This window comes from Streptomyces sp. ATCC 21386 (assembly GCF_018728545.1).
In the GTDB taxonomy this organism is placed as follows: domain Bacteria; phylum Actinomycetota; class Actinomycetes; order Streptomycetales; family Streptomycetaceae; genus Streptomyces.
Window position 1 is genome coordinate 7,554,169 of the sequence record NZ_JAAVVL010000001.1, and the last position, 56,710, is coordinate 7,610,878.

Genomic DNA, 56,710 nt, shown 5'->3' on the forward strand with positions numbered 1-56,710 from the left:
GGGCAGCACGCTGCCGGTCCGCTTCCCGGAGTGCCTGCGGGTGCCGGAAGGGCATCGGGTCACCCCCTTCGCCATCCAGCCGGGGCAGATCCTCACCCCCGAGAGCTGCGCGGTGGCGTTGCGCATCGACGGCCCGCGCGGCAGCTGGGTCGGCGTCTGGCGTCCGGCCGCCCGCCGGATCCTCCATCTGCCCGCTCCCGAGGGCTGGTTGGCGGGGGCCGGGCTGTGGAGCCGGGAGGGTGTGCTGCAACTCCCTTACACCACAGGGGTGGTGCGGTGCGGGGTCGCTCGAGTGAGGGGGCCTTGGGGGGAGGAGCCGGAGGAGGTCCGGGACGAGGCCCGAGAGCGTGAGGGGGTCTCGCCGTCCGCTTGCGGGCCGGCGGGGGCGGGACCGTCGGCGGCCGGAGGGGCGGAAGCCGGAGGGGCGGGTGCCGTGCCCCTCGATACGCGAGGCGATACGCCGGTCGACACGCCGGCGCGCGGTGAACAGCTGGGCGGCGCGCAGTCGGCCGGTGCGGAACCGTCCGTGCCCGTCGTCGCCCGGCCCGTGCCGTTGCAGCAGGCGCCGCTGGAGGGGCGAGTACCCGAGGAGGTGACAGTCGGGTGAAGGTCGTGTGGGGGGAGCGCGCCAAGTGGACGCGGCGCGGGCGACACGCGCTCGGGCGGCTTCGGGGCGAGCGGGGCGGCCCGTTAAAATCACCCGCCGGTAAGAAGATCATTCGACGGGGAACACTTCCAATGAGCGACGTGCACACAACCCAGCCGCCCACCGCCGACCCCCACGAGGCGGAAGGCCACGGCAGGCACCGGGGCCAGATCTCGGCCCACGAAGCCGAGAAGACGAGCCCTCGCGGACGCCATCGCAAGCCGGCCGAACACACGGAGACGACGACGTCCGCCTGAACGGCGACGGATCCCTCCCGGTCACCTCCGGAGAAACGTCAATTCGGCACCGGAACCGACCATCACGATGGCACCGGCCTCGCCCGTCACCAACGGGCGGGGCCGGTCCTCTTGTTTCTGCCCTTGTTCTCCGCGCCGCTACGAGGCCCCGGTCCGTGTCGCTACGGGGCCCCCGGTCCGTGCCGCAGCCCCAGCACCTCCGCCGCCGCGAACGTCTCGCCCTCCGGCCGGGTCATGTAGTACGGCGTCAGCAGGCCGTCCAGCTCGTCGTACGTGAACGCGTCCTGCTTGGTGTCGAACTTGGCCTGGACGCGCGGGCGTTCGACGATCGCCACCATGCCGCCGTGGACGACGAGCAGCTGACCGTTCACCTGCGCGGCGGCGGGCGAGGCGAGGTAGCCCACGAGGGGGGCGACGTGTTCGGGGGCGAGCGGGTCGAGGCCGGCGTCGGTGCCGTCGGGCGCCCCCGGCAGGCCCGCGAAGACGTCCTCGGTCATCCGGGTGCGGGCGCGTGGGCAGATGACGTTCGCGGTGACGCCGTACTTGGCCAGCGCGAGTGCCGTGGAGGTGGTCAGCCCGACGATGCCGCCCTTCGCGGCGGCGTAGTTGGGCTGCCCGGCGGACCCGGCGAGGAACGCCTCGGAGGAGGTGTTCACCACCCGCCCGTAGACCCGGCCCCCGCCCTCGCCCGCCTTCGCCCGTGCCCGCCAGTGGGCGGCGGCGAACCGGATCGTGTTGAAGTGGCCCTTGAGGTGCACCCGGACGACCGAGTCCCACTCGTCCTCGGACATCGAGAAGACCATCCGGTCGCGCAGGATGCCCGCGTTGTTGACGAGGATGTCGAGTCTGCCGAACTCGGCGATCGCCGACTCGACCAGCTCTCGCGCCTGTTCGTGGTCGGAGACGTCGCCGATGTGCGCCACCGCCTGACCGCCCGCCGCGCGGATCGACGCCGCGACCTCCTCGGCGGGCCCGGTGGACACCTCACCGGAGCCGTCCCGTCCCGGGCGGCCGTAGTCGTTGACGATCACGGCCGCGCCCAGGCGGGCCAGTTCGAGCGCTTCCGCCCGGCCGAGCCCGCGCCCCGCGCCGGTGACGATCGCGGACAGTCCTTCCAGGGGCAGTGCCACTGCCGAGTCCCTTCCGCCGAAGCCGATTCACTCGCGAGCCGGGGCCTGTGCCGGGCCGGCCGAAGTCCCGTTGCCCGACTCCGCGACCGACCCGCCACACTCCGGAACCGTCAGATCTCGATACACGTGCGGAGCGCCACGCCCGTCCGCATCTGGTCCAGCGCCTCGTTGATGTCGGAGAGGGGCACCCGATGGGTGATCAGCCCCGCGAGGTCGATGCGGCCGGCGCGCCAGAGCGCGATGGCCCGCTCGTAGGAGCGCAGGACGTCTCCACCGCCGTACATGGAGGGCAGGATCCGCTTCTCGTCGAAGAACAGCTCGAACATGCTGAGCTGGAGGAAGTCGTCCAGCGCGCCCGCGCCCACCACGACGAGGGTGCCGCCGCGCCGGGTGGCCTCGTACGCCGTGCGAGCGGTGGCCGAACGGCCGACGACCTCGAAGACGTAGTCGAAGCCCTCGCCGCCCGTGACGGACTGCTTGGTGTCGGCCAGTTCGTCCGGCGAGATCGCCTTGGTGGCCCCGAACCTGAGCGCAGCCTCACGTCGTTGGACCACGGGGTCGACGGCGACGATCTCGGCCGCGCCCTTGAGCCGGGCGCCCTGGATCGCCGAGATGCCGACGCCGCCGCAGCCGATGACCGCGACCGACGAACCGGCTTCCACGTCAGCGGTGTTGAGGGCGGCACCGAGCCCGGTGGTGACGCCGCAGCCGATGAGGGCGGCGATGTCGAAGGGCACGTCGTCCGGTATCGGCACGGCGCAGCCCGCGTCGACCACGACCTCCTCGGCGAACGTACCGGTGCCCGCGAAGCCGAAGACGTCCCCGGCGGGCCGCTTGAAGTTGGGCGTGCCGGCGTTGAGGAATCCGGCGAGGCAGAGGTGGGTCTGGCCGCGCTTGCAGGCGGGACAGGTGCCGCAGGCCGGGAGCCAGCACACGACGACCCGGTCGCCGGGCTTCAAGTGGCCCACGCCTTCCCCGACTTCGACTATCTCGCCGGCGCCCTCGTGCCCGGGGACGAACGGTCCGGGCTGCGGCAGCACCCCGGCCATGGCGGACAGGTCCGAGTGGCACAGCCCGGTCGCCCGCACCCGGATCCTCACCCTGCCCGGTCCGAATCCCACCGCCTCGACGTCGTCGAGCACGTCCAGTTTGTCCTGTCCGATCTCGTGCAGTACGGCTGCGCGCATGGTGCGGCTCCCCTCGGAAGTATCAGAAGTACCCGTGATCCGCTGATTCGCTGCTCATGCGGGGTGGGCCGTCTCGACGAGCGTGTCCGCGAGGACCGGGGCGTCGTCCCTCTCCACGGCGGTCACCGTCACCCGCACCGCGTGGTCGTCCGGCCGCCACATCCGGATGCGGAGGGTCTCGCCCGGGAAGACGACGCCCGCGAAACGCGTCGCGTACGAGCGGACCCGGCCGACGTCCCCGCCGAGGACCGTGTCGACCACGGCCTTCAGGGTCATCCCGTAGGTGCACAGCCCGTGCAGGATCGGCCGGTCGAACCCGGCGCGCCCCGCGAACTCCGGGTCGGCGTGCAGCGGGTTCCAGTCGCCGGAGAGGCGGTAGAGCAGCGCCTGATCCTCGCGGACGGTGCGCTCCACCTCTTTGTCGGGTTCCGTCGTGGGCGGTTCCTGGCGGGCGGACGGGCCGCGGTCGCCGCCCCAGCCGCCCTCTCCGCGGACGAAGATCTGCGCCTCGTTGACCCACAGCGGGCCCTCGGCGTCGGCGACCTCGGTCCGCATCACGAGGACGGCCGCCTTGCCCTTGTCGTACACGGCCGCCACGCGTGAGGTCGCCGTGGCCCGCCCCTCGACCGGGATCGGCCGCCGGAGTTCGACGCGCTGGCCGCCGTGCAGGACCTTGGCGAGGTCGACGTCGACACCGGGCACGTTCAGGCCACCGATCACATCGGGTGAGCCGGCGCCCGCGACGGTCGCGAAGCTCGGCAGGACGTGCAGCCGCGACTCCAGCGTGTAGCGCAGTTCGTCGGGGTCGGTGGCGGGGGTGCCCGCGCCGATACCGAGGTGGTAGAGCAGGACGTCCTTCCGCGTCCACGCGATCTCAGCGGAACGGGGGTCTGCCGCGAGCGCCTTGGCTGCGTCGATGGGCATGGGGCTCCTGGGCGGTCCGGGGCGGGTTGCGTGGGCTGAGGAACCTCGGTACGACCGTCCGCACCAGCGGCCGCACCGAGGTCGTCACGGCCGACCCGGAACCCGCCCACCTAGAACGCGTTCCAGTCCGGCGACCCTCTGTATAGCCCAGCCTCGTGCACATGTGAAGGCTCCTGACAGTACGTCAGATCAGGACTTCGGGGAGGGAGGGGCGGCGGCTCACCGGGGCGGCCGCCCACTGACGGCGCGTCACTTTCCCATGAACAAGTCAAGCTTTCGTTAGTCACTCGAAACAACGGAATAGTTGCCCAGGCACACGAGGTTCAGGTGGCACACACCCTCGCCCCGGCCAGGAGGCCCCGCTCCATGACACAGCCGCACACCCCGCCGACCCCCGAGGCCCGCACCCCACACTCCGGGCGAGCGATCGTCCCGGTGCTGGCCTTCGCGGGAATCGTGGTCGCGGTGATGCAGACCCTGCTGGTGCCGGTGATCAAGGATCTCCCGCAGCTGCTGGACACCTCTCCCAGCAACGCGACCTGGGTCCTGACCTCGACGCTGCTCTCCGGTGCCGTGGCCACGCCGATCATGGGCCGTCTCGGCGACCTCTACGGCAAGCGCCGGCTGCTGATCGCCAGCCTGGCCGTGATGGTGGTCGGGGCGCTGATCAGCGGTTTCACCAGTGCGCTCGTGCCGATGATCGTCGGCCGTACCTTGCAGGGTGTAGCCATGGGCGCGATCCCGCTGGGCATCGGGCTGATGCGTGACGAGCTCCCCCGCGAACGCCTCGGCTCCGCCATGGCCCTGATGAGCTCGTCCATAGGTGTGGGCGGCGGACTCGCGCTGCCGCTGGCCGCCGCGGTCGCCCAGAACACCGACTGGCACATCCTCTTCTTCGGCGCCGCCGGCCTCGGTCTGCTCTCCATCGTCCTCACCCTGATCGCCGTACCGGAGACCAGGACGCGCGCGGCAGGCACCTTCGACCATCTCGGCGCCCTCGGCCTCTCCCTCGGTCTCGTCCTCTTCCTCCTGCCGATCACCAAGGGCAGCGACTGGGGCTGGACCTCCGCGACGACGCTCGGGATGTTCGCCGCGTCGGCCGTGGTCCTGCTGCTCTGGGGCGTTCTGGAGCTGCGTGTCGCCGCGCCCCTGGTGGATCTGCGGACCACCGTCCGCCGTGAGGTCCTGCTCACCAACCTCGCCTCGATCATGGTCGGCGTCTCCTTCTTCGTCGTCTCCCTGGTCCTGCCGCAGCTCCTCCAGCTGCCCTCCGCCACCGGTTACGGGCTCGGGCAGTCGATGATCGTCGCGGGCCTGTGCGTGGCCCCGCTCGGTCTGACGATGTTGTTCACGACGCCGCTCTACGCCCGGATCTCCGCCAAGTACGGACCCAAGAGCACCCTCATCCTGGGTCTGCTGATCATCGCGGTCGGCTACGGAGCCGGGCTCGGCCTGATGAGCGCCGCGTGGCAGACCGTGGTGGTGTCGGTGGTGCTGGGCGCGGGCATCGGGCTCGCCTACTCCTCGCTCCCGGCGCTGATCGTCGGCGCGGTCGACCCGTCCGAGACGGGGGCGGCCAACGGTCTCAACACGCTCATGCGCTCCATCGGTACGTCCGTGTCGAGCGCCGTCATCGGCATGGTGCTGGCGAACACCGCGAACGAGGTGGGTGGGGTCGAGATCCCCACGATGCACGGCTTCCGCGTGTCGTTCCTCATCGCCACGGCCGCGGTCGCGGTCGGGCTGGTGCTGGCGCTGTTCCTTCCGGGCCGCCGTCCTGAGGTGACGCTTCGGGCGAGCGGGGAGGTCGGCGAGACCGGAGCGGGCGACGTGGTCGCCGGGGAGGGCCGGGTGGTGGTCGCCTCCCGATAGGCATCCAGGAGACCGGGCATTCGGCCGCGGGTCCGGTGGGGGCTGGTCGCGCAGTTCCCCGCGCCCCTGAAAGACCAGGCCCCTGCGGGCCTGAAAAGCACGGGGCGCAGCCCCTGCTTTTCAGGGGCGCGGGGAACTGCGCGAGAAGCCCACCGGGCCCGCAGCCGAAAGCCCGGCCTCACCCGGAGGGCCCCGCATGGCAGCATGGGGCGCCCCCGCTCGTACGACCACACGGAGAATTCATGTCGGCGGCCCCGCATCCGCATCCCCATCCGACCCCCGCCCCACCGGCGCCCAAACCGGAGGTCGTCCGTTCCTTCGAGGGGGCCAAGGGGTTCATGCCGGTGGCGGAAGGGCTCGCGCTGTATGCCGCGGCCGTCGAGGCGGGCCGGCTGGGGCTGCCGCTGCTGGAGGTGGGGACGTACTGCGGCCGGTCCACGATCCTGCTGGCCGACGCCGCACGCGAGGCCGGGGTCACCGCCATCACGGTCGACCACCACCGGGGCAGTGAGGAGCAGCAGCCGGGCTGGGAGTACCACGACGAGTCCACCGTCGACCCCGAGGTGGGCCGCATGGACACGCTCCCCACCTTCCGCCGCACCCTCCACCGCGCGGGCCTGGAGGACCACGTCGTCGCGGTCGTCGGCCGTTCCCCGCAGGTCGCCGCGTTCTGGGGCACCCCCCTGGGCTTCGTGTTCATCGACGGCGGCCACACCGACGAGCACGCCAACGCCGACTACGAGGGATGGGCCCCGCACATCGCTCCGGGCGGCCTCCTCGTCATCCACGACGTCTTCCCCGACCCCGAGGACGAGTTCACCGGCCAGGCCCCGTACCGCGTCTACCTGCGCGCCCTGGCCTCCGGCGCCTTCACCGAGGTCTCGGCCACGGACTCCCTGCGGGTGCTGCGCCGGACGGGCACCGGCATCTGAGCCACTGTGCGCGGCCCGGCTAGGCCACCTCTATGCCGTAGTCCTGCACCAGTTCCTCCAGACCGCCCCCGTACCCCTTGCCGCCCACGACGAAGTCCCAGTCGCCGTTGGCGCGGCGGCGGAAGGAGCCCAGGGTCAGGGCCGTTTCGGCGGCGCGGCCGTCGGAGACTTCCAGGCGGCCCTGTTCGGCGCGGGAGGGGTCCAGGAGGCGGATGCCGGCGTCGGTGAAGCCGGAGAGGTCGGCGTCGGGGTTCGCGACCGGGTCGATGGCGGCGACCAGGACCAGACGGTCGGCCGTCGCGGGCAGCGCGTCGAAGGAGACCTGGATCGCGGCCTTGTCGGGGGCGGTCGGCGGGACGGTGCGGACCGTGCCGTCGGGGGTGCGGAGGTTGTTGTAGAAGACGAAGTGGTCGTCGCTCAGGACGCGGTTGCCGTGGCAGACGAGCGCGCAGACGTCCAGGGCTACGCCGCCCGTCCAGTACATGCCGAGCACGCTGTGGTCCCCGGGCGGAGCGTCCGGGGCGGGGCCCGCGTCCGGCGAGGTCCGCTGGGCGGGCAGCCTGGGGTCGGCCGTGGGCAGCACCACCGTCGGATCGGCCGTCGGCATCACCACCGTGGCATCGGCCGAGGGCATCATCACGGTGGGGTCGGCCGAGGGCATCACCACCGTGGCATCGGTCGACGACACCGGAGCGGGGCGCTCACCGGGGCCCAGGCGCCCCCGCAGCCCGTGCCGGTGCAGCAGGTCGACGAGTTCGCGGCCCGAGATCAGCTCCAGCGGCTTGCCGTTGGCGAAGGTGTGGGAGCCGGGGCCGAACTTGGACGTCGTCACCAGGACGCCCTTGTTGGCGCCGGCGTCCTGGACCGTGCCGTAGAGGTCGCGGACGGCACTCGGCGGGACGGTGTTGCGGTAGCGCTTGACCTGGACGACGATCTTGCCGCCGCGGATCGGGGTCGGGTCCAGGGCGTCGACGTCCACCCCGCCGTCGCCCGAGCGCTGGGTGGTGACGGCCTGCATTCCCATGGCCCGGAACAGCTCCGCGACCAGTGCCTCGAAGGCGAGGGGGTCCATCTCCAGGAGGTCCGGCTCGTCCTCGCCGCCGTGGACGACCACGCCGTCGCCCACGTCGTCGGGCCGGCGTCCGGGGCGCACGGCGGTGCGCTGGTCCGGTCGCGCGGACAGCTGTCCCCGAAGGCCGTCCGTCAGACAGTCGACGGCGCTCACCTGTTCCAGGTGCAGGGCGGCGAAGACCGGCCGGGGCACCGTGACGGTCACCAGGAAGAGCTCGGCGCGGCGCCCGGTCGCCGGGTCGTGGTCGTCCACGAACCCGTTCAGGACGACCGACTCCAGCGCACCGAACTCGTCGGCGGCGAACAGTTCGTGGAGCACCAGGAGGGTGCACTGGGCGAGGACGTCACGGTAGAGGGACCGGCGCTGGGTGACCGGGCGCGGACGCTCCTTGTCCTGGTCGACGCTCGGCATGTAGACGACGCTCTTCGTCTCGGGGACGACGTCGTACCTGGGCAGTTCCCAGTCCAGAACCAGTTGCCGTGCCGCCGGGTCGTAGGCGGCGCGGACGCCTCGGGGGAAGCCCTCGGGCCAGGCGGACGAGGCGTAGAGGGCGGCGGAGAAGTAGTCGACGGCGGCTTCCGGGTCACCGTCGCGCAGTGCGCTCGCCATCTGGGCGAGCCCGGCGTTGTGCCGCCGGATCTCCGTCCGCTGTCCTTCCGCCCACTGCTCGTACTGCCGCTGGTACTGGGCCAGTTGGTGCCGCCTCTGGGCCTCGGCGGCCTGGGCCGCGTGCCAATCGTGCTCGAAACGGGCGCGTGCCTCGGCCTGCGCCTGGGCGCGCCGCTGGGCGGACCAACCGCCTTGCGCCTGGTAGTGGTTGGGGTCCGGCATGGGGACGGGCTGCCCGAGCGGCCCCGGGGAGAACGGCTCCAGACGTTCGGAACGGGTGAGGGAGGCGGCCCTGAACGCCGGTGCCCGGCAGCCCGCGACCAACAGCCCTTCCAACGACCGTACCCACGTGTCCAGTTCCTCCGTACGCCGCCGCGCCTCCGCCTCGCGCTGCTGCCGGTACGCCATCTGCTGCTCGCGCTGGCTGCGGGCCACCTCCCGCTGGTACGCGCGTTGTTGCCGCTCGTACTCGCGCTGCTGCCGGGCCCGCTCCTCCGACTGACGCTGCTGCTGGCGTTGTGCCTCGGCCCAGATACCGGCCAACCCGTTGGAGCGACGACTCATGCGCTACAGGCCCTCCCACCGGGGCCCCCGACCGCACGAGCAGGCCCCGCCCCCACAACCAGACGTAACCGCACGACTTTATCCCGCGACGGCCCGTCCGCCTACCGCTACCGCTGTCGCTGCCGCTGGTCAGCCGCACGTCGGTCGTGGGCCCTGCCCGCGGGACCCCGCCCGTTGGGACTGCCCGTGGGACTGCCCGCGGGACCCCGCCCGTTGGGACTGCCCGTGCGACTGCCGTGGGACTGCACGTAGGACTGCACGTAGGACTGCCCGCGAGAGGTTTCCCGCCCGCCTAACCCATGTACCGGACCAGCAGATAGACGGCGGCCGCCACGACGACCACCACCGCGGCGACCGCCGCGCGGTAGGCCCGGGTGGGGAGGGGGCGGGGCGGCGCGGTCGGCGAGGTCTCCTGGCGCGGCGCACGGGCGCGGCCGGCGGGGCTGCCGCTGATCAGAGGGGCCGGCAGGGGGCCGACGATCGGTGCCACGGGCGGCTGCCAGTCCGTCCCGTCGCCGGTGCCGGTGCCGGTCCCCCATGGCTGGAGCCGGCCGGTGGCCAGACGGCGCCAGCGGTTGCCGGAGGAATCGGTGAACTCGACGGAGCAGAGCAGGGGCGAGGGTGGTGAACCGGTGGCCGAGGTCATCGGGAGGCCGACGGTGAGCCGGCCGCCGGCCGGAAGGATCTCCCGGCCGTCGAGGCGTTCGCCGTCGTAGTGGACGGTGACCTGGACGAGCGGCTGGTTGCTGGTGTTGACCGCTTCGAGGTGCCACCGCGCGTACCCGTCCGCGAGCACCGAGCGGCTGCTGCCCATGGTGACGTGCAGCAGCGACGACTGGATCAGCTTCTCCCGCTGGTCCGCCTCGCGTTCGCGGTCCTCGATACGGCGTTCCCGATCGGCCAGCCGGGCGGCCTGACGGACGTTGTGACGGTGCCCGGCGATACTCACGACGAGCGCCGACGCCCCCACCACGGCCCCGAGGACCGCGATCACCACCTCGATCATCCCCGTACTCTGACCTGCCGACGGCCGACGGGTCCAGCCGACGCCGCCGGGCCCGGCGTGATGCCGCCAGGGGTGGCCCGCCCGTGCGCCGCCCGACCCGTAAGGTGGCAGGCGTGTCGTACGTAGGCCCGGACTTCGATCCGCCCCAGCCCCGCCGTTCCCCCCTTCGCCGTCCGCTGACCGTGGCGGTGGCCGCGGTCGTGGTCGGGGCGGTGGCCGGGTGGGGGGTCTGGCAGGTCACCGGGGGTTCCGGTGGCGGGGACGGCGGGTCGGACAGCGCGAAGGTGCCGCGGACTCGGTCGGCCGCCACTCCCCCGGCGAGCGGCGATCCCACCGCATCCGCCGACGCCGGCAACGGTGACGGGGGCAAGGAGGGCAGCGACGCCGAGAAGGCGAGCCCCTCCGGTTCCGCATCCGCGCCGGCCGCGACGGGACCCCTGAAGGGCAAGGTCGTCGTCATCGACCCGGGGCACAACCCCGGCAACTTCCAGCACACGGCCGAGATCAACCGCAAGGTGAACATCGGGACGCACGCGAAGGAGTGCGACACGACGGGCACCACCACCAACGACGGTTACCTGGAGGCCGAGTTCACGCTGGACGTCTCCCGTCGGCTGCGCACGCTCCTCCAGCAGCAGGGCGCCACGGTGAAGTTCACGCAGGACGACGACCGGCCCTGGGGCCCGTGCATCGACGAGCGGGCGCGGATCGGCAACGAGGCGAAGGCGGACGCGGTGGTGTCGATCCACGCGGACGGCTCCGGGTCCGGAAACCGCGGCTTCCACGTCATCCTGCCGGGCTCGGTGGACGAGGGCGCCGCGGACACCCGGCCCATCGTCGCCCCGTCCCGTGACCTCGGCGAGCGCATCGCGGGCTACTTCGTCCGCGCCACCGGCAGCGCCCCCTCCAACTACGTCGGCGACGGCACCGGCCTCGTCACCCGCACCGACCTCGGCGGCCTCAACCTCTCCACGGTCCCGAAGGTGTTCATCGAGTGCGGCAACATGCGCGACAGCAAGGACGCGTCCCTGCTCACCAGCGGCGCCTGGCGACAGAAGGCGGCCCGGGGAATCTCGGACGGCATCGCGAGCTTCCTGAAAAATTGAACAACTTTCCTTTTCGGGAAAACAGATGGGACTGCGGCCGCCGAGCGGAAGTACCACGGAATGACGTGCGCGCGGTCTCAATCTGTCAACGGTTCCCTCCGAGTTCATCGAGTGCGCGGGGATACGCGATATCCATGACGGGGCGCCGCTGACCAGCGGTGCCCGGCGGTCAGGAAGCACGCGGGGGAACCTCTGAGGAAAACGTGAGTTTTCTGCGCGGGTAGGGGCGGGTCGTGATCGTCGCGGTCATCCCGGCGGACACCCACGTCGGTCGGACGATAAGGTCGTCCCTACGATGAGGGGCCACCCCCGCGCTTCCCACCACGGCCTGACGGCGACATGGTGTCGGCGACGCCTCCACCGATGACGAGACGACTGACGAAGGACCTGAAGTGAATATCCGCTCCCTCACCAGAGGCGACGGCGTCGTGATCGGAGCAGCGGTATTGCTGTTCATCGCGTCGTTCCTCGACACGTTCGACGGCTCCGGCGACGACATCCCCAATGCCTGGGACAACCTCGGCTTGGTGATGAGCATGTACGTCGGCGGCATCATCGGTGCGGTGCTGATCGTCATCGCCCGTGCGCTGCCGCAGCCGCCCAAGGTCGTCGGCCTCGACCTGGGTCAGCTCGGGGTGGCCCTGACGATCTTCGCCGCGTGGACCTCGTTCTGGTCGATCATCGACCCGCTGGGCGCGATGGAGGAGTTCTTCGGCAGCTTCGGCGGCTCGGAGCCCGAGTCCGGCGCCGGTCTCATCCTCGGTCTGATCGCCGCGCTGCTCCTGGCCGCCGGCGCCGTCGCCACCCCCCTCGTCCCCGCCCTCAAGGCCGCCCTCGTCGGCGCCCCGCGTCCGGCCGCCCCGCAGCCGTACGGCGCGCAGCCGCCCGGTGGGTACGGGTACCCGGGCGCCGGTGCGCCGGGTCCCTTCGGTGCCGGTCAGCCGCAGCCCGGGCAGCCGGGTCCGGGGGCGCCGTTCGGTGGCGCTCCGCAGCAGCAGGCGGCGGCGCCGCAGCCGCCCGCCAATGACTTCTCGCCGTTCTGGTTCGCGGTGCCGGTGGCCCGGCCGCTGTTCGCGGAGGACGGCTCGCAGTCGACGATCGCCGAACTGGCGCCGGGCACCTGGTACCTGGCGGTGGAGCAGCGCGGCGCCAACCTGGTCGCCCAGACGCAGGACGGCCGTCGTGGTGTCCTCCAGGACACCAGCGGCATCCAGCGCGGCTGACCCTTACGCGATCCACCTCGCCGTCCGACGGCCTGACGGCCCCTCGCCCTTCCGGGCGGGGGGCCGTTGCCGTACAGTCGCCTCCCGCCCCGTACAGCTGACGCACCGTCAGGAGGCAGGCGTATGCGGCTCGGTCTGGCACTCGGTTACTGGGGGCGCGGCCCCTCGGCGGACCATGTCCCGCTCGCCCAGGAGGCCGAGCGACTCGGGTACGACTCGGTGTGGACCGCCGAGTCGTGGGGCTCGGACGCCTTCACACCGCTCACCTGGATCGCGGCGCGGACGTCCAGGATCAAGCTGGGCACGGCCGTCGCGCAGATGGCCGCCCGGTCGCCCACCACCACCGCGATGCACGCCCTGACCCTGGACCATCTCTCCGGCGGCCGGGCCATGCTGGGGCTCGGGCTCTCCGGCCCGCAGGTCGTCGAGGGCTGGTACGGGCGGCCGTTCCCGAGTTCGCCGCTCACCGCGACCAGGGAGTACGTCGACGTCGTACGCCAAGTACTCAGGCGTGAGGCGCCAGTCGCGCTCGACGGGCGTTATCACCCCCTCCCCTACGGCGGGCCGGACGGTACCGGCACCGGCAAGGCGCTGAAGTCCATCACCCACCCGCTGCGGGCCGGTCTCCCCGTCCTGCTCGGCGCGGAGGGGCCGAAGAACATCGCGCAGACGGCCCGGATCGCGGACGGATGGCTGCCGCTGTACTGGTCGCCGTCACGGACGGAGGTCTACGAGGCCTCGCTGACCGACGCACCCGAGGGCTTCCTCATCGCGCCCATGGCACGGGCGAGGGTCTGCGACGACGTCGCCGAGGGGCTGTTGCCGGTGAAGGCCATGCTCGGCTTCTACATCGGCGGGATGGGGCACGCCCGGCGCAACTTCCACGCCGATCTCATGGCCCGTATGGGGTACGAGGAGGAGGCCCGGCGCATCCAGCGGCTCTTCCTCGACGGGCGGCGCGAGGAGGCCGTGCTCGCCGTGCCGGACGCCTTCGCGGACGAGATCTCGCTGGTCGGGCCGCGCGAACGGATCGCGGAACGGCTGGAGTCGTGGCGCAAGGGGCCGGTGACGGACCTGCTGGTGCTGGCCCCCGATCCGCATACGCTGCGGGTGCTGGCGGAGCTCAACTCCTAGGCGGTCGGGGGGCGTCGAGGGGGCTCGTGGCAGCGGGCGAGGTTTGGCCGGGGGCCGACGGGCAACCCGTCAGGCATGTCTCGATATAGCGGTTCCAATCAGGCGGGCCGGATCATCGCGATCGTCGCCGATGTCATGGCGTTCATCCTCGGCCTGTGGATCCTGATGTACCTGCTGGGCGCGAACGGCGCGAACGACTTCGTGCAGTTCGTCCATGACGCGGCCCGCTGGCTCGCCGGCTGGTCGCACGACCTGTTCACGTTCGACGAGCAGTGGGCCCGGGTGGTGGCCGGGTACGGCCTGGCGGCCGTCGTGTACCTGTTCGTGGGGCACGCGATCGCCAATCGGATGCACCGCCACTGAGCGAGTGCGGGTCCGGTGGGGGCTGGTCGCGCAGTTCCCCGCGCCCCTGAGGGGCCGTGGCTTTCAGGGGCGCGGGGAACTGCGCGAGAAGCCCCACCGGGCCGCCGGCCGACGACAGGCCCTCGGCTCAGCAGCACTCCGCGTCCAGCCCGGAGGGCAACCGCTCCCCTCCGAACACTGCGCACGTCGCCTCGTCGCCCCCCAGCGCGGCCACGGCCAGCAGCAGCGAACCCGCGGTCCAGGAGGTGAGCTCCTCGGGCCAGACCGCCCGGTCCTCGAAGACGTATCCCGTCCAGTACAGGCCGGAGTCGGCGTCGCGGAGGTGCTGGATGGACTGGAGTATCTCCAGGGCGCGGTCGGACTCGCCCATCACCCAGAGCGCCAGGGCGAGTTCGGCCGACTCGCCGCCGGTCACCCAGGGGTTGGGGACCACACAGCGGACACCGAAGCCGGGGACGACGAAACGGTCCCACCCCTCCTCGATGCGGGACTTGGCCTCGGCGCCGGTGAGCGCGCCGCCGAGCACCGGGTAGTACCAGTCCATCGAGTAGCGGTCCTTGTCGAGGAACCGCTCGGGGTGCCGGCGTATCGCGTGCCGGAGGGCGCCCACCGCCAACTCCCAGTCGGGCTGCGGCTCCTCGCGCTGCTCGGCGATCGCGAGGGCGCAGCGCAGCGCGTGGTGGATGGACGAACTGCCCGTCAGGAGGGCGTCGTTCACCGGTGTGCCGTCGTCCTCGCGCTTCCAGCCGATCTGCCCGCCGGGCTGCTGGAGCCGCAGGACGCACTCGATCGCCGCGTAGACGGCGGGCCACATGCGGTCGAGGAAGGTGTCGTCGCCGGTGGCCAGGTAGTGGTGCCAGACGCCGACGGCGATGTAGGCGACGAAGTTGGTCTCGCGGCCCCGGTCGGTGACGTCGTGGGCGTCGCCGTCGGCGTACGCGGCGTACCAGGAGCCGTCCTCGTTCTGGTGGCGGCGCAGCCACTCGTAGGCGCGCTCGGCGGCCTCGTGCTCACCGGCGGCGTCCAGGGCCATGGCCGCCTCGGTGTGGTCCCACGGGTCGAGGTGGTGTCCGCGGAACCACGGGATGGCGCCGTCCGCGCGCTGCACCGCGAGGACGCCCCGCACGGTGGCGGCGGCCTCCTCCGCGGTGAGGACCCCGGGCAGGACCAGGTGTTCTGTCCGGGGGGTCGTCACTTGGTGTCCGCCCCGGCCTCGGCGCCGCCTTCGGACCCGGCTTCCCCGGCGATCCGGGGAAGGTGCGGCTTGGTCGCGTAGGCCACGAAGCTCTTGCCGATCAGGGGGTTGAGGGCCTGCTCAGCGACCCGCGTCGCCAACGGCTTCTTCATGATGTCCCAGACCAGCAGCTTGTGGTACGCCTTCACCGGCAGCGCCTTGTCGTTGTCGACGCCGAACGCGCACTTCAGCCACCAGTAGGGCGAGTGCAGGGCGTGGGCGTGGTGGGTGCCGTACGGTTCGAGGCCCGCCTCGCGGATCCTGGCCAGCAGTTCGTCCGCCTTGTAGATGCGGATGTGGCCGCCCTCGACCTCGTGGTACGCGTCCGAGAGCGCCCAGCAGACCTTCTCCGGGCCGTAGCGCGGCACGGTGACGGCTATGCGGCCGCCGGGCCTGAGCACCCGGACCATCTCGGCGAGAACGCCCTTGTCGTCGGGGATGTGCTCCATCACCTCGGAGATGATGACGACGTCGAAGGACTCGTCGGGGAAGGGCAGCGCGAGGGCGTCACCCTCCATCGCGGTGGCGGTGGCGCCCTCGGGGGCCTCGCCCGCCTCCTTCATCGCCGCAAACCACTTGGCGACCTCGCGGATCTCCTCGGCGTTCTGGTCGAGGGCCACGACCTGGGCACCCCGCCGGTAGCACTCGAAGGCGTGCCGGCCCGCTCCACAGCCGAGATCCAGGACCCGGTCCCCCGGGGCGAGCGGGAACCGGGAGAAGTCGACGGTCAGCACGTGGCCCTGCTTTCGCGGTTGGCGCTTTCGCGGTGTGTTTCTGCTGCTTCTTCGACGGTCTCGGCGGTCTCGACCGCGTCGGCGGTCTCGACGGTCCCGCCCGCGTCGACGGTCGTGCGGGCGATCGCCTCGCGGTAGTGGGCCACCGTGCCCTCGGCGGCCTTGGCCCAGGTGAACCGCCGCAGTACGCGCTCGCGCCCCGCGTGGCCGAGCCGCTGCCGCAGGCCGGAATCGCCGAGGAGACGGCCGAGCGCGGTGGCCAGGGCACCCGGGTCGCCCGGGGGCACCGCCAGGCAGGTCTCGCCGTCGGGTCCGGCGACCTCCGGTATGGCCCCGCCGGTGGTGGCGACCAGGGGCGTACCGGTGGCCATGGCCTCGGCGGCAGGCAGCGAGAACCCCTCGTACAGCGAGGGCACGCAGGCGACCTCTGCCGAGCGGACCAGGTCGACGAGTTCGGCGTCGGAGATGCCCTTGACGAACTCGACGGCGCCTTCGAGGCCGTACCGTTCCATCGCCTGGGCGACCGGGCCCTCCGTGGGCTGCTTGCCGACGACGACCAGATGGGCGGCGGTGTGCTCGGTGCGCACCTTGGCGAGCGCCTCCACCAGGAAGACGAGCCCCTTGAGTGGCACGTCCGCGCTGGAGGTGGTGACGATCCGGCCGGACACCTGCGGCACTGCGGGATTCGGCGAGAAGAGGTCGGTGTCGGCGCCGATGTGCACGACGTGCATCCGGTCGTCGCGCACACCGAGGTGGTCGACGATCTCCTGGCGGGAGGTGCCGGAGACGGTGAGCACGGACGGCAGCCGTCGCGCGACCCGCTTCTGCATGCGCGTGAACGCGTACCAACGGCGCACCGACATCCGGCGCTGCCGGCCCTCGGCCGCGTCCAGCTCCAACTGCCGGTCGACGGTGATGGGATGGTGGATGGTGGTGACGAGCGGGGCGCCCACGTCCCCCAGCAGCCCGTACCCGAGGGTCTGGTTGTCGTGGACGACGTCGAACTCGCCGCGCCGGGCGCGCAGATGGCGGCGGGCGCGGAGCGAGAAGGTCAGTGGCTCGGGGAAACCGCCGGTCCACATCGTCGCCACTTCCAGGGCGTCGATCCAGTCGCGGTACTCGTCCCGCTTCGGGGTGCGGAAGGGGTCGGGTTGGCGGTAGAGGTCGAGGCTGGGCAGCTCGGTGAGGGAGATCCGGCCCGGTCCGTCGTCGGGGACGGCGTCCTCGTCGAGCACGGGGTAGGGCTGGGAGCCGATCACCTCGACCCGGTGGCCGAGCCGGGCCAGCTCGCGCGAGAGGTGCCGTACGTAGACGCCCTGGCCCCCGCAGAACGGGTTCCCTTTATAGGTGAGGAGCGCGATGTCGAGCGGTCGCCCGCCGTCGGCGGCAAGGTCACGTCGGGACCCCGCCCGACTGGCCTCAGCGGTCACTCCTGGCCCCCTTCTCACTGCGATTTCCCGTGAGATTACGACGAGACGGTAATCTAGAACAAGTTTCAGAGTTGATCGTTCAAGAGGCTCTGAATCTACCGGCTGGTAGAACCGCTGTGAGAGGTGGATCAGGTGATTCACGCCACGGCACACGCCCTGGCATGCTCTGTGATCCCATATCCTCACCGACCGTCACGACTGTCACGGAACGAGAACCATGCCTGCGGAAGCCAAGGTGGAGACCAAGCTGGAGGCGAAGGTGGATGCCGGCACCGCGCGACCGGACTCGCCGCCCCTCACGGAGCGCCAGGAGGCACGCCGGCGCCGCATCCTGCACACGAGTGCCCAGCTCGCCAGCCGGGGTGGCTTCGACGCCGTGCAGATGCGTGAGGTCGCGGAGTCCTCGCAGGTCGCCCTGGGGACCCTCTACCGCTATTTCCCCTCCAAGATCCATCTGCTGGTCGCCACCATGCAGGACCAGCTGGAGCACATGCACGGCACGCTCCGCAAGAAGCCCCCGACCGGCGAGACGGCCGCCGAGCGCGTCGCCGAGACCCTGATGCGGGCCTTCCGGGCCCTGCAGCGCGAGCCCCACCTCGCCGACGCGATGGTGCGCGCCCTCACCTTCGCCGACCGCAGCGTCAGCCCCGAGGTGGACCAGGTCTCCCACCAGACCACCGCGATCATCCTCGACGCCATGGGGCTGGACGACCCGACCGCCGAGCAGCTCTCCGCCGTCCGCGTCATCGAGCACACCTGGCACTCGGCCCTCATCACCTGGCTCTCCGGCCGCGCGTCCATCGCCCAGGTGAAGATCGACATCGAGACGGTGTGCCGTCTGATCGACCTGACGGCCCCGAGAACGGGCAGCACATAGAAAGACCTACGAGACGGGTTCCCTGCGCCGGTATTACCCGGATCAGGTGCTGGGGGTCGCCTTCCGGCCCTGTCCTGCTGCCTTCCGGCCTCTCAGCCCGACCGTCGACGTCGGCATCGGCGGATCTGCTACCTCTCGCCCATGTCGGCTACTCCGGTCGGCTCCCTCACTCGTCTCGTAGGCTGATTTCTACAATAGAACGCTCATACGGGAATGCAACCCCTCATATGGGATTTTTTACCCGGCAGAGCATGATCTTCGTCCCGCCCCTAGCCCATGATCTCCAGCCCGCTCCAGCTCCGCCCGATCACCTTCTCGCCCGCCCAGCGGTCCAGCAGCCGTCGGGCGTCCTCCTCCGGGGCCGCGAGGCGGAAACGCTGGGCGCCGGTGCGGGTCGGGGTGGGTTCCCTGTGGAGCGTGCCCTCGCTGCAGCAGGCGCAGTGCACGGTGACGCTGTCGGCGGTCTCCGCGCCGAAGCCGTGGTCGCCGAAGAGCGCGGCCAGCGCCTCCAGGTCGGCGCTCTCGCCGACCGCGACCGTCACTTCGAGGGTGGGCAGGTCGGACGCCTCGAAGAGCAGCAGTTCGTCGAAGACGGGGAAGGTCGAGCCGTCGACGACGCGTTCGCCGTTGGGCTGACCGTCATGCAGGACGATCTCGCCGTAGCGGCGGCCGCCCGTCACGGGGACGTTCACCACGCGGCCGCGCGTCGGGCACAGCCGCTCGATCCACACCACCTCGTGCCGGCCGTCGGTGTCCAGGCGCACACAGGCGTGACCGAAGCGGCCCTCGATCGCGCCCTCGCCGGGCGGGATCTCGATGCCGTAACCGGCCCAGGCGTCGCGCGCGACCGCCCAGTCGCGGCGGATCGTCGCCGCGATGCCCAGGTTCCAGAAGGCGGGGTCGCCCTCGCCGCGCGGCGCGCGGGCGGCGGCCTGGACGCCCAGCTCGAACGCCTTGTCCCAGTGGCGCAGGAACTTGTGGCCGAGCGCGGCGTCGTACCACCACGCCGCGCTCGGCTCCTCGTCCGGGAAATGGGCGAGCACCTGTTCGTAGAGGTCGGCGGCGCGCTGCCACTCCTCGGCGTCCCAGGCCGCGTACGCCTGCTCGATCAGCCTCTTGGCCTCGGCCTTTCGCACTTCTTGCCGCCTCGCGTGTGTGTTCGTTCGTGTGCCGACGGCAGAGCGTAGGCCCCTACTCCTCGGGCGGGAACACCGGCTCCCCGCTCCCCAGCAGGGCGATGGAGATCGCCTCCACCGGGCAGCCCTCCGCCGCCTTCAGGACGCGCTCGTGGGCGTCGGTCTCCGGTTCGACGGGGTGGGACTGCATGGCGGAGTCGAGGCGGAAGGAGTCGGGGGCGAGGTGGACGCACTGGGCCGAGCCGATGCAGAGGGACCGGTCGACCTCCACGTGCCAGCGGTCGCCCATCACCCGACGCCCTTGCCCGCCGTGACGCCGGCGGGCGGCTCGTAGCCGGGCGGCAGGTGGATCATCTTGTGCTCCAGGTACTCGCCGTAGCCCTCCGGGCCGAACTCGCGCCCCAGGCCGGAGTTCTTGTAGCCGCCGAAGGGGCCGAGCATGTCGAGGCTGAAGGTGTTGACGGAGTAGGTGCCGGTGCGGACCTGCCGGGCGACGTCGATGCCGCGTTCGTCGTCGGCGGTCCAGACGCTGCCGCTGAGCCCGTAGTCGGAGTCGTTGGCGATACGGACCGCCTCGGTCTCGTCGCCGTAGGGCAGGAGGCAGATGACGGGACCGAAGATCTCCTCCCGGGCGATGCGCATGGAGTTGTCGACGTCGCCGAAGAGGGTCGGTTCGACGTACCAGCCGCGCTCCAGGTCCGCCGGACGGCCGCCGCCGGTGAGGATCTTGGCACCCTCCTCCTGGCCGATGCGGATGTAGTCGAGGCTGCGGCGCTGCTGGCGGGCGGCGACGAGCGGGCCGAGTTCGGTGGCCGGGTCCAGGGGGTCGCCGACCTTCAGCGCGGAGGCATACGCGGCGAAGGCCTCGGCGAACTCGTCGTAGCGGGCGCGCGGGACGAGGATGCGGGTCTGGGCCACGCACGCCTGGCCGTTGATCATCCAGGCGAAGGGGGCGATGCCGTTCACGGCGGTCTGCGCGTCGGCGTCGGGGAGGATCACGGCCGCCGACTTGCCGCCCAGCTCCAGGGTGACGCGGGTGAGGTTGCGGGCGGCGACCTCCATGACGCGTTTGCCGGCGGCGACGGAGCCGGTGAAGGAGACCTTGTCGACGCCCGGGTGCCCTACCAGGTACTCGCTGACCTCCCGGTCGGCGGGAAGGATGGAGAGCACCCCCTCGGGCAGGCCGGCCTCGGCGGCGATCTCCGCCAACAGGTAGGCGTCCAGGGGGGTTTCGGGGGACACCTTGAGGATCGCCGGGCAGCCGGCGAGCAGGGCGGGGGCGAGTTTGGCGGCGGCGGTGAACTGCGGCACGTTCCAGGGGACGACCGCCGCGACCACCCCGACCGGCTCGCGCCGGACCAGGATCTGACCGAGCACGCCGCCGCGCCGCTCCTCGTACGTGAAGTCGCGGGCCGTGGTGATCGCCGCGTCCCACGCCATCATCGACGCGAGGGCCTGCACCATCACGCTGGAGGTGAAGGGGGTCCCGTTCTCGGAGCTGATGATCCGGGCGAACTCCTCGTGGCGCACGGCGAAGGCGTCCTTGATCCGGGTGACCACCTCGATCCGCTCGTCGAGGGTCGTGCGGGGCCAGGGGCCGTGGTCGAAGGCGTGGCGCGCGGCGGCCACGGCGCGGTCGACGTCCGCGCGCGAGGCGTGCGGGACGCGACCGATGACCTCCTCCGTGTGCGGCGAGACCACCTCGATGACGTCCGTGCCCAGGGGGTCGGTCAGCTCCCCGCCGATGAACAGCTGTCCGTGTTCCACGAGTTCGGTCATGGCCGTCGCCTCCCGGAGCCACTTCTCTGACATACCGTCAGTTTCGAATAGGGAACTGATACCAGTTCCAGGAGAAGGAGTCCATGTAGCGGGCGGGGCGGTGCGGACACTCATGCGTTCACGCGCCCATCCCTGGTGGAACTCGTTCTAGTTATAGTGGGCCCATGACACAGGTGACCGATCACGGCGGAGGCGTACGGTCCATCGAGGTCCCCATCCCGGACAACCCGCTCGGCCACACCCTCGTGTACGTCGTCGACACCGACCGGGGACCCGTCCTCGTCGACACCGGCTGGGACGACCCGGCGTCCTGGGACACGCTCGCGGCGGGCCTGAGCGCGTGCGGCACATCGGTCGCGGAGATCCACGGGGTCGTGATCACGCACCACCACCCCGACCACCACGGCCTCTCGGGGGCGGTGCGCGAGGCGTCGGGGGCGTGGATCGCGATGCACGCGGCGGACACGGCGATCGTCCGGCGCACACGCGGGACCGGCCCGGAGCGCTGGTACTCCTACATGACGGACAAGCTCACGGCGGCGGGCGCGCCCGAGGAGCACCTCGCGCCCCTGCGGGCCCCGCGCCGCCCGCGCGCGCTGCCCGGGTTCTCCCCGGCGCTCCCCGACCGCGAGATCGTGCCCGGTGAACTCCTCGACCTCCCCGGCCGCCGCGTCCGCGCGATCTGGACGCCGGGCCACACGCCCGGACACGTCTGCCTCCACCTGGAGGAGGCCCACCCCGCACAACTCCCCGGCCAGGGGCGCCTGTTCTCCGGCGACCACCTCCTGCCCGAGATCAGCCCGCACATCGGCCTCTACGAGGACCCGGACGACGACACCGTCACCGATCCCCTCGGCGACTACCTCGACTCCCTGGAACGCGTCGACCGCCTGGGCGCCGCCGAGATCCTGCCCGCCCATCAGTACGCGTTCACCGACGCGGCCGCGCGTGTGAGGGAGTTGCTGGCCCACCACGAGTCGCGCCTCACCGACCTGCTCACCCTGCTCTCCACCCCCCTCACCGCGTGGCAGCTCGCCGAACGCATGGAGTGGAACCGCCCCTGGCCCCAGATCCCCTTCGGCTCGCGCAACATCGCGGTCTCCGAGGCGGAGGCCCATGTGCGACGGCTGGTGAAGCTGGGCCGGGCGGAGGCGGTGGCGGGGACGGATCCGGTGCGGTACGTGGCGGTGTGAGGGGTCACAAAGGCCCGCGCCGACTCGGCTTCCCCGGGCGGCCGTTGCCTCAGGCCGTCGGCCCCGGGCCCGCGATGCGGCGGATCAACTGCTCCGCCGGTCCGACGAGTTCGACCTCGCGCGCCGACATCGTCGGGTTCGCCGCCCGGCGTCGCCTCGCCTCGGCCAGCCCGCCCTCCGTCAACGCGGCAGGTCCGTCGGGCCGCTGGGCGAGGAGGGAGACGAGGGTGTCGTGCGCCAGGTGGGCGCGCGGGTCGTCCTCGTCGACGGCCACCTGCGCGAGGATCATCGCCGAGACACCCCAGTCGAGGCCGGGCGGCCCCTCCTCGGCGTTGTTCCAGTCGATGACCTGCGGGCCGTGCGGCGCGAGGACGACGTTCTCGGGGTGCAGGTCCAGATGGAGGAGGCGGAAGGCCGGATGAGTCCGGGGCGGGACGGCGTGCAGGGCGTGCAGGAGGCGGGCCAGGGTGGCTCCGGCCGCCACCGGGTCGATCAGGCCGGCCGCGAAGGCCTCCAGCATGGTCGGGCCGGTGAGGCGCTCCAGCACCATCTCCGTCCGGGTCGCCGAGCGCACGCGCGGGACGGGATAACCATGGCTCCGTACGTACTCCATGACCTCGGCCTCGGCCACCGCGTCACCCCGTCCGTCCCGGTAGCGCCGAAGCACCCAGGCTCCGTCGCGTCCGGTACATCCGTCGGCTCCGTGTCCGGCATTTCCGTCAGCTCCACGTCCGCCGGACCTGTCGGCCCCGCGTCCGGTATGTCTGTCGGCTCCGTCACGGTCGGCCGGGCCTCCGGGAGCGGCGGTCCCGGAGGCCGCGGCGAGGCCGTCGGGACCGTGCGGTCCGGACTCGCCCTCGTCGGCGTGGAGTTCGTACACGTCGGCCGTGCGGCCCGCGGCCAGCAGTCTCCCCGTACGCATGGCCCGAACCTATCGTGGCCCACGAACGGCCCTCAGGATCCCGGCTACCGGCAGGTAGAGTGACCGCGTCGTCATCACACCCGTACAGGGGGAAGCCGGTGCAAATCCGGCGCTGACCCGCAACCGTGAGCCGCCCCCGACGGGGTGGCGAGTCGGACTGCCCTGGAGGGAATCGTGACCGGCTCGCGTCACCGGCGGCCCGCCGGTGCACGGCACCGTCGAGGAATACGGAGCCGAGCCGCCCGGCGCTCCGCCGTGCCGCCCGGCTCCCCGTCAGGGAGAGGCAGCCGCCGATCATGAATGTCCGCCGCAGCGCCGCGGTCGTCGCGGTACTGGTCGCCACAGCCGGGCTCGGCACCGGGACCGGTGCCGGTTTCGCGCCGGCCGCCTTCGCCGCCGACGCCGCGTCCGAGGCGTCCACCGCTCCCTCCGCCTCGCCCTCCCAGGCGATCCCCACCGGTCTGTACGGCCACAACGACCCCACGTACGACGGTGTCTGGCGGCAGTCGCTCACCCTGCTCGCCCTGGACACCGTGGGCGAGAAGCCCGGTGCCGCGGCCGTGCAGTGGCTGGTCGGGCAGCAGTGCGCGAGCGGGGCGTTCCCGGCGTACCGCGCCGACGCGACCGCGAAGTGCGACGCCAAGACGGCCGTCGACACCAACAGCACGGCGGCCGCGATACAGGCACTCGCCGCGGTCGGCGGGCAGGACGCCGAGGCCGGCCGGGCGGTGCGCTGGCTGAAGGACAACCAGAACGAGGACGGCGGCTGGGGCTACACCCCGGGCGGGCCCAGCGACGCGAACTCGACGTCCGTCGTGATCGGCGCGCTGGCCGCCGCCGGTGACGCCCCGGAGAAGCAGAAGAAGGACGGCAACTCCCCCTACGACGCCCTCCGCGCCCTCGCCCTCCCCTGCGGCGGCGGGGAGACGGGCGACAAGAGCGGCGCCGAGGACGGCGGCAAGAGCAAGAGCGCTGTGAAGGACGGCGGCGCCTTCGCCTACCAGCCCGACAAGAAGGGCGCTCTCGCCGCGAACGCCGACGCCACGGCCGCCGCGGTGCTCGGCATCCTGGGCGAGGGGTTCGTGGTCGGGGCGGGGAGCGGCGAGCGGAAGGGCGCGGCCTCGTTCGACGCCTGCGCCTCGGGCGACTCGCCGGAGGCCCTCGCACACAACGGGGCCGTCCACCTGGCCGGCGCCCTCACCGCCGACGGGTATCTGAAGTCGTCCCTCGCCGGTGCGAAGGACCAGCCCGACCACGGCAACACCGCCGACGCGGTCGTCGCGCTGGCCGCCGCCGGGGACGTGGACGCGACCGGGAAGCCGCTCGCCTGGCTGGAGAAGAACTACGGGGTGTGGGCGGCCAAGGCGGGGCCCGCCGCGTACGCCCAGCTCGTCTTCGCGGCGCACGCCTCCGGTGGCGACCCGCGTGACTTCGGTGGCGCGGATCTCGTGGCGCAGCTGAAGGACACCGGTCCGGCCGGTGAGGTGAGCGACTACTCCTCGGTGCCGTACGACGACACGACCGCCGGGGACGAGGCCGGCGACGGACTCGGGGCGGGCGCCTGGTGGGCGATCGGACTCGGGCTGGTCGTGGTCGCCGCCACCGCCGGGTTCGTGCTGGCGAAGGCCGGCCGGAAGCGGCTGCAGGCGTGACCGGGCGTCGCAGGGGAGCCGCACGGGGTTCGGCTGCCGTGACGTCGGGCGGCGCGCTGTCGCCGGTGCTCGTGTCGCTCGGCGCTCTGCTGCTCCTGCTGGGGAGCTCGGGGCCGGCCCACGCGGCCGCGTACCGCTACTGGTCGTTCTGGGAGCGGGACGGCTCGAAGTGGGCGTACGCCACGCAGGGGCCGTCGACCACGCGCCCGGCGGACGGGGAGGTCCAGGGCTTCCGGTTCGCCGTGAGCCGGGACTCGTCGGACGCGGTCCGGCCGCGTGGCGCCGCCGACTTCGCCGCGGTCTGCGGGGACACGGCCGCGCGGGACGGTCAGAAGCGGGTCGCGCTGGTCATCGACTTCGGTACGGCCGCCGACGCGCCGGAGGGCGAGACACCTCCGAAGGCGCGTACGGCTTGCGCGCGGGTGCCGGACGACGCGACCACGGCCGAGGCGTTGGCGTCCGTCGCCAAGCCCCTCCGGTACGACACGAACGCGCTGCTCTGCGCGATCGGGGGATATCCGGTGCGGGGCTGCGGCGAGGCGGTCGACGCAGGTGCCGGCACCGACACGGATTCCGGTGCCGAGTCCGCGTCCGGCGCCGACGGCCCGGCCGATGACCAGAGTTCGTCGGCCGACGGTGCCACCCAGGAGGGTGAAGGGCCCTCCGTCGGGCTGCTCGTGGGCGTGGGAGCCGTCGCCGTGCTGGGGGGCGCGGCGGTGTGGCGGGCGCGGCGGCGTCGGGGATAGGGCGGCGCGGTGCGAGGGTTCACGGGGCGCCCGGAGTCGGGGGCGGCCAGGCACGGGGTGCGCGGCCCGGCGGTACGAGGGGGCGGGGTGCATCCCCTCGCCTGGTGGGTCTGGGCTCTCGGGCTCGGCACCGCCGCGTCCCGCACCACCAACCCTTTGCTCCTCGCCCTGCTCGTCGCGGTGGCCGGATACGTCGTGGGCACGCACCGGACCGACGCCCCCTGGGCCCGCTCGTACACCGCGTTCGTGAAGCTCGGGCTGGTGGTGCTGGGCGTCCGGCTGGCCTTCGCGGTCGTGCTGGGGTCGCCCGTACCCGGAACCCACACCCTGGTCACGCTCCCCGAAGTGCCGCTTCCCGCCTGGGCGCAGGGGATCCGGCTGGGCGGCCGGGTCACGGCGGAGGGGTTCCTGTTCGCGCTGTACGACGGGTTGCGGCTGGCCACCTTGTTGATCTGCGTGGGTGCCGCCAACGCCCTGGCCAACCCGGCCCGCCTCCTCAAGTCCCTCCCCGGCGCCCTGTACGAGGCCGGCGTGGCCGTGGTGGTGGCGATGACGTTCGCCCCCCATCTGGTGGCGGACGTACAGCGGTTGCGGGCCGCGCGGCGGCTGCGGGGCCGGCCGGACCGGGGCGTACGGGGGCTGCTGCAGGTCGGACTGCCGGTGCTGGAGGGCGCGTTGGAGCGGTCGGTGGCGCTGGCCGCCGCGATGGACTCGCGCGGCTACGGCCGTACCACCGAGGTCCCGGCACGTGTCCGCCGTACGACCGCCGCGCTCACCCTCGGTGGACTGCTCGGCGTCTGCGCGGGAACGTACGGAGTGCTGACCGCCGAGGGTGGCGGCTACGGCCTCCCCGTGCTGCTCGCGGGAGTGGCCGCCGCGCTGGCGGGACTGCGGCTGGGCGGCCGTCGCTCACCGCGCACCCGCTACCGGCCCGACGCCTGGGGGGTACGCGCGTGGCTGGTGGCCGGGTCCGGGGTGGCCGTCGCCGCGCTGCTGATCGTCTGTGCCGCGTACGACCCCGCCGCCCTGCACCCCACCGTCGTCCCGCCGACCTCCCCCGACCTGCCCCTCCTGCCCGCCGTCGCGATCCTGCTGGGCCTGCTGCCCGCGTTCGCCGTCCCCGCGCCGACCGCCGCCCCGTCCGAGGAGGAAACCTCATGATCCGCTTCGAGGACGTGTCCGTGACGTACGACGGCGCGGCCGAACCCACCGTCCGGGGCGCGGACTTCGAGGTCCCGGAGGGTGAACTCGTGCTGCTCGTGGGGCCGTCGGGGGCGGGCAAGTCGACCGTGCTGGGGGCGGTGAGCGGGCTCGTGCCACACTTCACCGGGGGCACCCTGAGCGGCCGGGTGACGGTGGCGGGGCGGGACACCCGTACCCACAAGCCGCGTGAACTCGCCGATGTGGTCGGCACGGTGGGCCAGGATCCGCTGGCGCACTTCGTGACGGACACGGTCGAGGACGAACTCGCCTACGGGATGGAGTCGTTGGGGCTCGCTCCGGACGTCATGCGGCGCCGGGTGGAGGAGACGCTCGACCTGCTGGGTCTCGCCGACCTCCGGGACCGCCCCATCGCCACGCTCTCCGGCGGCCAGCGTCAGCGCGTCGCGATCGGCTCCGTTCTCACCCCGCACCCTCGCGTGCTGGTCCTGGACGAGCCGACCTCCGCCCTGGACCCGGCCGCCGCCGAGGAGGTCCTGGCCGTGCTGCAGCGGCTCGTCCACGACCTGGGCACGACCGTGTTCATGGCCGAGCACCGCCTGGAACGCGTCGTCCAGTACGCCGACCAGGTCGTCCTCCTGCCGACCCCGGGCACCCCGCCCGTCCTCGGCCCTCCGGCCGACATCATGGCGGTCTCCCCCGTGTTCCCCCCGGTCGTGGACCTGGGCCGAGCGGCCGGCTGGTCCCCGCTCCCCCTGACCGTCCGGGACGCCCGCCGCCGCTCGGGAGCACTGCGGGAAACCCTCGCGGCACAGACACCGGAAGCCCCGAAGGGGCGCGGGGGACTGCGCGACCAGCCACGGACCACCCGCACACCGCACACGACACGAACCCCCGAGCTCTTCCCGCCCCCACCCCTCCCCCTCCTCCGGCGCATCCTCGGCAAACGCCCCACCCCCCACACCCCCTCCCCTCACGACCACCCGGCGACGATCTCGACCCTCTCCGTCCACCACGGCCGCGTCCGCGCACTCACCCACGTCTCCCTCACCGTCACCCCCGGCGAGACGATCGCCCTCATGGGCCGCAACGGCGCCGGCAAGTCCACCCTGCTGTCCGCGCTGGTCGGCCTGGTGGAACCGGCGGCCGGTTCGGTCCGGGTGAGCGGCCTGGTCCCCCACCGCACGGCGCCCCCGGACCTCGTACGCCGCGTGGGCCTCGTACCGCAGGAACCCCGTGACCTGCTGTACACGGACACGGTCGCGGCGGAGTGCGCGGCTGCGGACCGGGACGCGGGGGCCGCCCCGGGCACGTGCCGGGCCCTGGCCTGCGAGCTGCTGCCCGGCATCGGCGACGACACGCACCCGCGCGACCTGTCGGAGGGGCAGCGGCTGGCCCTCGCGCTGGCGGTCGTCCTCACCGCCCGCCCGCCGCTGCTCCTGCTCGACGAACCGACCCGGGGCCTCGACTACGCGGCCAAGGCACGCCTGGTCACGCTGTTGCGCGGCCTCGCGGCCGACGGGCACGCGATCGTCCTGGCCACGCACGACGTGGAACTGGCCGCCGAGCTGGCCCACCGCGTGCTGATCCTCGCCGACGGGGAGGTCGTGGCCGACGGGCCGACCGCCGAGGTGGTCGTCGGCTCCCCCGCCTTCGCCCCGCAGATCACGAAGATCCTCGCCCCGGGGCCCTGGCTGACCACGGCCCAGGTACGACGCGCCCTGCGAGCGGCGGCCCCGGAGGCCACCCCGGAGGAGCACTCATGAGCAGCCCGTCGCGCGTCCGCCCCGTCCCGCTCTCCGCCCGTACCGTCGCCGCCCTCCTCCTCGTCGGTCTCGTCGGGGCCGCGGCCTTCGGCTGGCCCTTCTTCGCGGACCCCGGTTCACAGGTGACCGCCCACGCGCAGGACGCGCCCTGGCTGTTCGCCGGGCTGCTGGTGCTGCTGGTCGGGGTCGTCGGCGCGACGCTCTCCGAGGCGGGGCTCGGGGCGAAGGCGGTGGCGATGCTGGGGGTGCTCGCGGCGGTCGGCGCGGCGCTGCGCCCCATCGGGGCCGGAACCGCCGGGATCGAGCCGATGTTCTTCCTCATGGTGCTCAGCGGCCGTGTCCTCGGCCCGGGGTTCGGCTTCACCCTCGGCGCGGTGACGATGTTCTCGTCCGCGCTGCTCACCGGGGGTGTGGGCCCGTGGATGCCGTTCCAGATGCTGGCGATGGGCTGGTTCGCGATGGGTTCCGGGCTGCTCCCGGGCGCCCACCGCCTGCGCGGCCGCGCCGAACTCGTCCTGCTCGCCGGCTACGGCTTCGTCGCCGCCTTCGCGTACGGCACGGTCATGAACCTCTACGGTTGGCCCTTCATCGACACCCTGGCCTCGACCATCGCCTACGACGCGGACGCGGCCCCGGCCGCCAACCTCACGCGTTTCCTCGCGTACTGCCTGGCCACCTCACTCGGCTGGGACCTGGGCCGCGCGGTCGTCACCGCCGTCCTGACCCTCACCCTCGGTACCGCCGTCCTCAAGGCGCTGCGCCGGGCCACCCGCAGGGCCGCGTTCGAGAGCGCGGTCACATTCACTCCGCCCGCCCGGTGACGCTCGGGCGAGGCGCGCTCACCGTCCGTCGCGCGAGCCGTGAAGCACCCCACAGGACCCAGGTCACATACGAACCGGGCTCGTAGATCGAAATGCTTGGCATGCGCACGTCCTTATGGGCGCTGACCTGGGCTTTGAGAGCCACGTCACAGAAAGGGTCTTCGGCGCGGATACGACGACAACTAGCAAAAGGGATCATTGCGGACGCCCGCTCCGGCTGTTTCTCTGGATGAGTCGCAACGGCGCCGACGTGCCCACCGGGCCTCGGCGCCGACGTACGCCCCCACCGCACCTCAGGTGGTGAAGGCATGCCCGCGACGACCATGACCCCGAAGAAAAGGATCCCCGTGACCCGCTCCGCTCTCCGCCGCATCGCCTCCCCGAAGAAGGCCCTCGCCGGTGCCACCCTGGCCGTCGCCGCCACCGGTGCCCTGCTCGCCGCCGCGCCCGCCCAGGCCGCGTCGGAGGCCTCCCAGGCTCAGGCTGTCGCGAAGAAGATGATCGGGAACTCGGCCCAGTACAAGTGCTTCGCGAACATCGTCGACCACGAGAGCGACTGGGACGTCAACGCGACCAACGCGTCCTCCGGCGCCTACGGCCTGGTCCAGGCGCTCCCCGGCTCCAAGATGGCCTCCGCCGGCTCCGACTGGAAGACCAACGCCGCCACCCAGATCAAGTGGGGCGTGGACTACATGAAGGACCGCTACGGCAGCCCGTGTGGCGCGTGGAACTTCTGGCAGGCCAACAACTGGTACTGATCCGGCACCACCGGCGCGACTGAGCGCCACCGGCACCACCGGATGCCACCTGCGCGACCGAGCGCCGGCACAGACCGAAGACGGCGGCCCCCGATCCCCGGGGCCGCCGTCTTCGTCGTGTTCCAGGGGCCCTGCCGACCTCCCCCTCCTCACCCTCTCTCGTCCGGTCCGCACGCCACGCCCGGCTCCTGGTCCGGCAGGTACAGCGCCTTCTCCTGCTCGGTGAGGTCGCGGTGCACGGCTCGGCAGAGGTGGTCGATCGCCTCGGCGGGCAGCGGCAGGTCGACGTCCCACAGACGGACACGGTCGCGGTAGTCACCGACCGCGAGGGTGCGGCCGTCGGGACTGAACGCCAGCCTCGCCGCGCCACCGTCGGGGAGGGTCTCCCGGGCGTACCGGGTGGTGGTGTCCCACAGCCGTACCGTGCCGCCCCCGGCCGTGGCGAGCGTGCGCCCGTCGGGGCTGAACGCGAGCCTGACCGGGCCCTGGCTGAGGCTGACGGTCAGCGTGGCGTCGAGGTCTCCGGTGCCGGTGTCCCACAGCCGTACCGTGCCGTCGGCCTCGGCGGAGGCGAGAGTGCGGCCGTCCGGGCTGAAGGCCATCGACTCCACCTGCCGGAACATCAGGGCCGGATCGTCGCGCGCCCCCGCGGGCGCGGCGTCGGCGGCCGGTTCCGTGAGGGTGCGGCGGACGCGTCCGGTGTCGGGATCGCGCAGCCGGATCTCCGCGTTCTGGCCCCCGGTGGTGGCGAAGAACTCGCCCGTGGGGCTGAACGCCAGCGCCGATCCCTCCTCGGCCTTGGGCAGTTCGGCGCGGGGTCGCCCGGTGCGGGGGTCGTAGAGGCGGAGGCCGTCGCCCACCGTCACCAGGGTGCGGCCGTCCGGGCTGAAGACCATCGCGTTGACGAAGTGGTCGGGGAGGGTGATCCGCGGTCGGCGGGTGCGGACGTCCCACAGCTGGGCCCGGATGTCGGTGGTGAGGGCGAGCGTCCGCCCGTCGGGGCTGAAGACGACCTCCCCGACGTGGGTCAGACCCTCGTCGAGCACGGCGTGCGTGCGGCGGGTGGCCGTGTCCCAGAGCCGTACCGTGCTGCGCATGTCCCTGGGGTCGTCGGACCTCGTGCTGCTGCTGGTGACCAGGGTGTCGCCGTCGGGACTGAAGGACATCGACTGCAGATCGTCGCCGGGGACGTCCAGCGTGGCGCGGGGACGGTTCGTGCCCGCCCTCCACAGCCGGACCGCGACGTCACCGCCGCCGCCGAAGGTGTCGGCCTCGTTGCCCGCGGCCAGTTCGGTCCCGTCGGGATCGAACGCCACCGACATGACGGGGCTGGTGTGGCCGGTGAGGGTGGTGCCGGCGCGGCCGGTGGCGAGGTCCCACAGGCGTACGGTGCCGTCGTAGCTGCCGGCGGCCAGGGTCCTGCCGTCCGGGGCGAACGCCATGGACTCGACCCTGCTGCTGGCGCTGGTGAGGGTGGTCCGCTGCTCGCCGTCGGCCACGTCCCACAGATGGACGGTGCCGTCCTCGGTGCCGGTGGCCAGGGTCTTCCCGGCCGAGTCGAAGGCCAGGGAACTGACCACGCCGGTGCCGCTCTTGAGGGTGTGGAGCACCTTTCCCGTCGCCAGGTCCCACAGTTGGGCGGTGTGGTCCCGGGTGCTGGTGGCGAGGGTGCGTCCGTCGGGGCTGAACGCGACCGCCATCTCCAGCCCGGTGGGGCCCTTGAGGGTGGTCACGACCCGGCCGTCGGCCACGTCCAGCACCTGCCCGCCCTCGGCGACGGCGAGCGCGCGGCCGTCGCGGTCGAAACCGACCGCCGCCATGTTGTCGTCGTCGGGGTCGCGCAGGGCGACCGAGTCCCGTACGCGTCCGGTGTCCAGGTCCCACAGCCGCGCGTCGTCGCCATGGCTGGTGGCGAGGGTGCGGCCGTCCGGGGCGAAGGCCACGGTGCGGACGAGATCGGGGGCGTCCGCGTCCGAACGGCCGGTGAGCACCTTGCCCGTCCGTCCGGTCCTGGTGTCCCACAGCCGTACCGTGCCGTCGTAGGCGCCGCTGGCGAGTGTCTTCCCGTCGGGGCTGTAGACCAGCGCGGACACGGTCTCGGCGTGTCCGGTCAGCCGGCGTTCGAGGGGGACGGCCGCGGCGGCGTACAGACTCCGGGTGGCCTCGCGGGTGGGGCTCGTCCGGTACGCCTTGATGGCCAGCAGCGACGCGAGGTCGGTGTCGCTGTCCAGCAGGGCGGCGGACTGTGCGGCCAACTGGCGGGAGAGACCTTCGCGTTGGGCGTCCAGGGCGCTCTGGCGTTGCCAGTAGGCGACGGTGGTGGCGGTCAGGGCGAGGGCGAGCAGGCCGGCCAGGGAGGTGACGAGGACGCGCAGTCGGCGGGTGGTGCGGGCCTTGGCACGTTCCTCCTGCTCCAGCGCGCCGAGACCGGCCGCGAGGAAGGCGGCCTCCTGGTCGGTCAGGTCGTCGGTGTGCCCCGGCCCCCCGAAGTACTCGCGCGCCCTGGCGAGTCGGCTCCCCCGGTACAGCGCGCCCGCGTCATGGCCCAGTTCCTCCCAGGACCGGGCCGCCTCGGTCAGGTGCCGGTGGGCTCGCAGCCGGTCGCGGTCCTCCTCGATCCAGCCGCGCAGCCGGGGCCAGGCGGTGATGAGCGCCTCGTGCGCGAGGTCCACGGTGGGGCCGTCGAGGGTGAGGAGGCGGGCGCGGGTGAGCGCCTCCAGGACCCGGGCGACCTCCTCCCGTCCGGTGCCCGTGGTCTCCAACTCGGCCCGTTCGGCGGGCCGGCGGGTGTCGGGGGTGCCGTCACCGGGTGAGATGAGCCGCAGCAGCACCCGGCGGGCGGTGGCCGCCTCGCTGTCGGTGAACCGGCTGTAGACGTCCTCGGCGGTCTTGGCGATCGCGCCGTCCAGGCCGCCGGCCGCCTCGTAGCCGGCGAGGGTGAGGGTCTTGCCCCGGCGGCGCCGCCAGGTCTCCAGCAGGACGTGGGACAGCAGGGGCAGTCCGCCGGGCGCGTCGGTGATCTCCTCGACGAGCCGGGTGGTCAGCGCCCGCTCCACGGTCAGCCCGGCGGCAGCGGCCGGCTTGACGACGACCTCGCGCAGTTCCGCCGGAGTCATGGGCCCGGCCAGCAGGTTGGCGTCCCCGAGTGCCTCGGCCAGCGCGCGGTGCTCGGCACACCGGCCGTAGAAGTCCGCGCGCACAGCCAACAGCACCCGCAGCCCGCTGCCCGGATCGCGTGCGGTGAGCAACAGGTCGATGAACCGGGCGCGTTCGACGGGGTCGTGGCAGAGGGTGAACACCTCCTCGAACTGATCGACCACGACGAGCGTGTCACCACGCCCGGGTCCGACACCGGCACGGCCGGAGCCGGTACGGCCGGCGCCGGAGCCACGGACGGGGCCGGAGCCGGAGCCGGAGTCGGGCCCAGTGCTGAAGCCGGCGTCGGAGCCGGGGCCGACGCCGGAGCGGAGGCCAGGGCCGGAGCCGGGGCCAGACCTGGAACCGGTGCCACCGCCGACACCAGAGCCAGAGCCGGTGCCTGTGCGAGTGCCGGCGCCGGTGTCACCGCCGCCCCCCGTACCCCCGCCACCCCCGCTCGTCTCCCGCAGCAGCTCATAGGTGCGGGACAGTTGGTCGCCGGGGGTCAGGATGCGGATCGCGGAGGGCCGTAGGGCCGGGTCCTCGGATTCCCTCAGGACCGGGATCAGGCCGGCGCGCAGCAGGGACGACTTGCCGATGCCGGAGGGGCCGAAGACCGCTGCGAACCGCCGTCGGCGCATCAGGTCCACGAGGTCGGCGGTGAGGCGGTCCCGGCCGAAGAAGAGGCCGCTGTCCCCGGTCTCGAACCGGGCGAGCCCCCGGTACGGCGGCTCCGCGGCCGTCTCGTCGGCGTCCGGATCGAAGTCCGCGGCCTCCTCGACCGCTTGGTGCCACCGGGCCTCCCACTCCGCCGGGTCGCCCCCGCAGGCCCGTACGAAGGCCAGGGCCACCGGCAGCGTGGGCAACTGCTCGCCGCCCGCGGCCTGGGAGAGGGTGGTGATCGAGTAGCCCGCCCGTCCGGCCATCGCCCGGTAGGTGAGGCCGCCCGCCTCGGTCCGCAGTTTGCGCAACTCGAACGCGAACCGTTGCACCGGCCCGGCCCCCGGATCGACCGGCACCTCACGACGACCCGCCACCGCGCTGTTCCCCTCCCACCACACCCACACCGTCCGCCACCAACGTACGCATTCGGCCGCCCAAGCGGAGAGATCGCGTCCGGCCATTGTTTGGCAGCCTCGACCCCCCTGCCTGACAATGCGCGACCCGGTGAAATCAGTGGTGTGAGCGGTACGGGGGCCGCGCACACGGGGGAACGGGCGGTTCGACCGGCCGCCACGGGGGAGTACGGCGGGACGGGGGACGTGCCGCCACGGGGGAAGGCCCTGCTGGTCGCGGGACGACCAGCAGGGCCTCTTTTTTCTGCTCCCCCTCTTCCTCCTCCCCGCCCGTCAGAGCCGCTGGATGATCGTCCCGGTCGCCAGCCCGCCTCCGGCGCACATCGTCACCAGCGCGAACTCCTTGTCCGTACGCTCCAGCTCGTGCAGCGCGGTCGTGATGAGCCGCGCCCCGGTCGCGCCCACCGGGTGGCCGAGGGCGATGGCGCCGCCGTTGACGTTCACCTTCTCCAGGTCCTGGTCGAAGACCCGCGCCCAGCTCAACACCACCGACGCGAAGGCCTCGTTGATCTCGACCAGGTCGATGTCCTTCAGCGACATCCCGGCCTTGCCCAGCACGGCCTTGGTCGCGTCGATCGGCCCGTCGAGGTGGAAGTGGGGGTCGGAGCCGACCAGCGCCTGGGCGACGATCCGGGCCCGCGGCCGGAGCTTCAGCGCCCGCGCCATCCGCTTGGACGCCCACATGATCGCCGCCGCGCCGTCGCTGATCTGGGAGGAGTTGCCCGCCGTGTGGACGGCCGTCGGCATGATCGGCTTCAGTCGGGCGAGCGCCTCCGCCGAGGTGTCGCGCAGCCCCTCGTCGTGGTCGACGAGCCGCCACATGCCCTGCCCGGCGCTCTGTTCCGCCTCGGTCGTCGGCACCTGGACGGCGAACGTCTCCTTCTTGAACCGCTCCTCGGCCCACGCGGCGGCGGCCCGCTCCTGGGACCGCAGGCCCAGCGCGTCCACGTCCTCCCGGGTGAGCCCCCGGTGCCGGGCGATCCGCTCGGCGGCCTCGAACTGGTTCGGCAGATCGACGTTCCACTCCTCCGGGAACGGCTTGCCCGGCCCGTGCTTGGACCCCGACCCGAGCGGCACCCGGGACATGGCCTCCACCCCGCAGCTGACCCCGACGTCGATGACGCCGGCCGCCACCATGTTGGCCACCATGTGCGAGGCCTGCTGTGAGGAGCCGCACTGGCAGTCGACGGTGGTCGCGGCCGTCTCGTACGGCAGGCCCATGGTCAGCCAGGCCGTGCGCGCGGGGTTCATGGACTGTTCGCCGGCGTGGGTCACCGTGCCGCCGACGATCTGCTCGACGCAGTCGGCGGGGATGCCGGTGCGGCCGAGGAGTTCACGGTAGGTCTCGCCCAGCAGATAGGCGGGGTGCAGGTTGGCGAGCGCGCCGCCGCGCCTGCCGATGGGGGTGCGTACGGCTTCGACGATCACGGGTTCCGCGGCCATGGGGAATCCTCTCGACGGTTACCCGCGCGGCGCGGGGCGTCCCGGCCCGGCCCGCCACGCAGAACTAGTACGCGTTCTAGTTCTCCTCAGCAGTCTGCGGAGGGTCACTCCGGCACCGCAAGGGGCGTGCGGCAATTGGCAGCCGATTGAGGAGCCCGCACCCCTTGCCAGTTATAGAACCCGTTACTACCGTCACCGCAATTCCTTAAATCTGATACTCCGTCAGGAGTTGCCGATGCCCTGTCCAGCGCTGCCCGACGGGTTCGACCTCACCGACCCCGACCTGCTGCACCACCGTGTCCCCCTCCCGGAGTTCGCCGAACTGCGCCGCACGGAACCGGTCCACTGGATCCCGCAGGCACCCGGCATCGCGGGCTTCGCGGACGAGGGCTACTGGGCCGTCACCCGGCACGCGGACGTCAAGTACGTCTCCACGCACCCGGAGTTGTTCTCCTCGACGGTCAACACCGCGATCATCCGCTTCAACGAGCACATCGAGCGCGACGCCATCGACGCCCAGCGGCTGATCCTGCTGAACATGGACCCGCCGGAGCACACCCGGGTCCGCCAGATCGTGCAGCGCGTGTTCACCCCGAGGGCGATCCGCGCGCTGGAGGACAACCTGCGCCACCGGGCACTCACCATCGCCCGCGAGGCCGCCGCCCGTCCCGGCTCCTTCGACTTCGTCACCGAGGTCGCCTGCGAACTCCCCCTCCAGGCCATCGCCGAGCTGATCGGCATCCCGCAGGAGGACCGCATCCGGATCTTCGAGTGGTCGAACCGGATGATCTCCTACGACGACCCGGAGTACGCCATCACCGAGGAGGTCGGCCAGCAGTCGGCGATGGAACTCATCGCCTACGCCATGAACATGGCCGCCGACCGCAAGCAGTGCCCGGCGAAGGACATCGTCACCACCCTGGTGGCCGCCGAGGACGAGGGGAACCTCGCCTCCGACGAGTTCGGGTTCTTCGTGCTGATGCTGGCCGTCGCGGGCAACGAGACGACCCGCAACGCCATCACCCACGGCATGCACGCCTTCCTCACCCACCCCGACCAGTGGGAGCTGTACAAGCGCGAGCGCCCGGCGACGGCAGCCGAGGAGATCGTGCGCTGGGCGGCCCCGGTCAACGCCTTCCAGCGCACCGCCACCCAGGACGTGGAACTCGGCGGCAAGCTCATCCGGAAGGGCGACCGCGTCGGCATCTTCTACGCCTCCGCCAACCACGACCCGGACGTCTTCGAGAACCCCGACGCCTTCGACATCACCCGCGACCCCAACCCCCACCTGGGCTTCGGCGGCGGAGGCCCCCACTTCTGCCTGGGCAAGTCCCTCGCGGTCCTGGAGATCGACCTGATCTTCAACGCGATCGCCGACGCGATGCCGGGCCTCCGCCTCGCCGGCGATCCCGACCGCCTGCGCTCCGCCTGGATCAACGGGGTGAAGCACCTCCAGGTGACCACGGTCTGAGCCTCCCACCCGCAACCTTCACCCCCACCCCGACTCGGGCCGACGGCCTCCCGGCGCCGTCGGCCCGTCCGGCCCGGAGGCAGGGGCCGCGGGCAGGGGCCGCGCCCCTACGCCCCGCCCCTGTCTCCGCCGTCCCCGGTCGCTCCCCCGCCCTCTCCGGTCGCTCCTGCGCCGTTGGGCGGGACGGCCGTCGCGAGTCGGTCCGTCGTCGGTGGTTGCTCGCGCAGTTCCCCGCGCCCCTTTCGGGGCGCGGTGGTGCGCGGCCCCGTCAGGAGGTAGGTGAGGCCGAAGCCCGCACCGACCACCATCGCCCCGCCCACCGCGTCCAGCACCCAGTGGTTGCCCGTCGCCACGATGGCCAGGAGCGTGAAGAAGGGGTGCATCAGGCCGAGGATCTTCATCCACGCCTTGGGGGCGACGATCGCGATCGTGAGGCCGCACCACAGGGACCAGCCGAAGTGCAGGGACGGCATCGCCGCGTACTGGTTGGCGAGTTCGGTCAGTCTGCCGTAGTCCGGGCGGGAGAAGTCCTGGACGCCGTGGATGGTGTCGATGATGCCGAGGCCGGGCATCAGCCGCGGCGGCGCCAGTGGGTAGAAGAAGAAACCGACGAGCGCGAGGACCGTGGTGAAGCCGATGGCCGTGCGGGCCCAGCGGTAGTCGGCGGGGCGGCGCCAGTAGAGCAGGCCGAGGACGGTCAGCGGGACCACGAAGTGGAACGAGGTGTAGTAGAAGTCGAAGAAGGCCCGCAGCCAGCCGATTCCGACGACCGCGTGGTTGAACCAGTGCTCGACGTCGAGGAACAGGGCCTCCTCGACGGAGAGGATCTGCCGGGCGTGCTCCTCGGCCGAGGCCCGGCTGCCGGTGGCCTCCAGGCGGGTGCGCTGGTAGGCCGCGTACACGACGCGGATCAGCAGCAGTTCCAGGAGCAGGTTCGGCCGGGTCGCCACCCGGCGCAGCAGCGGCGCCCAGTGGAAACGGGTCTGCGCCTTCGGGGCGTACTGCGTGGGCACGGGTGCCCGGTAGTACTCCGAGGTGCGGGACAGGAAGGGCACGACGAGGGCGGCGGCGAGCGCGGCCAGCAGGACGACGTTGTCCCGGACGGGGTGCAGGACGTCCACGTTCGGGACCATCATCTTCGCCGGCAGGGTCATCACCAGGACGACGGCGACCGGCCACACGTACCGCGAGGACTGCTTCGTGCCGACCCGGCCGACGGCCGCGAGCAGCACCCACAGCAGCTGGTGCTTCCAGGACGTGGGGGAGACGGCGACCACGACACAGCCGGTGATCGCGACGGCGAGGAGCAACTGCCCGTCGCGGGCGTAGTGGACGGCCCGCCGCATGCCGAACACGGCGACGGCGGCGGCCAGCGCAAAGAAGACGACGATCTCCAGCGGGCCCGTGAGGCCCAGCCGGAGCAGGGCGCCGTGCAGGGACTGGTTGGCGAGGTCGTCCGCCCGGCCGCCCAGGCCCACGCCCGCGAGGTGGTGCACCCAGTAGGTGAACGAGTCGTGCGGCATCGCGGCCCAGGCCAGTGCGGTGGCCCCGGCGAACGTGATCCCGGTACTCGCGGCGGCCCGCCGGCGGCCGGTGAACCACAGCAGCGGCACGAACAGCAGCACAGTCGGCTGGAAGGCCGCGGCGAGCCCTATGAACGCACCGCTGGTCCGCTCGCCCCGCACCGCGAAGCAGCCCGCGAGGACGAGCAGCACGGGGATGATGCTGGTCTGGCCCAGGTACAGGGTGTTGCGCACCGGCAGCGACAGCATCAGCAGGGTCACTGCCACGGGAGCCGCGAGCAGGGTAGTGCGGCGGGTGACGGGCTGGGGCAGGGCGCGGGCGGCGACCAGGCCGAGGGCGACGACCAGCAGGAGGGTGCCGAAGGTCCAGCCCCAGCCGAGGGCCTGTTCGGCCGTCCGGGTGAGGGGCTTGAGGACGAGGCCGCCGAAGGGGGTGCCGGTGAAGCGCGTCGAGTCGTACAGCGAGCCGTTCACATGGAGCACTCCGCTGGGCCCGACCCAGGTCTCCAGGTCGGTCAGCCGCTCGCCCCTGGGCATGTGGAGCACGACCGCGATCTGACGCACCGCCAGGATGCCGGCGACCAGCCACAGCACTGCCCGCAGGGCCCCCAGGCGCGCCGCCGCCGCACCGGTACCCACGGCTCCGCCCGGTCTGCTCTGCTCCGTCGCCACGTGCTGTCGTCCTCCCGCCCCGTCGGCCGTCCCACCGAGGAGGCTCGCGCCGTCCCGTTGGTGAGACGCGGGCAACCCCGACTTCACCTGAGAGTCGCCCTCGCTTGTCCGGACGACGATAGTCCGCGCGGGACCGTCGTCCCGCTCAAGGGCACGGCACGGATCACGGATGCGCATCGCGCGCACGGTGGTGACAGACCACTGACGAACACCTGGAACCATGGCCCCGAGCGGTACGGCAGGTCAGCGGGGCAGTGGAGAGGCACGGGGGATGAAGGGTTTCGTACGGGGGCGCGCGCGTCCGGTACCGAGGGTGCGTGAGGGGCGCGGGATACGCGGACGGCTTGTGGTGGTCGTGCTGGCGCTGTTGGGGCTCCAGTTGGCCTCGCTCGTGGCACCGGCGTACGCCTGCGGCTGCGGTGCGATGGTGCCGGACGACCAGCGGAGTGTGTACGTGAGCCGCGAGCGGTCCGTGGTGCGCTGGGACGGCCGCGAGGAACAGATCGTGATGAGTCTGACGGTCTCCGGCGACGCCCGGACGGCCGCGTGGATCATGCCGGTGCCGAACCGGGCGACGGTGCAGCTGGGCGACGCGGCCCTCTTCGACCAGCTCGACGAGGAGACCGCGCCCGTGTACGAGCGGCGCGAGTACTTCTGGCCACGCTCGGACGACTGGCCCTTCGACATGTTCGAGGGCGACGGCGCGGGGGACGCGGCGGCCGGGGGCCCGCGGTCCCCGGTGGACGTCGTCGGCCGCGAGCGGCTCGGCCCGTTCGACGTGGCGCGGCTGACCGCCACCGACTCCGGAGCACTCGGTGACTGGCTGGACGAGAACGGCTTCCGGCTCCCGGACCGTCTGGACACGGCGCTGGAGCCGTACGTCCGGCAGAAGTGGGAGTACGTGGCGATCCGGCTGGCGCCGGAGGACTCGGCCGGCGGCACCCCGCTGTCCGGCACCCTCGACCCGCTTCACCTCACCTTCGCCAGCGACGAGCCGGTCTATCCGATGCGGCTGTCGCGGCTGGCCGACACGCCGCAGGCGCTCGGGCTGTACGTGCTGGCCGAGCACCGGATGGAGCCGAGCTCGGCGATCGGCGGGGACGAGCCGGAGGTGACGTTCGCCGGCCGGCTCGGCGCGCCGGTGGGCGCCCTCGGCGACCTGGCCGCGGGCGGCACGGACTTCCTCACCGCCGTCGAGCAGGACTTCCCGCGGCCGGAGCGGATCTCCGGCGACCACACGCTGCGGCGGGCCGCGGCCGACGACACCTATCGAGAGGTCATTCACGTGGACGAGATGTGGACCGTCTGGGGCATACCCGGCTGGCTGCTGTCCTTCGGCATCGGCATCGCCGTGCTGGCGATCAAGGCGGTGGCCGTCGCGATCGTGCTCAAGCGCAACGCCAAGCGGCAACTGCCGCCCGTGCCACCGCCGGGCGCCTTCATGCCGCCGGGCGCGTACCCTCCGGGCGCCTACCCGCAGGGCGCGCACATGCCGCCGGGAGCGCACATGCCGCCCGGCGCTCCGGTTCCGCCCGCCGCTGCGGTGCCTCCCGGCGCTCCCGCGCCCCCCGGGGCCGGTCCGGCGCCCGCACCGGAGGCCGCGGCCGACCCCAAGTCCGCGCCGAACGGCTGACACACCTCCGGGAACCGCTGACAGGGAGCCCACCCCGCGCCTATATTCATTAGCACATCTACTTAGCTGCTCTAAGTAAGTTCCCTGATGGAAGGCGCGGGAGGCACAGCTTCATGAGCGAGTCACGGACCTGGGACGACGTGGACGCCTACTTCTCCACCCACCTCGCCCCGAACGACGAGGCCCTGGCGGCGGCACTGCGCGACAACGAGGCGGCCGGGCTCCCGGCCATCGACGTCGCCGCGGGCCAGGGCAAGTTCCTCCACCTCCTCGCCCTGATCCAGGGCGCCCGGCGCATCCTGGAGATCGGCACCCTCGGCGGCTACAGCACCATCTGGCTGGCCCGCGCGCTGCCCGCCGACGGCCGGCTGATCTCCCTGGAGTACAGCGCCCGGCACGCGGAGGTCGCGTGCCGCAACATCGCGCGCGCCGGGCTCGACCACCTCGTCGAGGTACGGGTCGGCCCCGCCCTGGAGTCGCTGCCCAAGCTGACCGACGAGAACCCCGAACCCTTCGACCTGGTCTTCATCGACGCGGACAAGGCCAACAACCCGCACTACGTGGAGTGGGCCCTGAAGCTCACCCGGGCCGGCAGCGTCATCGTCGTCGACAACGTCGTACGCGGCGGCCGGGTCGCCGACGCCGACAGCACCGAGCCGGACATCCGCGGCACCCGGGCCGCCATCGAACTCATCGCCACGCACCCGAAGTTGTCCGGCACGGCGCTGCAGACCGTGGGCAGCAAGGGGTACGACGGCTTCGCGCTGGCCCGGGTGACGGACTGACCCACGCGAGGGAGCGTGGGTCCCGTCAGCCCTCGTGGTAGAAGCCCACGTTGACGCTGCGGGGGGCCGTGCGGTCGTGGATGACGAGTTCGCCGGAGCTGCCGTGCGGCAGCTTCGCCGTGCCGCCGTACGGCAGAGGCGAGGGCTGGTGGCCCTGCAGGGTCAGCCGCACCTCGGAGGACGGGTCGGCGTGCGAGCCGCGCAGCCACGTGACCTGCCAGGTCCCGTCGGGGCCGCACAGGAACTCCAGGTGCACACGGGAGACGAAGAGCCAGTCGTCCGGTGTGGCGAGCCGGCACACCGCCCGATCGCGGCCCACCCGGAGCACGCCGCCCGGCTCGCTGGGCGCGTCGGCCATCTGCATACCGGCCGTCGCCCCGGCGTCCGCCTCGGAGACCGAGGCCATGGTGAGTTCGAGCACGTACCGCTCCTAACGGGTCAAACTCCAATTGTCGCTGCGCACGGCACGTTTGGCACGCCGCCGCCGCATGATAAATCGCCGGATCGTCCTGTTGTGCGGGCTCCGGCACAATGGAGGCATGACCGAGCGAAAGCCACCCGGTGTCAGCTTCGAGTCCTTCGTCGACAAACAGATCCGCGACGCCGAGGCGCGCGGCGACTTCAAGAGCCTCCCCGGCGTCGGCCGGCCGCTGGAGGGCGACGACACCACGTACGACGAACTGTGGTGGATCAAACGGAAGATGGCCCGCGAGGGCCTGTCGGTCCTGCCCCCGACGCTGGCCCTGCGCAAGGAGGCCGAGGACGCGCTCGCGACGGCCGCCGAGGCCCCTTCCGAACGCGTCGTCCGCAAGATCGTCACCGAGATCAACGCCAAGATCCGCGAGATGATGTTCAAGCCCCCACCGGGACCGCCGCTCGGCCTGAAGCCGTACGACGTGGAAGAAGTCGTACGGCAGTGGCGTGAGCGCCGGGAGGGGCGGCAGCGCCAGGAGGGGTGAGCCCGACGGCCGGCCGCCCGGCACCGGTGCGGCCGACCCGGTCCCCTGACGACCCCGGCGTCCCTATGCTGAGGGACATCGGGGGAAGGGGTTGGTGTGGACGCTGCTGCCGTCGGTGCTCGCCTGGCGTCGAGCGTGGTCGCTCCGCTGGTCAAGAAACTCTTCGTGCAGCAGGGACCCGGCGCCGGTCTGGTCTCCGAGCCGATCAGGGTCTCGGGCCTGGTGTCGTTCCGGGGCGAGAAACGGACCCTCGGCGAGAAGGAACTGCAGAAGGTCGCAGCGGAGCTGGTCGCGCGGGCCGTCGGTTCGGCCGGGCCGGTCGAACGGCCGGTGACCGTCGACGAGCAGGAGGCCCTCGCCACGGCGCTGGCCCGGACCCTCGCCGCGCTCGGCGACCTGGAGATGGACGACGTCCAGGCGGTGCAGCTCGGCCACCGGGCCCTGTCCAGACGGCTGCGCGACGCCGATCCCCGGGTGACCTTCGACCTGTCCGACGACGCCGCCCGGCTGCACGACACCCTGGTGGACGTCGCCTGCCTGCACATCCTGCACTTCTTCACCCAGCGCTCGACCTTCGTCGCCCGCACCCTGGTCAGCCAGAGCAGCCAACTCGCCGAAGCCGTCACCCGGATCGACCTCCTGCTGGAACGCACCCCCTCACGGATCGGCGAGGACGCCGCCTTCGAGGCGCGGTACGCGGCCTACGTCATCGAGAAGTACGGCACGCTCACCATCTACGGCATCGACTTCACCAACTCGCCCGCTCAGTGGCCGCTGGACACGGCCTATCTCAGCCTGGAGCTGGGCGTCGGCGAGGGCACCCGTCAGCTGCCGATCCGCGCCGATCACGTACTGGACGGTCGCGACCGGGTACTGCTGCGGGGCGTCGCGGGGTCGGGCAAGACCACGCTCGTGCAGTGGCTGGCCGTCACCGCCGCCCGGGGGACCACGCTCGACGGCCATCTGGCCTCCCTCGCCGGGCGGGTCCCGTTCGTGCTGGCGCTGCGGACGCTGACGCACTCCTGGCACGACCTGCCCACACCCGGACGGTTCCTCACCGCCGCCCGCAATCCCCTCGCCGACGCCCAGCCCCACGGCTGGGCCGACCGGGTCCTCCAGGCGGGACGCGGTCTGCTGCTGGTCGACGGCGTGGACGAAGTGCCGACCGCCGTACGGGAGAAGGCCAAGGAGTGGCTGCGCGACCTGATCGCCGCCTACCCGGGCAACCTGTGGCTGATCACCTCCCGCCCCTCGGCGGTGCGTGAACACTGGCTCGACGGCCAGGGGTTCACCGAGGGCTCCCTGGCGCCCATGAGCACGGCCGACGTCAACCACTTCATCCGGCGCTGGCACTCGGCGGCACGGGCCAGCGACACCTCCGACTGGGAACTGCTGGACACCTACGAGCAGTCGCTGATGGCGGCCGTACGCACCAAGGGCGATCTCTCCCGGCTGGCCACCAACCCCCTGATGTGCGGCCTGATCTGCGCCCTGCACCGGGACCGGCGGGGGTTCCTCCCCCGGGCCCGCAAGGACCTGTACGACGCCGCCCTGTCGATGCTGCTCTCCCGCCGTGACATCGAGCGGAACATGGGGCTCACCGACAGCATCGACCTCACCGAGGAACCGAAGACCCAACTGCTGCAGAAACTCGCCTACAAGTTCCTGCTGAACGGCAAGTCGGAGATCGACAGCGACCAGGCGGAGCGGATCATCGCGCACACCCTGCCCTCGGTGTCCGCCGCCGCGAGCCAGGGCACGGCGCAGCAGGTGTTCCGGCATCTGCTGCTGCGCAGCGGGGTGCTGCGCGAACCCGCGCCCGGCACGATCGACTTCGTCCACCGCACCTTCCAGGACTACCTGGGCGCCAAGGCGGCCGTGGAGGAGGGCGATCTGTCCCTGCTGGTGCTGCGCGCCACGGACAGCCAGTGGGAGGACGTCATCCGGATGGCCATCGCGCACGCGCGGCCCAAGGAGCGCGCCGTCCTGCTGAGCGAGCTCATCACGCGCGGCGACGTCGCCGTCCCCCGCCGCCGCACCCTGCTGCACCTGCTCGCCATGGTGTCGCTGGAGCACGCGACGGAACTCGAACCCTCGATCCGCGCCCGGGTGGAGGAGCGGGCCGCCCGGCTGATCCCGCCCAGGAACAACACCGAGGCCCAGGACCTGGCCCAGGTGGGTCCCGTGGTCCTCGAACTGCTCCCCGGCCCGGAGAACCAGGAGGCCGGCACCGCCGTCCACACCGTACGGACGGCGACCCTGATCGGCGGCGACGCGGCGATCCCCGTCCTCGCCCGGTACACCGACCACCCCGACCCGGTCGTCCGCAGCCAGGTCGCACAGGCCTGGCACCGCTTCGAGACCGAGCAGTACGCCGGCGAGGTCATCGCGAGGCTCCCCGGCGACGACATCTACTTCGAGATCGTCACACGGGCCGAACTGGACGCGATCAGCCGCCTCGGCGGCCGGCCGCGGCTGCGGATCGGGGACGACCTCACCCCGGACGACCTGGTGAACGCCCTCGCCCCCGAGAGCCTCACCTGTCTGTGGCTGCGCGCCGACCGGACGCCCACCTGGGAGTGGCTCACCGCCTTCCCCCGTCTGCACACCCTGCTGCTCGACCGGAGTTCCACCGCCGTGGACCTGTCGACGCTGGCCGCGCATCCGACGCTGCGGACCGTCGGCATGGACCCCAGACAGCGCACGGCGCAAGGGGGGCGCCCCGACCCCCGCTTCGAGATCACCACCGTCGTCTGACCGGGCCCGGCGGCCGATCGGCCCACGCCCGCGCCCACGCGCCCCCGCCGGCCCCCGCACAGAAGACCGCGCCCCGGGGCACGACCCGGGGCGCGGTCTCGTCGGGTGCCGCTGTCGCCGTCAGAGGCGCAGCAGCCGTTCGGTCAGCTCCCGGTAGTCGCGCAGGGCGAGGCGGAGCTGTTCGGTGTCGGTGGAGGTGGCGCGGTCGTCGGCGCCGGTCTCCCAGGTGTTGCGGAGGGTGCGGCGCCGCTCGGTCATCGCGTCGGTGAAGCGGGCGGTGACCTCCTCCAGGACGTGATCGGCCTCCTCGACGGCGGACCGGGGCCCGTCGACGAACCCGCCGACCGCGTGCTGCAGCCGCAGCGTCAGCTTGTCGCTCTCGTCGTGGGGCAGCAGGGGGGACCCGGTGGACCGGGAACCGTTCCCGCCGGAAGCCCTGGTGGCGTCCTCGCCGCGGCCCCGGCCGAGGGTGTCCTCGCCCCGGACCCCGCCGGGCTCTTCGCGGACACCCATCGTCCTGTGCTCGGCGTGACCTCCGGTGCGGCCTTCCGCGGCGTCGTGGCCGGCCACCAGCGGAGCCCCGGTGCCGCCCGCCGCCGAGCCGGCCGCGTCCGCCGCCCGGCTGCCCGGAGGGATGCCGCTCGCCCGTGTACCGTCCCGCCTGGCGTCGGCCTCCCGCGTGTCACGCGGACCGCGTTCGCGGATGCCCTCGCCCCTCGTCATGTCGTCGGTCATCCCCCTCAACTCCCTTTCGCGTGGCGCCTGGCCGGCGCCCATGGCAGATGGGACCGGTGACGGCCGTCGGCGGCCGCACCGTCGCGCACGTCGCGTCGCGCGGAGCCGTCCCGGTGGGCCCGGCCCGCGTGCCCGGCCGAGGCGTCGCGGTCCGCTCGCGCGTCCCGGCGGCTCGGCGTCACCAGGTCCTCGAACAGGGCCCGGGCCTCGATCATGGCCTCGCGCAGATCCTCGGTACCGGTGCCGGGGCCGGGGTCGACACCGTTGGCGTCGAACGCTCCCGTGCCCGTGCGGCCCTGGGCGGTGTCGCCGGTGGTGTGCGCCGCGAGGTGCACCCGGCGGTAGCCGTGCACATGGTGGGCGTGGTGGACGGAGAGCGCCTCCAGCTGGGTCTCGTAGCGGTTCCCGTCCGGGAAGCCGCGGGCCTCGGCCACCTCGGAGATCAGCCGGTCCGCCTCGGCGACCGCCTCACGGGGCGAGTCGACGAAGCGCTCCTGGGCGGCGGCCCAGCGCGACTCGTACCGTTCGCGCTCGGCGGTCGGCAGCGGCCGCTTCTCCAGCGAGCCGTGCCGCTTGACCCGCTCCGCGAGTTCCCGGGCGGCGGCCCGCTCGTCACCGTCGTGGCGGGCCACGGTCCGGTCGTACTCGGGGCCGAAGCGCCGCTTCAGCGAGCCGCCGCCCCCCGCGCCCCTCCGGGCGCGCAGCGTCAGGACGGCGGCCACGACGACCACGAGCGCCACGATCACGATCAAAGCGATGATCAATCCTGTGGACATGTATGCCTTCCAGAGTCCTCGGCCCGGGCGTCTCGCCCCGTCGGGCCGTTTCGCACCGGGTTGCCCGAACCCGTTCGTTCAAACGGCAAGCGCGTGCGCGCGGGACGAGCGCGGGACGGCCGCGTGACACCCGGGGCGGCGGCGTAAATCGTTTGCGAGGCGCCCCGCCCCGCTCCCGACAATGACCGCCATGACCCGTTCGACACCTACCCCGGCTCCGAGGCCCCCCGCACCTCGCACCACCGGCACGCCGACCGCGGAAGGCTGGTCAGTGGCCGCCGAGCCCCACGACTCCGCCGTGGCCGCGGCCCTGTGGCGCGCGTACTACACGGAGGTCAGCGACCGCTGGTACCGGCTCCACGAAGGGCGTGCCACGGACCCGGACGAACTGGAGCGGGAGGTCGCGGCGGACACCGGTGAGTACCTCGCGCCACCGGGCGGACTGCTGCTGGTGGCACGGTACGAGGGCGAGCCCGTCGGCACGGCGGGGGTGCGGTTGGCGGACGCCACGACGGCCGAGTTGAAGCGGGTCTACCTACGGCCGCGGGCCCGGGGCCGGGGCGGCGCCGCGCTGCTCGTGACGGCGGCCGAGGACGCGGCCCGCGCGCTGGGCGCCGAGCGGATGGTGCTGGACACCCGCAACGACCTGGTGGAGGCCCGCGCGCTGTATGCCCGGCTCGGCTACGCGGAGAGCGCCCCGCACAACGACCACGCGTACGCGGACCACTGGTTCACGAAGGCACTGACGGCGACGTCGGAGCCGTCGGCGGCGCGGGTGGTGCCGGCGGTGCCCCCGAGCCCCGCCCGTCGGCCGGCCGGCGGGTGATCGCCCCCTCGGAGTGCGGCCGTTCCTCGTCGGAGCCGCACAGCTCGGCGTTGAGTTCCTCGACGAGCCGGACGAGGTCGGTGGGGCGGTCACGGCCCCACCAGTCGCCGAGAAGCTCGGCGAGGGAGTCCTCGCGGGCCTTGGCGAGCCGGTCGGCGGCCTCATGGCCGGCGTCGGTGAGGACGAGGTCGATGCCGTCGCGACGGGCGAGACGGCACTCCTCGACCTGCCGGGTCGCGGCCATGATCACGTCGAGCGGAACGGTGCTGCGCTCCGCGAGGACGGCGGGCTCGGCCCAGCCGTAGCGCCGGATCCGCAGCAGCAGCCAGCTCGTCGCGGGCAGCAGGTCGTATCCGGCCCGTGCGGTGATCTTCCGGTAGATCTCGCGGCGGCCCTCCCGGGAACCGAGCACCGACAGCGCCCGGCACACCTCGTCGTACGACGACCGCTCGACCGGGTTGCTGGCGAGTGTCTCCGTGGCGTCCGGCGCCGTCACGGACGCCCGCAGCCGGTCCTCGCGCAGGAACCAGGCGAGGACGAAGCCGAGCAGTGCGACCGGGGCCGCGTAGACGAAGACGTCGGTGATGGAGGAGGCGTACGCGTCGAGGACGGGCGGGCGCAGCGCGGCGGGGAGGTCGGCGATCTCGCGGGGGTCGGCCTTCAGTCCCTCCACGGTGACGCCGGCGGGCAGCGCGGCCCCGTCGAGCGCGTCGGTGAGCTTGTCGCCGAGGTGGCCGGCGAAGACCGTACCGAAGACGGCTACGCCGAACGAGGCACCGATGGACCGGAAGAAGGTCGCGCCGGAGGTGGCGACGCCGAGGTCCTCGTAGGAGACGGCGTTCTGCACGATGAGGACGAGGACCTGCATCACGAGGCCGAGCCCGGCGCCGAAGACGAAGAGGTACGCGCTCATCTCGCCGTCGCCGCTGTCCGCGTCCAGTTGGTGCAGGAGCAGCAGGCCCAGCGTGGTGACGGCCGTCCCGGCGAGCGGGAACACCTTCCAGCGGCCCGTACGGCTGACGATCTGCCCGGAGACCGTCGAGGAGAGCAGCAGCCCGAACACCATCGGCAGCATGTGCACACCGGACATGGTCGGCGAGACACCCTGCACGACCTGCAGGAACGTCGGCAGATAGGTCATCGCCCCGAACATCGCGAAGCCGACGACGAAGCTGATGACGGCGGAGAGGGTGAAGGTGCGGACGCGGAACAGCTTGAGCGGCAGGACAGGTTCGGCGGCCCGCCGTTCGACGGCCACGAAGACGACGACCAGCAGCACGGCCAGCACGCAGAGCCCGATGATCTGCGGGGAGTTCCAGTCCCAGGTGGTGCCGCCGAGGGAGGCGACCAGGACGAGACAGGTGGCCACGGAGGCGATGAGGAAGGTCCCGAGATAGTCGATGACATGCCGTTCGGAGCGGCGCGGGATGCGCAGCACGGCGGCGATGACGACCAACGCGACCGCTCCGACGGGCAGGTTGACGTAGAACACCCACCGCCAGCTCAGATGCTCGGTGAACAGCCCGCCCAGCAGCGGCCCGAGCACGCTCGTCGCTCCGAAGACCGCGCCGAACAGCCCCTGGTAGCGCCCGCGTTCGCGTGGTGGGACGAGGTCCCCGACGATCGCCATCGACAGCACCATCAACCCGCCGCCGCCGAGGCCCTGAAGCGCCCGGAACCCGATCAACTGGGGCATGTCCTGGGCCGCTCCGCACAGCGCCGACCCGATGAGAAAAATCACGATCGCCGTCTGGAACAGCCGCTTGCGGCCGTACTGGTCGCCCAGCTTCCCCCACAGCGGGGTCGCCGCCGTCGCGGCCAGCATGTACGCCGTGACCACCCACGACAGGTGCTCCAGCCCGCCGAGGTCGCTCACGATCGTCGGCAGCGCCGTCGACACGATCGTCTGGTCCAGCGCGGCCAGCAGCATCCCCAGCAGCAGGGCCCCGATGGAGACCATCACCCCGCCGGGCACCCGCTCCGACGTGGGGACGCCGTGGCCACGGGGGCCGTAGGGGGGTGTGCGGCCGACGACGGCGCCGGTGGGGGCGGGCCCGCGGGAGGCCCCCTGCGTGGGACCGTGGGAGGCCCCCGTCATGGGCCTGGGCGCGGGCTCGCGAGGGCCCGGCTCGTGGCTGGTGTCGTCGGTCATGCAGACCTCCTGAGGACCCGAGGGCCTCGTACAGCGCCCTCAGTCTCCTCTCCTTCTTCCTCTTCCTCCATGTCCGTTCCCATGGTGGTCGGTGTGACCGGTTATGGCCTGTCGAAGCTTTTCCGGAACCTCTGATTCCCGAGGTGTCCGGGAGATTCTGTGTCGACCGTTTGCTTAAACTCTGGAGTCTCCACGGGGAGGAACGACACATGAGTGACCCGACCAGTCACATATGCCCGGAGTGCTTCACACCCCGGGCCTCGGACGGCACGCCGTCCTGCGCGTGCGCCCGCCGCGCGTCCGAGGCCCTGCTGGAGACCCGTACGGCCGAGGCGGCGGCCGCGGAGGACTTCGACCCCCTCCGGATACGCCCGTACGTGGAACTGGGTGACGACACCGACGTCCCCCACGGCACCGCGCGGCACTACGGAACCCCCGGAGCCGCCGAAGCCCCCGGGCCGGGCCCCGACCGCACACGGACGACGGCGATGCCGCTGACCACGGCGCCGACGACCGCGCTGCCCTTGACCACGGCGCCGACGCCGACGACCACGGCGACGTCGGCCGGACGCGCCCGGGGCCGGCGCCGCCGCCGTACGGGGCTGATGGTCGCCCTCGCCGGGACGGCCGCCGTCGGAGTGATGGCCGCCGCCGGATTCGCGAGCGGGCTGTTCTCGTACGAGGCCCCCGAGCGGGACCGCGCGCTGCCGGACGACTGGCGGGCGAGCGTGCCGGACACGTCGCCCGACGGGGAGGCGTCGCCGGTGGAGCCGTCCGGCGAGGGCGGCGGGGGCGGGGGGCCCGCGCCGGCGCCGTCGAGCGGCGGCGCGGGTGCGTCGAGCCCCTCCAAGAGCCCGTCACCCTCTCCGTCTCCCTCGGAGCCGTCCGGCTCGCCGTCGCCGTCCGTGTCGTCGAGCCCCGAGCGGAGCGGACCGAGCGCGGGCGCCTCCCCCGACTCATCTGCCGCCGACGCGAACGAGGGGGACGACAGCCGGCTGACGGCCCCGAAGACGCTGCGCGCCGGCGACGACGACCCAGAGGTCACCGAACTCCAGCTCCGGCTGCGCCAGTTGGGCCTCTACACCGGTGACATCGACCGGAACTTCGACGACCAGGTCGAACAGGCCGTCATCGTCTACCAGAACACCCGAGGCATCACGAAGGACAAGGAGGAGCCGGGCGTCTACGGCCTGGTGACCCGGCAGCGCCTGGAGTCGGAGACGAAGGAGCCGTGACCGACGGAATCTCGGCGACGCCGGCCGAGGCTGATGACGCGTCGACTTGGTACCAGGCACCTCAGATTTCCCTCAAGCCTCAGAAGCCTCGCGTGCCGCTGAACTAGCGTCCCTGCGCGTAAGCACTGGCCCAGTCATTGCTCGTGCGGCTGGCCGGCGATCCTCTGGCCCCGAAGAGGCACACCGCAGATGAAGCACCGGATGAAGAGCCGTTCCAAGAAGACCGTGATCATTGCGGCGGCGGGCACCAGTGTGCTGGCCCTGACCGTGCCGATCACGGCGTTGGCGACCACCACCGAGCCCGGTTCGAAGACAGCCGGATCACATTGCACCGTCGACATATCCGGCGGCCCCGTGCGATGTTTCCCGACTTATCGGGCGGCCATCGCGGCGGCCACCGACGGCCGGGTCAAGGACGCCCCGCTGGACGTCCGCACAGCCGTCGCCGACCCGGCCTTCCGGAAGAAGATCGACGTCGCGGGCACCGCCGCCGAGCTGCGGGCCGACGCGGAGCCGGCCGCGGAGTCGTCCGTCGTCATCGGCACCGAGTACCTCGACGCGAACCACACGGGCAAGTCCATGAGTTTCACCGCCGAGAGCAAGTGCACACCCGACGGGCCGGGCTTCCAGGTCGACCAGGTGCCCGCCGAGTTCAACGACGCCATCAGCTCGTACCAGACCTTCAACGACTGCCAGGCCCGGCACTTCGCCGACCCGGAGCTGAAGGGCGACTCCACCAGCTGGCAGATCGGCAGTCAGCTCTCGGTCGGGGACGGGGTGGACGATCTGACCAGCTCCATCCAGTGGAGCTACGCGGAGTCGCCGACCGCGGCCCAGCTCTTCGCGGACTGCGACGAGAAGATCGCGACCTGCAAGTTCGAGCACAAGGGCGACGTCACCTACAGCTACGGCGGGGCCCACGAGGTGGCCCGCGCGTACAACTGCACCAGCATCGAGCAGCAGAAGAAGATGAGCTGGTGGGACACGACGGGCGGCAAGAACTCGCTCAGCGTCGAGCTGGGAGCCAGCTACAAGATCGGAAATGCCCTGGTCGGCGGGGAGTACAGCCTCAGCTTCAAGACCACGTACGGACACGAGTGGACCTGGGAGAGCAGGGTCTCCGACGAGACGGACCTCACCGTCCCGGCCGGGGAGGTCGGCTGGGTCAACCGGAACACCAAGATGCAGACCGCGGGGGGTGAGTACACGGTGACGTACAAGGACCGCAAATGGGGCCACTACATCTGGTACATCCGTGACTTCGTCGCCACCGGTCCCGTCCCGCAGGAGCTGGGTGTCGTCGACTGGGTCTCCCGCCCCATGACGGCGGCGGAGAAAGCCGATCACTGCAAGGACGGCGCTGCCGTGGTCACCGCCACTCCGAAGAAGGCCAAGGCCGCATCCGCCAAGAGCGTCCCCAGCACCGCTCACGTCCTGTCCGGCCCGCGTTGATCCGACCGGCCTGACACCCCGGCCGCTGGTCCCAGCGGTCGACGCCCGACGGGGCCACCCGGACTTCCCCGCCTTGCTGTCGTCCTCGCGTTGCCTACCCTGGCGATGTAGCTGACGGCTCGCACGTCGTCCAGGTCAGGGCGCCACTCCGGCGCCCGCTCACTCAGAGGTGTCATGTGCCTAGCGTGGTAAAGATCAATGTCCTCACGGTTCCGGCCGAGCAGCGCGAGACGCTGGAGAAGCGCTTCGCCTCCCGCGCCGGGGTGGTCGAGAACTCGGACGGCTTCGAGTGGTTCGAGCTGCTGCGCCCCGTCGACGGCACCGACAACTACCTCGTCTACACCCGCTGGCGCGACGAGGCCGCCTTCCAGGCGTGGATGGAGGGCCCGATGAAGCAGGCCCACCAGGGCGGCGGCGACCGGCCCAGGCCCGCCGCCTCCGACTCCTCCGTCTGGACCTTCGAGGTCCTCCAGCAGACGGGCCCGAAGACCGGCTCCTGACGCACGGCCCCACGTGAGGCCCCGTCGCACGCCCGCCCCACGTGAGGCCCCGCCGCACACCCGCCCCACGTGAGGCCCCGTCGCACACCCGCCCCACGCGAAGGCCCCCGCCCGCATCACCGCACCCGGGTGGGGGCCTTCGCATCGGCGATCAGGGCGCCTGGAGGTAGGGCAAGGGGATGCCGTTGGCCTCCAGGGCTGTGCCGTAGCGGGCCAACAGCTCGTCGAGGTGGGCGAGGACGAGGGCCGCGGCCTCCCTCGCCTCGCCGATGTCCCCCTAGTCGCAGGCTGCCACGATCTCTGCGACGTCGGCGCGGATGATCGACAGGGAATCGCCCTGGATCAGTACGCCCGGAAACCTGCGCGGGGGCAGACGCACGACCGCGTCGTTCCCCGGATCCGTGAACAGCTCGGCCTCTACGCGTTCCATCCGGTCATCCAACCGCAACGCGACGGCACCCTCCTGCGTACGCAACCCGCCAAGCGCGTTCGGCACCCCGAAGCACCCCGAAGTACCCACCTTTTTGTGGGTACTTGGCGGCCGGTCGAGGTCCGACGATCCTTGTGGTGAGGGAGCGGCCGACGGGGCGCGCGCCACTTGGGCAGGGACGGAAGACGAGAAGATGACGTGATGCGTGAGGCCTACGGCGACGACGTCGCCGACGGTGACGCTCCGGTGAGCCTCTCCAGGCGCCGGTACCCCCAGTCGGACAAGGGCCCCAGCACCTCGGAGAGTTCACGGCCGAACGGGGTCAGCGAGTAGACGGTCTTCAGCGGCAGCACATCGTGCACCTCCCGGTGCACGAGCCCGTCCGTCTCCATCTCGCGAAGCGCCTGTGTCAGCACCTTCTCGCTGAGCCCCGGCAGCAGCCGGCGCAACTCACCCGGACGGTGCGGGCCGGACTCCAGCAGCCAGAGCAACGACGGCTTCCACTTCCCCTCGATCACGGCGATCGCCGCGGTCACCCCGCACACGTCCGTGTCCTGGGCACGCCTGCGCCTCATTTCCGCTCCCCCGTTCCCTCAGTCGCGATCCGACGAACTCACCCATTTTCCACAGGAGTTACCGAGTCATGCCCGCACACACCGAACAGCACACGGCGACCACCACCGCCCCCGCCACCGCCGTTTCCGGCACACCCGGCGACAGCACCCCCGCTCCCGCCGTCACCGTACTGGGCCTCGGCCCGATGGGCCGGGCCCTCGCCGGTGCCTTCCTCGACGCCGGGGTGCGGACCACGGTCTGGAACCGTACGCCGGGCCGGCACGGGGAGTTGGTGGCGCGCGGCGCGATCGGCGCCGGCTCCGCCGAGGAGGCGGTGGCCGCGAGCCCGGTGACCGTCGTCTGCGTGGTCAACTACGACGCCTCGGACGCGGTCCTGCGCACCCCCGCGGTCACCGAGGCCCTCAAGGGCCGCACGGTGGTCAATCTGTCCGCCGACACCCCGCACCGGGCCCGGGACACCGCCGCGTGGGCGGCCGAGCACGGCATCGACTACCTGGACGGGGCGATCATGACGCCGACGCCGGCCATCGGCACCCCGGACGGGGTGTACATCTACAGCGGCCCCGAGGATCTCCACCGCGCGCACCGGCCCGTGCTGGACGCGCTGGGCGGCTCCCACACCCATCTGGGCGAGGACATCGGCCGGGCGGCCACGTACGACATCGCGCTGCTCGACCTCTTCTGGACCTCGATCACCGGTTACACCCATGCCCTGGCGCTGGCCCGGGCCGAGGGTGTGAGCGCGCGGGAACTGACGCCGTTCGCCCAGGGGATCGCCGCGATCCTGCCGCCGCTCTTCGAGGAGAGCGCGGCGGAGGTCGACAGCGGCCGGCACTCCGGCGAGGGCAACCCGCTCACGTCGGCGTTGTCGACCATGACCCACGTCATCGAGGTCTCCGAGTCCCACGGCATCGACGCGAGCGTCATGCGGTCGGCCGAGGGCTTCGTCCGCCGCGCCATCGCGCAGGGCCACGGCACGGACGGCCTCACCCGCCTGACGGAGGTACTCGACCTCCAGCACTGACACCACGGCCCTCGACCGGCCCGCGCTTCACCGGACCACGCCCCTCGACCGGCCGGGCTTCACCGGACCACGATCCTGGACCGGTCGAGGGCACCACCCCGCCACGGGGCCCGCCCGACGACGAATCTCAACTCCCCGCGAGCCCTCGACCCACCGCGGGACCCGCCACGAATCTCAACCCACCGTGAGCCGGACCGGTCCGCCGTCCCCCGCGACCTCGACCCGTACCGCGGTCAGGTCCGGCACCACGACGTCCGGCCCATGGGGGCGGGCCCGCTCGCCGATGCCCACGACCCGCATCCCCGCGGCGCGCCCGGCCCGGATCCCCGCCTCCGAGTCCTCGAACACGACGCAGTCCTCGGGCGCGACGCCCAGTTCGGCGGCGCCCTTCAGAAAGCCCTCGGGGTCCGGCTTGCTCGCGCCGACGGACTCGGCGGTGACGCGCACGTCCGGCAGCGTCAGCCCGGCCGCGCCCATCCGGGCCGTGGACAGCGCGACGTTCGCCGAGGTCACGAGGGCGTGCGGCACACCGCCGGCGACGAGGGAGGCGAGGAACTCGGGCGCGCCGGGTATCGGGACGACGCCGTCCACGTCGGCGGTCTCCTCGGCGAGCATCCGCGCGTTGTCCGCGAGGTTCTCCTCCAGGGGCCGGTCCGGCAGCAGGACGGCCATGGTGGCGTACCCCTGGCGGCCGTGGACGACCTTCATGATGTCGGCGCCGTCCAGCCCGTTCCGCTCGGCCCAGCGACGCCAGACACGTTCCACGGCGGCGTCCGAGTTGACGAGGGTGCCGTCCATGTCCAGCAGGAGGGCGCGGGCGGTCAGCACGGTCGTGGCCGTCATCAGCAGCTCCAAGGCGCGCAGAAGGGGGCCGCGAGCGGGGTCGCACCCGGCGAGGCGGCCCGGAGGGAACAAGGCGGCCCCGCCCACCGGTCAGGGAATGCGGACGGGAGCCACTTTGTTCCTCCACGGTACAAAACAATCCCGGCGCCCGCCACCCCTTCACCCGTACGGCTCACTCATCCCGCCACGGCCTCCCACAGACTCCACACACCGAGCCCCAGCATGAGCACGGCGGCGATCCGCGTGATCAGCGTCAATGGCACCCGCTTCATCAGCGCCCTGCCGCCGACGATGCCGAGTCCGGCCACGGCCCACAGCGCGAGGACCGCACCGAGCCCCACGGAGAGCGGGTCGTCGTACCGGGCCGCGAGGTTCGCCGTCATGATCTGGGTGAGGTCGCCGAACTCGGCGACCAGGATGAGCATGAAGCCGGCGCCCGAGACCTTCCAGAAGCTCTGGTCCTCGGGCTT

At 72.3% G+C, this 56,710-nt stretch carries 48 protein-coding genes, 1 pseudogene and 2 riboswitches (2 of these 51 running past the window's edge); of the genes and pseudogenes, 26 read left to right on the plus strand and 23 right to left on the minus strand.

What is annotated here, in order from left to right; translation table 11 throughout:
* On the plus strand, positions 1-607 hold the end of the coding sequence (locus GWK25_RS32430; protein WP_251829138.1) for a hypothetical protein. It extends 1,031 nt beyond the left edge of the window; only the last 607 of its 1,638 coding nucleotides appear in the window; its start codon lies beyond the left edge, outside the window; it ends in the stop codon at positions 605-607.
* Positions 608-747: 140 nt separating this feature from the next.
* Positions 748-903, plus strand: coding sequence for a hypothetical protein (locus tag GWK25_RS32435; protein ID WP_215457980.1), 156 nt, complete (start codon positions 748-750; stop codon positions 901-903).
* Between the two features lie 161 nt (positions 904-1,064).
* On the opposite strand, the gene GWK25_RS32440 is transcribed toward GWK25_RS32435, so the two are convergent.
* The 3 genes from GWK25_RS32440 to GWK25_RS32450 all read right to left on the minus strand — a co-directional run bounded on the left by GWK25_RS32440 (position 1,065) and on the right by GWK25_RS32450 (position 4,144).
* Positions 1,065-2,033, minus strand: coding sequence for a 3-oxoacyl-ACP reductase (locus tag GWK25_RS32440; RefSeq protein WP_215455121.1), 969 nt, complete (start codon positions 2,031-2,033; stop codon positions 1,065-1,067).
* A 110-nt stretch (positions 2,034-2,143) separates the two neighbouring features.
* Positions 2,144-3,220, minus strand: coding sequence for a Zn-dependent alcohol dehydrogenase (locus GWK25_RS32445; protein ID WP_215455122.1), 1,077 nt, complete (start codon positions 3,218-3,220; stop codon positions 2,144-2,146).
* Between the two features lie 54 nt (positions 3,221-3,274).
* Entirely contained in the window at positions 3,275-4,144 is an 870-nt protein-coding gene (locus tag GWK25_RS32450) for a MaoC/PaaZ C-terminal domain-containing protein (RefSeq protein WP_215455123.1), read from the minus strand.
* 366 nt (positions 4,145-4,510) lie between these two features.
* Between GWK25_RS32450 and GWK25_RS32455 the strand changes: the two genes are divergently transcribed.
* Together GWK25_RS32455 and GWK25_RS32460 are read left to right on the plus strand one after the other, a co-directional pair.
* Positions 4,511-6,016, plus strand: a complete 1,506-nt coding sequence (locus GWK25_RS32455; protein WP_215455124.1) for an MFS transporter — start codon at positions 4,511-4,513, stop codon at positions 6,014-6,016.
* A gap of 242 nt (positions 6,017-6,258) precedes the next feature.
* On the plus strand, positions 6,259-6,948 hold the full coding sequence (locus GWK25_RS32460) for a class I SAM-dependent methyltransferase (RefSeq protein WP_215455125.1): 690 nt from the start codon (positions 6,259-6,261) through the stop codon (positions 6,946-6,948).
* A 19-nt stretch (positions 6,949-6,967) separates the two neighbouring features.
* On the opposite strand, the gene GWK25_RS32465 is transcribed toward GWK25_RS32460, so the two are convergent.
* Positions 6,968-9,193, minus strand: coding sequence for a restriction endonuclease (locus tag GWK25_RS32465; RefSeq protein ID WP_215455126.1), 2,226 nt, complete (start codon positions 9,191-9,193; stop codon positions 6,968-6,970).
* A 292-nt stretch (positions 9,194-9,485) separates the two neighbouring features.
* Positions 9,486-10,199 (minus strand): hypothetical protein, encoded by a 714-nt coding sequence (locus GWK25_RS32470; protein WP_215455127.1) that lies wholly within the window; start codon positions 10,197-10,199, stop codon positions 9,486-9,488.
* A 113-nt stretch (positions 10,200-10,312) separates the two neighbouring features.
* On the opposite strand from GWK25_RS32470, the gene GWK25_RS32475 reads away from it, so the two are divergent.
* The 4 genes from GWK25_RS32475 (at position 10,313) to GWK25_RS32490 (ending at position 14,025) form a co-directional block, all read left to right on the plus strand.
* Positions 10,313-11,305: an N-acetylmuramoyl-L-alanine amidase gene (locus GWK25_RS32475; protein WP_215455128.1), complete on the plus strand. Its 993-nt coding sequence runs from the start codon at positions 10,313-10,315 to the stop codon at positions 11,303-11,305.
* 392 nt (positions 11,306-11,697) lie between these two features.
* Positions 11,698-12,528, plus strand: coding sequence for a hypothetical protein (locus GWK25_RS32480; protein ID WP_215455129.1), 831 nt, complete (start codon positions 11,698-11,700; stop codon positions 12,526-12,528).
* Positions 12,529-12,651: 123 nt separating this feature from the next.
* Complete coding sequence (locus tag GWK25_RS32485) at positions 12,652-13,662, plus strand: LLM class F420-dependent oxidoreductase (protein WP_215455130.1); 1,011 nt, start codon at positions 12,652-12,654, stop codon at positions 13,660-13,662.
* Positions 13,663-13,737: 75 nt separating this feature from the next.
* Positions 13,738-14,025, plus strand: a complete 288-nt coding sequence (locus tag GWK25_RS32490) for a hypothetical protein (RefSeq protein ID WP_215455131.1) — start codon at positions 13,738-13,740, stop codon at positions 14,023-14,025.
* 127 nt (positions 14,026-14,152) lie between these two features.
* Here GWK25_RS32490 and GWK25_RS32495 read toward each other — a convergent pair whose 3' ends face one another.
* From GWK25_RS32495 to GWK25_RS32505, 3 genes are read right to left on the minus strand one after another with little or no spacing between them, the layout of a single operon-like run.
* Positions 14,153-15,220, minus strand: coding sequence for a prenyltransferase/squalene oxidase repeat-containing protein (locus GWK25_RS32495; RefSeq protein WP_215455132.1), 1,068 nt, complete (start codon positions 15,218-15,220; stop codon positions 14,153-14,155).
* The gene (locus GWK25_RS32500; RefSeq protein ID WP_215455133.1) at positions 15,217-15,993 is read right to left on the minus strand and encodes a class I SAM-dependent methyltransferase; all 777 of its coding nucleotides are present in this window, start codon (positions 15,991-15,993) and stop codon (positions 15,217-15,219) included. The genes GWK25_RS32495 and GWK25_RS32500 overlap by 4 nt, the downstream gene beginning before the upstream one ends.
* On the minus strand, positions 15,987-17,423 hold the full coding sequence (locus GWK25_RS32505) for a glycosyltransferase family 4 protein (RefSeq protein WP_215455134.1): 1,437 nt from the start codon (positions 17,421-17,423) through the stop codon (positions 15,987-15,989). The genes GWK25_RS32500 and GWK25_RS32505 overlap by 7 nt, the downstream gene beginning before the upstream one ends.
* 217 nt (positions 17,424-17,640) lie before the next feature.
* On the opposite strand from GWK25_RS32505, the gene GWK25_RS32510 reads away from it, so the two are divergent.
* Complete coding sequence (locus GWK25_RS32510) at positions 17,641-18,300, plus strand: TetR family transcriptional regulator (protein WP_215455135.1); 660 nt, start codon at positions 17,641-17,643, stop codon at positions 18,298-18,300.
* Between the two features lie 2 nt (positions 18,301-18,302).
* A riboswitch (TPP riboswitch) is annotated at positions 18,303-18,478 on the minus strand.
* Between the two features lie 91 nt (positions 18,479-18,569).
* Here the strand turns inward: GWK25_RS32510 and GWK25_RS32515 are convergent.
* Genes GWK25_RS32515 through GWK25_RS32525 form a run of 3 tightly spaced genes read right to left on the minus strand, consistent with a single transcriptional unit; the run spans position 18,570 to position 21,215 of the window.
* Positions 18,570-19,436: a tetratricopeptide repeat protein gene (locus GWK25_RS32515; RefSeq protein WP_215455136.1), complete on the minus strand. Its 867-nt coding sequence runs from the start codon at positions 19,434-19,436 to the stop codon at positions 18,570-18,572.
* Positions 19,437-19,491: 55 nt separating this feature from the next.
* The gene (locus tag GWK25_RS32520) at positions 19,492-19,725 is read right to left on the minus strand and encodes a ferredoxin (protein ID WP_215455137.1); all 234 of its coding nucleotides are present in this window, start codon (positions 19,723-19,725) and stop codon (positions 19,492-19,494) included.
* The gene (locus tag GWK25_RS32525) at positions 19,725-21,215 is read right to left on the minus strand and encodes an aldehyde dehydrogenase (protein WP_215457761.1); all 1,491 of its coding nucleotides are present in this window, start codon (positions 21,213-21,215) and stop codon (positions 19,725-19,727) included. Before GWK25_RS32525 ends, GWK25_RS32520 begins: the two co-directional genes overlap by 1 nt.
* Positions 21,216-21,379: 164 nt before the next feature.
* Here GWK25_RS32525 and GWK25_RS32530 point away from each other — a divergent pair, with 164 nt between their 5' ends.
* Complete coding sequence (locus tag GWK25_RS32530; protein WP_215455138.1) at positions 21,380-22,408, plus strand: MBL fold metallo-hydrolase; 1,029 nt, start codon at positions 21,380-21,382, stop codon at positions 22,406-22,408.
* Between the two features lie 49 nt (positions 22,409-22,457).
* Here GWK25_RS32530 and GWK25_RS32535 read toward each other — a convergent pair whose 3' ends face one another.
* The gene (locus GWK25_RS32535; RefSeq protein WP_215455139.1) at positions 22,458-23,330 is read right to left on the minus strand and encodes a phosphotransferase; all 873 of its coding nucleotides are present in this window, start codon (positions 23,328-23,330) and stop codon (positions 22,458-22,460) included.
* An 86-nt stretch (positions 23,331-23,416) separates the two neighbouring features.
* A riboswitch (cobalamin riboswitch) is annotated at positions 23,417-23,493 on the plus strand.
* Positions 23,494-23,626: 133 nt separating this feature from the next.
* On the opposite strand from GWK25_RS32535, the gene GWK25_RS32540 reads away from it, so the two are divergent.
* The 6 genes from GWK25_RS32540 to GWK25_RS32565 all read left to right on the plus strand — a co-directional run bounded on the left by GWK25_RS32540 (position 23,627) and on the right by GWK25_RS32565 (position 30,234).
* Positions 23,627-24,982: a prenyltransferase/squalene oxidase repeat-containing protein gene (locus tag GWK25_RS32540; RefSeq protein WP_215455140.1), complete on the plus strand. Its 1,356-nt coding sequence runs from the start codon at positions 23,627-23,629 to the stop codon at positions 24,980-24,982.
* Positions 24,983-25,020: 38 nt separating this feature from the next.
* Positions 25,021-25,728 (plus strand): SCO2322 family protein, encoded by a 708-nt coding sequence (locus GWK25_RS32545; RefSeq protein WP_308404368.1) that lies wholly within the window; start codon positions 25,021-25,023, stop codon positions 25,726-25,728.
* An 87-nt stretch (positions 25,729-25,815) separates the two neighbouring features.
* Positions 25,816-26,889 (plus strand): CbiQ family ECF transporter T component, encoded by a 1,074-nt coding sequence (locus GWK25_RS32550; RefSeq protein ID WP_215455141.1) that lies wholly within the window; start codon positions 25,816-25,818, stop codon positions 26,887-26,889.
* Entirely contained in the window at positions 26,886-28,655 is a 1,770-nt protein-coding gene (locus tag GWK25_RS32555; RefSeq protein WP_215455142.1) for an ABC transporter ATP-binding protein, read from the plus strand. The genes GWK25_RS32550 and GWK25_RS32555 overlap by 4 nt, the downstream gene beginning before the upstream one ends.
* Entirely contained in the window at positions 28,652-29,476 is an 825-nt protein-coding gene (locus GWK25_RS32560) for an ECF transporter S component (protein WP_215455143.1), read from the plus strand. The genes GWK25_RS32555 and GWK25_RS32560 overlap by 4 nt, the downstream gene beginning before the upstream one ends.
* A 308-nt stretch (positions 29,477-29,784) precedes the next feature.
* Positions 29,785-30,234: a transglycosylase SLT domain-containing protein gene (locus GWK25_RS32565; RefSeq protein ID WP_217180204.1), complete on the plus strand. Its 450-nt coding sequence runs from the start codon at positions 29,785-29,787 to the stop codon at positions 30,232-30,234.
* Positions 30,235-30,383: 149 nt separating this feature from the next.
* Here the strand turns inward: GWK25_RS32565 and GWK25_RS32570 are convergent, their stop codons facing one another.
* Positions 30,384-34,409 (minus strand): helix-turn-helix domain-containing protein, encoded by a 4,026-nt coding sequence (locus tag GWK25_RS32570; protein ID WP_215455144.1) that lies wholly within the window; start codon positions 34,407-34,409, stop codon positions 30,384-30,386.
* Positions 34,410-34,721: 312 nt separating this feature from the next.
* Positions 34,722-35,891, minus strand: a complete 1,170-nt coding sequence (locus GWK25_RS32575; protein ID WP_215455145.1) for a steroid 3-ketoacyl-CoA thiolase — start codon at positions 35,889-35,891, stop codon at positions 34,722-34,724.
* A gap of 235 nt (positions 35,892-36,126) precedes the next feature.
* Here GWK25_RS32575 and GWK25_RS32580 point away from each other — a divergent pair, with 235 nt between their 5' ends.
* Positions 36,127-37,362 carry a cytochrome P450 gene (locus GWK25_RS32580; RefSeq protein ID WP_215455146.1) on the plus strand — a complete coding sequence of 412 codons (1,236 nt, stop codon included), beginning with the start codon at positions 36,127-36,129 and terminating at the stop codon, positions 37,360-37,362.
* Positions 37,363-37,469: 107 nt separating this feature from the next.
* On the opposite strand, the gene GWK25_RS32585 is transcribed toward GWK25_RS32580, so the two are convergent.
* Complete coding sequence (locus GWK25_RS32585; RefSeq protein WP_215455147.1) at positions 37,470-39,557, minus strand: bifunctional glycosyltransferase 87/phosphatase PAP2 family protein; 2,088 nt, start codon at positions 39,555-39,557, stop codon at positions 37,470-37,472.
* A 313-nt stretch (positions 39,558-39,870) separates the two neighbouring features.
* Here GWK25_RS32585 and GWK25_RS32590 point away from each other — a divergent pair, with 313 nt between their 5' ends.
* Positions 39,871-41,190: a DUF2330 domain-containing protein gene (locus GWK25_RS32590; protein WP_308404369.1), complete on the plus strand. Its 1,320-nt coding sequence runs from the start codon at positions 39,871-39,873 to the stop codon at positions 41,188-41,190.
* 113 nt (positions 41,191-41,303) lie between these two features.
* Complete coding sequence (locus GWK25_RS32595) at positions 41,304-41,975, plus strand: O-methyltransferase (RefSeq protein ID WP_215455149.1); 672 nt, start codon at positions 41,304-41,306, stop codon at positions 41,973-41,975.
* Positions 41,976-42,000: 25 nt separating this feature from the next.
* Here the strand turns inward: GWK25_RS32595 and GWK25_RS32600 are convergent, their stop codons facing one another.
* A complete protein-coding gene (locus GWK25_RS32600; protein ID WP_215455150.1) occupies positions 42,001-42,396 on the minus strand; it encodes a hypothetical protein in 396 nt (131 codons plus the stop codon).
* Positions 42,397-42,514: 118 nt separating this feature from the next.
* Between GWK25_RS32600 and GWK25_RS32605 the strand changes: the two genes are divergently transcribed.
* Together GWK25_RS32605 and GWK25_RS32610 are read left to right on the plus strand one after the other, a co-directional pair.
* Complete coding sequence (locus tag GWK25_RS32605; RefSeq protein WP_215455151.1) at positions 42,515-42,934, plus strand: DUF1992 domain-containing protein; 420 nt, start codon at positions 42,515-42,517, stop codon at positions 42,932-42,934.
* Positions 42,935-43,030: 96 nt separating this feature from the next.
* Complete coding sequence (locus GWK25_RS32610) at positions 43,031-45,691, plus strand: NACHT domain-containing NTPase (protein WP_215455152.1); 2,661 nt, start codon at positions 43,031-43,033, stop codon at positions 45,689-45,691.
* Between the two features lie 120 nt (positions 45,692-45,811).
* On the opposite strand, the gene GWK25_RS32615 is transcribed toward GWK25_RS32610, so the two are convergent.
* Positions 45,812-46,426: a hypothetical protein gene (locus GWK25_RS32615; RefSeq protein WP_215455153.1), complete on the minus strand. Its 615-nt coding sequence runs from the start codon at positions 46,424-46,426 to the stop codon at positions 45,812-45,814.
* Between the two features lie 5 nt (positions 46,427-46,431).
* A complete protein-coding gene (locus GWK25_RS32620; protein ID WP_215455154.1) occupies positions 46,432-47,202 on the minus strand; it encodes a hypothetical protein in 771 nt (256 codons plus the stop codon).
* 181 nt (positions 47,203-47,383) lie between these two features.
* Here GWK25_RS32620 and GWK25_RS32625 point away from each other — a divergent pair, with 181 nt between their 5' ends.
* Entirely contained in the window at positions 47,384-48,028 is a 645-nt protein-coding gene (locus tag GWK25_RS32625; protein ID WP_215455155.1) for a GNAT family N-acetyltransferase, read from the plus strand.
* Here the strand turns inward: GWK25_RS32625 and GWK25_RS32630 are convergent.
* Entirely contained in the window at positions 47,934-50,126 is a 2,193-nt protein-coding gene (locus tag GWK25_RS32630) for a DHA2 family efflux MFS transporter permease subunit (protein ID WP_374200702.1), read from the minus strand. The genes GWK25_RS32625 and GWK25_RS32630 overlap by 95 nt on opposite strands.
* Positions 50,127-50,389: 263 nt before the next feature.
* Between GWK25_RS32630 and GWK25_RS32635 the strand changes: the two genes are divergently transcribed.
* The 3 genes from GWK25_RS32635 to GWK25_RS32645 all read left to right on the plus strand — a co-directional run bounded on the left by GWK25_RS32635 (position 50,390) and on the right by GWK25_RS32645 (position 53,367).
* A complete protein-coding gene (locus tag GWK25_RS32635) occupies positions 50,390-51,415 on the plus strand; it encodes a peptidoglycan-binding protein (RefSeq protein WP_215455156.1) in 1,026 nt (341 codons plus the stop codon).
* 201 nt (positions 51,416-51,616) lie between these two features.
* Positions 51,617-52,867 carry a hypothetical protein gene (locus tag GWK25_RS32640; RefSeq protein ID WP_215455157.1) on the plus strand — a complete coding sequence of 417 codons (1,251 nt, stop codon included), beginning with the start codon at positions 51,617-51,619 and terminating at the stop codon, positions 52,865-52,867.
* 176 nt (positions 52,868-53,043) lie between these two features.
* The gene (locus GWK25_RS32645) at positions 53,044-53,367 is read left to right on the plus strand and encodes an antibiotic biosynthesis monooxygenase (RefSeq protein ID WP_215455158.1); all 324 of its coding nucleotides are present in this window, start codon (positions 53,044-53,046) and stop codon (positions 53,365-53,367) included.
* A 151-nt stretch (positions 53,368-53,518) separates the two neighbouring features.
* Here GWK25_RS32645 and GWK25_RS44885 read toward each other — a convergent pair.
* A pseudogene (locus GWK25_RS44885) lies at positions 53,519-53,797 on the minus strand (hypothetical protein).
* A 212-nt stretch (positions 53,798-54,009) separates the two neighbouring features.
* On the minus strand, positions 54,010-54,372 hold the full coding sequence (locus tag GWK25_RS32655) for a helix-turn-helix domain-containing protein (RefSeq protein WP_215455159.1): 363 nt from the start codon (positions 54,370-54,372) through the stop codon (positions 54,010-54,012).
* A 68-nt stretch (positions 54,373-54,440) separates the two neighbouring features.
* Here GWK25_RS32655 and GWK25_RS32660 point away from each other — a divergent pair, with 68 nt between their 5' ends.
* Positions 54,441-55,397, plus strand: a complete 957-nt coding sequence (locus tag GWK25_RS32660; protein ID WP_215455160.1) for an NAD(P)-dependent oxidoreductase — start codon at positions 54,441-54,443, stop codon at positions 55,395-55,397.
* Positions 55,398-55,571: 174 nt separating this feature from the next.
* Here GWK25_RS32660 and GWK25_RS32665 read toward each other — a convergent pair whose 3' ends face one another.
* Complete coding sequence (locus GWK25_RS32665) at positions 55,572-56,240, minus strand: HAD family hydrolase (RefSeq protein WP_215455161.1); 669 nt, start codon at positions 56,238-56,240, stop codon at positions 55,572-55,574.
* A gap of 176 nt (positions 56,241-56,416) precedes the next feature.
* On the minus strand, positions 56,417-56,710 hold the 3' portion of the coding sequence (locus tag GWK25_RS32670; RefSeq protein WP_215455162.1) for a TMEM165/GDT1 family protein. It continues 288 nt past the right edge of the window; 294 of the gene's 582 nt are visible here — the last part of the coding sequence; its start codon lies off the right edge, out of view; the stop codon is at positions 56,417-56,419.

What these genes read in the sequence shown, in the direction of transcription:
- GWK25_RS32445 (WP_215455122.1), bottom strand. Translation starts at nt 3,220, where the DNA reads ATGCGCGCAGCCGTACTGCACGAGATCGGACAGGACAAACTGGACGTG.
- GWK25_RS32450 (WP_215455123.1), bottom strand. Translation starts at nt 4,144, where the DNA reads ATGCCCATCGACGCAGCCAAGGCGCTCGCGGCAGACCCCCGTTCCGCT.
- GWK25_RS32455 (WP_215455124.1), top strand. Translation starts at nt 4,511, where the DNA reads ATGACACAGCCGCACACCCCGCCGACCCCCGAGGCCCGCACCCCACAC.
- GWK25_RS32460 (WP_215455125.1), top strand. Translation starts at nt 6,259, where the DNA reads ATGTCGGCGGCCCCGCATCCGCATCCCCATCCGACCCCCGCCCCACCG.
- GWK25_RS32465 (WP_215455126.1), bottom strand. Translation starts at nt 9,193, where the DNA reads ATGAGTCGTCGCTCCAACGGGTTGGCCGGTATCTGGGCCGAGGCACAA.
- GWK25_RS32470 (WP_215455127.1), bottom strand. Translation starts at nt 10,199, where the DNA reads ATGATCGAGGTGGTGATCGCGGTCCTCGGGGCCGTGGTGGGGGCGTCG.
- GWK25_RS32485 (WP_215455130.1), top strand. Translation starts at nt 12,652, where the DNA reads ATGCGGCTCGGTCTGGCACTCGGTTACTGGGGGCGCGGCCCCTCGGCG.
- GWK25_RS32490 (WP_215455131.1), top strand. Translation starts at nt 13,738, where the DNA reads ATGTCTCGATATAGCGGTTCCAATCAGGCGGGCCGGATCATCGCGATC.
- GWK25_RS32510 (WP_215455135.1), top strand. Translation starts at nt 17,641, where the DNA reads ATGCCTGCGGAAGCCAAGGTGGAGACCAAGCTGGAGGCGAAGGTGGAT.
- GWK25_RS32520 (WP_215455137.1), bottom strand. Translation starts at nt 19,725, where the DNA reads ATGGGCGACCGCTGGCACGTGGAGGTCGACCGGTCCCTCTGCATCGGC.
- GWK25_RS32525 (WP_215457761.1), bottom strand. Translation starts at nt 21,215, where the DNA reads ATGACCGAACTCGTGGAACACGGACAGCTGTTCATCGGCGGGGAGCTG.
- GWK25_RS32530 (WP_215455138.1), top strand. Translation starts at nt 21,380, where the DNA reads ATGACACAGGTGACCGATCACGGCGGAGGCGTACGGTCCATCGAGGTC.
- GWK25_RS32535 (WP_215455139.1), bottom strand. Translation starts at nt 23,330, where the DNA reads ATGCGTACGGGGAGACTGCTGGCCGCGGGCCGCACGGCCGACGTGTAC.
- GWK25_RS32540 (WP_215455140.1), top strand. Translation starts at nt 23,627, where the DNA reads ATGAATGTCCGCCGCAGCGCCGCGGTCGTCGCGGTACTGGTCGCCACA.
- GWK25_RS32555 (WP_215455142.1), top strand. Translation starts at nt 26,886, where the DNA reads ATGATCCGCTTCGAGGACGTGTCCGTGACGTACGACGGCGCGGCCGAA.
- GWK25_RS32560 (WP_215455143.1), top strand. Translation starts at nt 28,652, where the DNA reads ATGAGCAGCCCGTCGCGCGTCCGCCCCGTCCCGCTCTCCGCCCGTACC.
- GWK25_RS32565 (WP_217180204.1), top strand. Translation starts at nt 29,785, where the DNA reads ATGCCCGCGACGACCATGACCCCGAAGAAAAGGATCCCCGTGACCCGC.
- GWK25_RS32575 (WP_215455145.1), bottom strand. Translation starts at nt 35,891, where the DNA reads ATGGCCGCGGAACCCGTGATCGTCGAAGCCGTACGCACCCCCATCGGC.
- GWK25_RS32580 (WP_215455146.1), top strand. Translation starts at nt 36,127, where the DNA reads ATGCCCTGTCCAGCGCTGCCCGACGGGTTCGACCTCACCGACCCCGAC.
- GWK25_RS32595 (WP_215455149.1), top strand. Translation starts at nt 41,304, where the DNA reads ATGAGCGAGTCACGGACCTGGGACGACGTGGACGCCTACTTCTCCACC.
- GWK25_RS32605 (WP_215455151.1), top strand. Translation starts at nt 42,515, where the DNA reads ATGACCGAGCGAAAGCCACCCGGTGTCAGCTTCGAGTCCTTCGTCGAC.
- GWK25_RS32615 (WP_215455153.1), bottom strand. Translation starts at nt 46,426, where the DNA reads ATGACCGACGACATGACGAGGGGCGAGGGCATCCGCGAACGCGGTCCG.
- GWK25_RS32620 (WP_215455154.1), bottom strand. Translation starts at nt 47,202, where the DNA reads ATGTCCACAGGATTGATCATCGCTTTGATCGTGATCGTGGCGCTCGTG.
- GWK25_RS32625 (WP_215455155.1), top strand. Translation starts at nt 47,384, where the DNA reads ATGACCGCCATGACCCGTTCGACACCTACCCCGGCTCCGAGGCCCCCC.
- GWK25_RS32630 (WP_374200702.1), bottom strand. Translation starts at nt 50,126, where the DNA reads ATGACGGGGGCCTCCCACGGTCCCACGCAGGGGGCCTCCCGCGGGCCC.
- GWK25_RS32635 (WP_215455156.1), top strand. Translation starts at nt 50,390, where the DNA reads ATGAGTGACCCGACCAGTCACATATGCCCGGAGTGCTTCACACCCCGG.
- GWK25_RS32640 (WP_215455157.1), top strand. Translation starts at nt 51,617, where the DNA reads ATGAAGAGCCGTTCCAAGAAGACCGTGATCATTGCGGCGGCGGGCACC.
- GWK25_RS32655 (WP_215455159.1), bottom strand. Translation starts at nt 54,372, where the DNA reads ATGAGGCGCAGGCGTGCCCAGGACACGGACGTGTGCGGGGTGACCGCG.
- GWK25_RS32660 (WP_215455160.1), top strand. Translation starts at nt 54,441, where the DNA reads ATGCCCGCACACACCGAACAGCACACGGCGACCACCACCGCCCCCGCC.
- GWK25_RS32665 (WP_215455161.1), bottom strand. Translation starts at nt 56,240, where the DNA reads ATGACGGCCACGACCGTGCTGACCGCCCGCGCCCTCCTGCTGGACATG.